Origin of the sequence: Catenulispora pinisilvae, assembly GCF_015356865.1 — a bacterium.
In the GTDB taxonomy this organism is placed as follows: domain Bacteria; phylum Actinomycetota; class Actinomycetes; order Streptomycetales; family Catenulisporaceae; genus Catenulispora; species Catenulispora pinisilvae.
The window spans coordinates 1-44,439 of sequence record NZ_JAAFZA010000069.1 but is presented as its reverse complement, the minus strand read 5'-3'; the positions used below and the strand labels follow the sequence as shown (position 1 = coordinate 44,439).

The window sequence follows — 44,439 nt, the reverse complement described above, 5'->3', positions numbered from 1 at the left end:
CCACCTCCCCCACCGCCACCTCAACCTCATCAAGCACCACATCCTGCAACAACAGGTCCTCAATCGAGTACCCAGACAGGCACAACTCAGGAAACACCGCCACCGCGACCCCGTCATCGGCACACCGCCGAGCCAAACGCACAACAGCCTCGACATTGGCAAGCGGATCAGCAACAACCGTGTGCCCCGTACACGCGGCCACACGCGCAAACCCGTGCTGGTAGATAGACCAGAAGTTCAATGGAATTCCCTGGACGCTGCGGATGGATCAACTCCGGACGGATCAAGAGAAGGCTACGCGCCCACCCGGCACCGCACCGCACCGTCCCCGCCGAAACGGGGCAAACCAGTCGGCAGAACACCGGCGACGGAGCACCCCCAACGCTCCGCCACTGGTCAAACAATGTGCACCGGTAGGATTCGAACCTGCACACCAGTCTCCGGCAACAGCTCGCAGTCCCCTGATAAGAGGCTGGTCAGGTTCGCGCTAGCAAGCCCAGCGCCCGAGCTCGGGCACGATTAAGGCGCAGACACACGACAGCCCGCTTCAGCGGCGCTCCCGCCCGAGCGTCGACGCCGAAGCACCATCGGCGCTCCGCACCGGTCAGCCGATGATCTTACTCACGGCAGTGGTATCAGCAGGATCTGGAACAATGTCACACCCGGTCCCGGCGGTGATGATGATCTGATCGAGGCCATCCGAGGCGTCATAGTGCAAAACTGCCGCGACGCCTCCCTTAGTACCGTCAACGCGAACCGTCTGAGCATCGACCGTCTGCTTGACACCCGAATAGCCGGCCCGCCGCAGATAGGCACTCAGGACGTTGGCCATCGCAACAGCGCCGCCCTGGGTCTGATGCTCGAATGCGCCTCCCGCATACACCTCCCAGCCGTCGTACCCGCCCACGCCGTTGTCGCAGCGCTGGAGGGCGACGGCCGAGGTGTAGTTCTGGCGGCTGACGCCAGTGGCCTGGACCATGGAGTCAAGCGCCCGCGTGACCTCACCCTTCGCCGCCGCCTGACTGACCTTGTGCGTCTCCCCGCCCCACAGGCGCCACCCGACGGATGCCACGACCGCCGCAGTCACAGGATAGAGGCGCTGAACAACGCCGGAAACGATGGCCGCGCCAACCGCACGGCTGAGCAGTTTGACATCTGGTCCGGGCTCAGTGCGGGCCGAATGGGCGACTGAACACACGTCGGCGAACATCACACCGCTGCGTCGAACGAACCCGACGATCCCCAGCGCAGGGACGCTTCTACAGTTCGCGAAGGATCGTGAATCGTCAGCTGAGGAGGTACGCCAGGGCCACGACGGCCTCGCTCACCCCGATGAAGGTAAGCGGGATCCACAAGTCGGGCAGCTGCAGTCGCCAACGGTACTCAGCTGACGCGGCACCCACCGGCGCGGAAAGGACGATCTTGTCGCTCTCCTCTTGGAGGCGGTCCCGGATCGGTTTGAATGCCGAGTACCCGTTGAGCTGAGCTCCCAGGGAGCCTTGGAAAGCCCACGGGGACAACATCCGCCCGTCGAGCAGGCGCAGCTTGATGCCAGACGACACCACGAACTGCCGCCCCAAACGCCACGGCACCATGAGCCGGACGATGCAGTTCTCGATGACGATCCCCTCAGGCCTGAGCCGGATCGTTGCTCGCCACCCGACAAGCCAGCAGACGTAGAAGAGGAACCCGCCGATCGGCGTTCCCACGAAGGCAGCGGAGGTGTTCCCCTTGGCGACCGCGACAAAAGCGCCGATCAGAAGCGCGCCGGCAGCCACCGAGCCAAGGCCGATCGCCCCAATCGCCTTAGTCTTGTTCCGGACTGTGACCTCCTTGCTCGAGCTCACGGCGAACGAGGCCCGAGTAACCGTTCTTCCTAACACTTCCGCTCCACGTGTTGCCACAAATCCAGTAAAGGCCATCCTCAGGCGGATCATTCTAAACGGTTCGCCCGCTCCACCTGGCGAGCAGCACGCCTCACGACAAGGTTCAAATCGTGATGACGCTCCCCGTCGAAGATATCCACCCGCCCGAAGGAGCCCTTTCCCTCAGGAGTCATCAGGTTTCCGATCAAATCAACAGTCAGCTTGAATTTACTAACCTGCTTTCTCACACCTGGGCGACCTAAGACTGCCCACGAGACTGCCCACGCCCATCCCAGTGCAATCTTGGCTAGCCGAGGATCTGGAATCGGCTCGTCCGAATCCGAGGGAACCAACCACCGCTTGAAGGCGAGTAGTACGTCCGAACGCCCCTGGTTCGCGTCATCGAGAAGCCGCGGCAAGGATCGCGAATCCGAGCCACACGATCGCCGGCAATCAGTGCCCGCCATCAGCTGACCGACAGCTGATCGACGAATCGGTGAGAAGGCGAGCGCCTGGCCCACGGTCCACTCGCCGTCCGGACGCCGCCGCGTGACCACACCCACGCCGCCTCACACCTCCGCCGCTTCCCGGGGCCGTGGCGGCTGGCGTTCGACCGCGCGGCGGGCCAGCGCCAGCCGGTTAATCACTATTTTATTAATTAATCTTGACGCGGCCGGGCCGGGTGCGCCATCGTCCTACCTACTCCCCGCCAGGAGCGCTGCGGCGGGGAGGGCATATCGGTCGACGATGACGGAGATTCGAGCATGTCAGGAACGTTTCGAAGGCGACGGTCGGCCGCGGTCGCGGCCGCGGTGACCGTCGGCGCGCTTCTCGCGACGGCCGCACCGGCCGAGGCAGCCGCGTCGGGCCCCACCGCGACGCCCGCTGTCTCTGCGGGCACGTCCAGCGTCCACAGGTCGCCCGCCTACTACGACAGCGGCCTGGCTCCGACCCCCTACATGGGCTGGAACACGTACTACTCGATCGGCGGCGCGGTCACCGAGAGCTCGGTCGAGGACGTCGCCAGCTCGCTGATCAACACCGGTCTGGCCAGCGCCGGCTACAACTACGTGTGGCTCGACGGCGGCTGGCAGGCCTCGACACCGCGTGATGCGCACGGCGATCTGGTCGCCAACCCGGCCGCGTTCCCGGACGGCGTCCCCGCGCTGGTGGACTGGCTGCATGCGCGCGGCCTGAAAGTGGGCATCTACACCGATGCCGGCGTTTACGACGGCACGAACTGCGGCCTGGGCAGCGGCGGTCACTATCAGCAGGACGCGAATCAGTTCGCGTCCTGGGGCATCGACGCCATCAAGGTTGACTTCCTGTGCGGCATCGCGCAGGACACCGACCCCGGGCCGGCCTACGCGCAGTTCAGCCAGGCGGTCGCACAGTCCGGACGGAAGATGCTGCTGGCACTGTGCAATCCGCTGACCGCCGCATGGGGCAAGCCGAACCCGTCGGCGTACTACGCCGGGAACAACTACACCTTCGGGCCGACCATCGCAGACTCCTGGCGAACCGACACGGACATCGCCTTCGGCAGCCCGACTGCCGGCGAGTTCGCGGACGTCCTGCGCAACGCCGATGACAACGAGGCGCACCCGGAGGCCAACGGTCCCGGCCACTACAACGACCCGGACTACCTCATTCCGATGCGCGCGCTGTCCGGCGGCGGCTACGAGCTCGACCAGACGCAGTCGACCGCCCAGTTCGAGCTGTGGGCCGAGATGGCCTCGCCGCTGGTGCTCGGCTCCGACCCGCGCGCGCTGCCGCAGAGCATGCTGGATGTGTTGAAGAACCCGGAGATCCTGGCCGTCGATCAGGATCCGCTGGACGTCCAGGGCGTCCCGATCGACTCGACCTCCACCAGTACGGTCTACAGCAAGGTCATGTCCGGCAGTGGGCGGCGTGCGGTGGTCCTGCTCAACCGCTCGGGCTCAGCACAGAGCATGAGTGTCCAGTTCGCGCACGCGGGACTCGGCGGCAGCGTGTCGGTGCGGGACCTCACGGCACGGCGAGACCTCGGCTCGTATACGTCCTCTTACACGACGACGGTCCCAGCGGACGGCACCGCGATGCTGCTGCTGTCCGGCACCGACGCGCTGCCCGGCACGAGCGCCGGCGGCCAGGTGAGCGCGGATCCGGCGCTGGTCCATGTCAGTGACACCGACTCCCATCTGTTCGCCCGAGGCGGCGACGGCGCACTGTGGGAGCAGAGCACGACGAGCTCGGGTTCCTGGTCCGGGGACTGGACGAGCCTCGGCGGACCGGTCGGCGATCAGATCGTCGGCCAGCCGGCCGCTTACGCGGCGTCCGACGGATCGCTGGACTTGTTCGTGCTCGGCACCGACTCCCAGGTGTACCGGCGCACCTCGGCAGGCGGCTCGTGGGGCGGGTGGACAGCGCTCGGCGGCCACCTCGCCGACGCCCCGACCGTGGCGTACACCGGCCCGAGTGCCTGGACGCTGACCGGCACCGGGACTGACGGCCAGATCTGGACGCTGACCGCGTCCGGCGCCTGGAACGCCATCGGCACCCCGTCCGGCCTGTCGGTGTACGGCCGGCCCTCGGCGGTCACCGACGGCACCACCACCTACGTCGCGATACGCGCCAACGACGACAGCGTCTGGCTCGACACGTCCACCGCCGACGGCCGATGGTCGGGCTGGACCGGCCTCGGCGGCACCGTCAGCGCCAGCCCGACGCTGCTGGAGACGCTGGGCCGCGTCTACCTGTTCGTCCGGGCCTCGGACTACACGGCCTGGGAGAACAACCTGACCTCCGGCTCGTGGAGCGGATGGTTCAAGCGCAGCGAATTCACCAGCGACACCTTCAACGGCGCGTTCGGCGCGGCGGCCGGCGACGACGGCCACGCCGAGATCGCTTACCGCGGCATCGATGCTCACGTCCACACCATCGAGCTCTGAGATCTGAACTCTGAGCCTCGAACTCTGAGCTTCGAACTCTGAGCTTTGAACTTCGAGCTCTGAGCTCTGATTCACACCCCGCGTTCGGGCTCCGGCCTACCCACCGGCAGAAGCCCGCTACCCCTCCCCCACCCTCTCTTCTCTCAGGGAGCAGCCATGTCCAGCTACAGCCTTTCGCGCCGCAACCTTCTCCAGGGGGTTGGTGCGGTCGGCGCCGCAGCCGCTCTCGGCGGGTGCGCCACGGCCACCAAATCATCGGCCGGCACCCAGACCGGCGGTGCGGTCACCCTTCAGTCCGACCTGTCCTCCCCGCTCGCCGAGAAAGCCATGCAGGCGCTGGTCGCCGCCTACGGTAAGCAGAGCAAGCACAGCCTGATGCTCAACACCATCGCCGCCACCACCTACCAGCCGCTGCTGCCGACGTACTTGACCTCCGCGAACCCGCCGGACATCTACACCTGGTACGCCGGCAACGACGCCGACCACTACTCCAAGCGCGGTCTGCTGCTCGACGTGAGCTCCGTCTGGAACACCATGGGCAACTACCCGCCGGCGTTCAAGGCCCTGAGCACCGACGCCTCGGGCAAGCAGATCTTCGTGCCGACCAGCTACTACTGGTGGGGCGTGTTCTACCGCAAGTCCAAGTTCGCCGAATGGGGCCTGAGCGAGCCCAAGACCTGGTCGGACTTCCTGACGTTGTGCCAGACCATCAAATCCAAGGGCGTCACCCCCATCGGGCTGGGAGCCGGAACCGGCAACGCCTGGGTGGCCTCAGCCTGGTTCGACTACCTCAATATCCGCATCAACGGCGCCCAGTACCACCAGGCCCTGCTGCAAGGACAGCACGCCTTCACCGACCCGCAAGTCGGCAAGGTCTTCGACACCTGGAAACAGGCGCTGCCCTATTTCGACCCGAACGGCACGGCGGTCACCTGGCAGGCCGCTTCGAACCAGCTCATCCAGGGTCAGACCGGCATGCTGTTGACCGGCGCGTTCTTCGCCGACGCCGCGCCCAAGGGGTCGCTGGACGACCTGGACTTCTTCAAGTTCCCGGTCATCGACGCCTCGGTCCCCGACGCCGAGGAGGCACCGACCGACGGCCTGTTCGCCAGCGCGAAGACCGGGAACTCCGCCGCGGTCCTGGACTTCATGACCTGGATGGCCAAGCCCGACGCCCAGAACATGTGGACCCAGACCTCGTCCGGGACCGTCATCCCCGCCAATCCCCAGGCCGCCACGCCGACCTCGCCGCTGGCCAAGAAGGGCCAGACGATGCTGGCCGGCGCCTCGGCCCTGACCCAGTTCTTCAACCGCGACTCCTCCGACGCGCTACAGAACACCGCGAACACCGCGCTCACCAACTTCTTGCAGAACCCCGGCAAGCTTTCCTCGATCCTGTCCACCTGGCAGACCCAGGCCGAGCAGGTGTGGAAGACGGCATGAGTCTGGCCACGACCCCGGCACAGCCTGCGCTCAACGCCGCGGCCCAGCGCCGGACGCGTCGGCCGCGTCGGCCGCGTCGGGGCGGGCCGCTGCGCCCGACCCCGGTCATCATCACGTTCGTCCTGGTTCCCCTCCTGGTCGAGTCGGTCAGCGTGTTCTGGCCGGCGATCCAGGGCTTCTACATCTCGCTGACCAACTGGAACGGCGTCAACGCGCCGACCTTCGCGGGCCTGGGCAACTACCGGCGGATGGTCAGCGACCCGGTGTTCCACAAGGCCCTGACAAACACGGCGCTGTGGCTGGTGCTGTTCGGCGGCATATCCGCCGCCGGCGGTCTCGGCTGCGCGATGTTCCTGCAACGGGAGCGGCGCGGCATCGCCATCTACCGGGCCGCGCTGTTCCTGCCCGTGGTCTTCTCACTCACCGCCACCGCGCTGATGTGGCAGACCCTCTACCAGCCCAACGGCATGATCAACAGCATGCTGTCAACGGTCGGGCTCGGCGGCTGGCAGCACGCCTGGCTGGCGAATCCGCACACAGCGCTGTACGCGCAGATAGTGCCGGCCCTGTGGCGTGAGATCGGCTATGTCATGGTCCTGTACCTGGCCGGGCTCAAGGGCATCGACCCGGCGCTGTACGAGGCGGCGAAAGTCGACGGCGCCTCGCCCTGGCAGCAGTTCCGCAACGTGACCCTTCCGCAGCTGCGCAGCGTCAACGCGGTGGTCCTGTCGGTCATCGTCATCGACTCGCTGCGCTCGTTCGACGTGGTCTGGGCGCTGACCCAGGGCGGGCCCTACAACTCCTCGCAGCTACTGAGCACCTACATGTACCAGACAGCTTTCGTGAACACCGACTTCGGATACGGCTGCGCATTGGCCGTGGCCATCTTCGTGCTCGCCTTCGGCGTCATCGTCGGCTATCTGGTCCGCGCGTTCAAGGAGAGCGACTGATGGCCCTCACCGCCGCGCCGGCCGCCGGCGCCCGCAGACACGGACACAGACCGCTGGGCAGTCGCCTTCGTACTTTCGGCTTCCACGCCGGAGCCAGTGCCCTGTCGCTGCTGTGGTTCGCCCCGATCGCCTTGATCCTGGTGATCAGCCTGCGTTCGACCGATGATGTGCTGGGCCACGGCCTCAACTCCGTTCCTCATTCCTTCGCACCGGGCAACTTCGCCTCGGCGTGGAACGACGGCGGCCTGAAGCAGGCCCTGATCAACAGCGCGATCGTGAGTATCCCGGCGGTGGCGCTGACCCTGCTACTGGCCTCGATGGCGGCGTTCGCTCTGGCTCGCTACCAGGTCCCGCTACGCCGCACACTGCTGCTGGTGATGCTCGGCGGCAACCTGCTGCCCCCGCAGATCCTGCTCGTGCCGGTCGCCAAGCTGACCGAACTGTTCGGGCTGCACGACTCGCTCGCCGCGCTGATCGCGGTGGAGATCGGCTTCGGCCTCGGTTTCTACGTGTTCGTGCTCCAGGGCTTCATGCGCACGATTCCGGCCGAGATCCAGCAGGCGGCGCTCCTGGACGGCGCCGGGCCGTTCACCATCTACTGGCGGATCATCCTGCCGCTGACCCGCCCGGCCCTGGCCGCGCTCGGCGCCCTGTCGTTCACCTGGGTCTTCAACGACCTGCTGTGGCCGATCACGGTGCTGGTGAGCGAGACCAAGATGCCGGTCACGCCCGCGCTGCTGGGCCTGCAAGGCCAGTTCGTGTCGTACTGGAACGTGATCGCCGCCGGCTCGGTGATCGCCGCGATCCCGACGGTCGCCGTGTTCCTGCGTTTCCAACGCCACTTCATCGGCGGCTTGAACCTGGGAGGCGTCAAGTGAACCGCTGGACGTTGCGCACCGCGAACACCTCCTACACCGTCGAGGTGCCCGATCACGGCCGCTGGGCCGAGTTGTCCGCGTGGGGGCCACGGGGCGTGGAGGACGGCCCGTCGCCGCTGGCCGGACACGGCCGCACCCCATTCCGGACAGCGGCCGACGCCGCTCCCGCCGAGTACCTGCCGTTCGGGTTGCGGCCGTTCGGCGGGGCGGAGCTGGACGTGCGACGGCCGGGCGGGGAGCGCGGCAGCTGGTGGCAGTTCGCCGGCGAGCAGCCGACCGAAGGCGCCGGGCTTCGCCTGGCTTTCCTCGACGACCTGCTCGGCCTGGAAGCGGTGCTGTGCTACGAAACCGTTCCCGACACCGACGTGATCCGGCGCTGGGTCGAGCTGACCGGCGTCGGTGCGGACGACCTGCTGCTGGCCCGGTTGGACTCGGCGGCCGTCAACATCCCGGTGCCCGGCGGCGCCCGGCTGACCTACCTGGTCGGCCAGTGGGTCCAGGAATTCCAGCTCAAGCACATCCAGGTGGAACGCGGCACGTTCGCCATCGGCAGCACCCAAGGTGTGTCAGGGCACGAGTACGCGCCCTGGATCGCCGCGCAGGACGCCGCGCAGCCGGCCGGCCCGGCCACACCGACTTGGGGAATCTCGCTGGCCTGGTCAGGATCCTGGCACATCGACGCCTCGGTCGACTCCGGCCGCCTGCTGCGGTTGCGCGCCGGCCGCGAGCCGCACGAGGGCGAAGTGCTCCTGCCGGCCGGCGGCACGCTGATCACGCCGCAGCTGCTGCTCGCGTTCAGTGCCGAAGGGCTCGGCGGCCTGGCCCGCGTCTGGCACACCCACGAGCGGCTGGAGAGCGGGCCGCGCGGCCGGCGCCCCAGGCCGGTCCTCTACAACTCGTGGGAGGCCACCGGCTTCGCCGTCGAGCAGGACGGACAGCTCGAACTCGCCCGAACCGCCGCCGCCATCGGCGCCGAGCTGTTCGTCGTCGACGACGGGTGGTTCGCCAACCGACCGGACGACACATCAGGCCTTGGCGACTGGGAACCCGACCGCGACGCATTCCCCGACGGGTTCGGCGCCTTCATCGGCCGGATTCGGGATCTCGGCCTGGACTTCGGGCTCTGGGTGGAGCCGGAGGCGGTCAGCCCCGGCTCCCGCCTGCTCGCCGACCATCCGGACTGGATCTACCGGGTCGAAGGCCGCCCGGCGACGCTGATCCGAAACCAGCTGCTGCTGAACCTGGGTCGCGACGACGTCCGCAAGCACGTCCTGACGTGGCTCGACAAGTTGCTGCACGACTACCCGATCAGCTATCTGAAGTGGGACATGAACCGACCGCCGACGGAGCGCGGACGACCGGTCAGCCCACTGCCACGCCCCGCTGACCTGGACGCCGCACACGTGGCCAACTACCACCACATCCTCGCCGCACTGCGCACCGGACACCCGCACGTGATGATCGAGGGTTGCGCAGGCGGGGGCGGACGTGCGGACGCGGCCGCGATCGCCGCGACCGACGTCGTCTGGCCCAGCGACAACACCGGTCCCCAGGACAGGCTGACCATCCAGCACGGCTTCCTGCACGCCCACTCCCCTCACGTGATGAGCTCCTGGGTGACCGACTCCGCAGGGTTCTTCGACACCCGGCCCCGGTCGCCGCGATTCAGGTTCGTCACCGCCATGGCCGGCGTCCTCGGCATCGGCGCGGATATCAGAGCCTGGACGGTCGAGCAGAGAGCCGAGGCCGCGCGCTGGATCACCTGGTACAAGAAGTGGCGTGCGACGATCCATCACGGCGCCGTGCATCTGCTCGGCGCACCGAGTGACGACACCTGCGGCGTGCAGTACTCCGCGCCCGACGGGTCACACGAGATCGTCCTGGCCTGGAACAGCGGGCTACTCAATGGTCTGCCACAGCTTCCCGGACGCCCGGACCGGCTGCGGCTGCACGGACTGGAACCGGCTGCGCGGTACCAGGATGAAGCGACGGGCTCGACGTACAGCGGCGCTCATCTACTGCACGCGGGATTGCCCTGCGCGTGGCGCACCGACTTCGACGCCGACGCGGTGGTGCTACGGCGATGCTGATGTCTGCGAACAAGACGGGAGTACGGGTATGAGCGAGTCGGGGCCCGGCGGCTTCACCGGAGGCGTCGCCATCGTGACCGGTGCGGCGTCCGGCATCGGCGCGGCGACCGCGGAACGGCTCGCGGCGCACGGCGCCGCCGTGGTTCTGGCCGACGTCTGCGAGCACGGCGCGGCGGTCTCCCGGCGGATCGGCGAGCTCGGAGGCCGCGCGACATTCGTGCAGGCCGACGCCGCCGACGAGGACGACTGGTCTCGCGTCCGGTCCGCGGCGCGCGCCTACGGCCGGGTCGACGTCCTGGTCAGCAACGCTTTCACCGTCGACGTCGCCGCTGTCCATGAGACGAGCCGCGCCTCGTGGGACCGGCAGCTGGGGGTCAATCTCACCGGCGCGTTCCTCGGCGTGCGCACGGTGCTGCCGGATCTGCGCGAAGGCGGCGGCGCCGTCGTGCTGGTCTCCTCGGTGCACGCCCGATTCGGCATTCCCGGTCACCCCGCCTACGCGGCCACCAAGGGAGCGCTGGTCGCGCTCGCCGGGCAGCTCGCCGTCGAATACGCGCCGAGTATCCGGGTCAACGCAGTGCTGCCGGGCCCGATCATGACTGGTGCGTGGGACCGGGTACCGGAGGCCGACCGGCAACAATCGGTGCGGGCGACGCCGGCGGGCCGGTTCGGCACGCCGGAGGAGGTCGCGGCGGCCATCGCCTTCCTGGCCGGTCCCGGGGCCTCGTTCATCACCGGGACGGCCCTGGTCGTCGACGGCGGCTGGTCGGTCGCCAAGGCGTCAGCGTGAGCTTGGAAAAACTAGCAACTAAGGACGCGTAATACATGTCGCTTTACGGGAATCGCGGGCTGCACGGCCAGACCGTGGACGCCATCGCTCGCCGCGTGCTCAGCGGCGAGCTGCCCGAAGGGGCCACTCTCGACATCGAGGCCTTGCAGCGGGAGCTCGGCGTCAGCCTCACCGCGCTGCGCGAATCCCTCAAAGTGCTGGCCGCCAAGGGCCTGGTCGGCGCGCGGCAAAAGCGCGGAACCTTCGTACGGGAACGATCCGAGTGGAACCTGCTCGACCCGGACGTGCTGCGCTGGCAGTTCAGCGCGCAGGCGGACACCAAGCTGCTCGGCAGCCTGGACGAGGTGCGCGGCATCATCGAACCGGCCGCGGTGCGCCTGGCAGCCTCGCGCCGCACCGAGGAGGACCTGACCCGGCTGGACGAGGCGCTCGAGGCGATGGCCGGCGCCCACGACTCGGCCGGCGAGATCGAATCAGACCTCGCCTTTCACCGTGCCCTGCTGTCCGCGACCCACAACGAGCTCCTGGACCGCATGCAGGGTGTACTCGAATCCGCGCTGGCCGCCCGCGACCAGCTCGTTCACGGGGCCGAGGGAACCACCGACGACCCGGTGCCCAGTCACCGGGCGGTGCTGGACGCCGTGCGCCGCCAGGACGCCGGCGCTGCCGAGCAGGCGATGCGCGCATTGCTGGACAAGGCGGCCAGCGACGAACAGCGGATCCACCCGGGAACGGACGACTGATGAAGATAACCCGCGTCGAGACGTTCCTGGTGCCGCCGCGCTGGCTGTTCTGCCGGATCGAGACCGACGAAGGAGTCGTCGGGTGGGGCGAGCCCGTAGTCGAGGGACGCGCCGAGGTTGTGCGCGCGGCGGTCGAGGTGCTGTCCGAATACCTGATCGGCCAGGACCCGCTGCGCATCCAGGACCACTGGCAGGTCCTGACCAAGGCCGGGTTCTATCGGGACGGGCCGGTCCTGAGCAGCGCCGTCGCGGGAATCGATCAGGCCCTGTGGGACATCGCGGGCAAGGCCTACGACGCGCCCGTCTACGCCCTGCTCGGCGGTCCCGTCCGCGACCTGGTCCGCGTCTACGCCTGGGTCGGCGGCGACGAGCCCGCCGAACTGGCCGACGCGATCGCCGCGCAGGTCGACGCCGGCTTCACGGCCGTGAAGATGAACGCCAGCGGACGCATGTCGCCGATCGCGACCTCGGGGGAGATCGACGCGGTCCTGGCCCGCGCGACCGCGGCCCGCGAGGCCCTGGGCCCGGACCGCGACGTGGCCATCGACTGCCACGGACGCGTCACGGTGCCCACCGCGCGGCGGATCCTGCCGGAACTGGCTGCGATCCGGCCGCTGTTCGTCGAGGAACCGGTGCTCCCGGAGCATCACCACGCGCTGGCATCGCTGGTCCAGGCCAGCCCGGTGCCGCTGGCGACCGGCGAGCGGATCTACGGCCGGGCCGGATTCCTCCCCGTGCTCCAAGCCGGAGTCGCGGTCGTGCAGCCCGACTTGTCGCACGCGGGCGGGATCAGCGAGGTGACCAGGATCGCCTCCCTCGCCGAGACGTTCGGGGCACTGCTCGCCCCGCACTGCCCGCTGGGGCCGATCGCCCTGGCCGCCAGCCTGCAGGTCGGATTCGCCACCCCCAACCTGCTGATCCAGGAGCAGAGCCGCGGCATCCACTACGACAAGGAGGCCGATCTGCTCTCCTACGTCGTGGATCCCGAGCCGTTCCGCTTCGTCGACGGCCACGCCGTCCGCGGACCCGCACCGGGCCTGGGGATCACGGTGGACGAGGCAGCAGTGCGCGCCGCCGACCAGAACGCGGCGCACCGCTGGCGCAATCCGGTGTGGCGTCATCACGACGGGTCCCTGGCCGAATGGTGAGCCGGACTGTTCCGCTGGCCGTGCGGGTCGAACCCGCGCTCGGCGGCCGATGGGCATCCCTGCGCGGCGGCGGGCGGGAGTGGCTGTGGCACAGGGACGAACCACACCGTGCGCAGGTGGTCCCCGGCGACGGATTCGTCGACGCCGGCGGGCTGGAGGAGTGCGTGCCGACGGTACGCGGACGGCCCGACCACGGCGACGCCTGGAGTCGCCCGTGGACCGCCGCCGACGACTCAGGGCTGGTATACGCGGTGCGCTGCCCGGATTTCGAACTCACCCGCGGTATCGACACCTCGTCCGGCTCGGTCGTCGCGGACTACCGGCTGGTCGCGGAGCCCGGATTCCGGTTCGTGTGGGCCGCACACGCTCTGCTCGACATCAACGGCAACGGCAACGGCAACGCCGACGCTGACACACACGCCCGGCTGCGCATCACCGGGAATCCGACGACGCGCCTGTTCCCGGAAGCCGCGCAGCACCTGGACCGCCCCTGGCCGACAGCCGCCCGGTGGATCGAAGGGGCCTGGCCCACGCCGGCCGGCCTGCGCATGGACACTCTCGGGCCCGACGACGGCAGCGCGGTCGGAGCCGTCATCAACGCCCCCAGCGTTGTCGTCGAGGACGGCCCGGACCGACTGCACCTGGCCGTGACCGCCGACGGACAGCCGACGTCGATCGCGGTATGGCGCAACCTCGGCGGGTTCCCGGCCGAAGCCCCCTACCGCAGCATCGGCGTGGAGCCGATGCTCGGCCGCGTCTTCGACCTCGACGACGCGGCAGACGAAGACTGCGCCGTCGTGCCGGCGGCCGGCGAGGTGCGCTGGCAGTTGACCATCACCGCCCACCGACTCCAGGAGGGAACCGAACCCCATGGATCTTTCAACCACACTGCGTGAGCGACGCCTCATGGCCATCGTGCGCGGCACGCACGCCGAAGCCGCCCTGGAGACCATCCGCGTTCTCGCCGCCGAAGGCATCGGCCTGATCGAGGTCTCGCTCACCTCAGAGCAGGCGCTCGACGTCATCGCCCGTGCGCGCGACGAACTCGGACCGGACGCGGCTCTCGGCGCCGGAACCGTGGTCAGCGCGCAGGACGCACGCCGGGCACACGCCGCCGGGGCCGGCTTCGTCGTCACCCCCGGCTTCGGCGACGGCGTCCGGCAGGCCCGTGACCTCGGCCTGCCCATGATCGTCGGCGCGCTCACGCCCACCGAGGTGATCGCCGCGCTGGATGCGGGCGCGGACGCGGTGAAACTGTTTCCGGCAGCGGCGATGGGCGGCCCGGAGTATCTCCGTGCTCTGCGAGCCCCGTTCCCCGACGTGCCCTTCGTCCCGGTCGGCGGCGTCGACGCCGACTCCGGCCGCCGCTACCTGGAGTACGGCGCGCCGGCTGTCGGCGTCGGCAGCCCCCTGATCGGCGACGCGGCGGACGGCGGCGACCCGGGTGCCCTGCGCGCGCGGATCAAGGCCTTCCTGAGCGCCACAGCGCAGGCCCCCCGATGACGGATGCGCCGTGGCGCCCGGCGACTCGCGATGGTGAGCACATCGTCGCCTGCGTCGGCGAGACGATGGTCTCCTTCGTCCCGCCCGACGGTTCGGCCCAGGACACGGCCGACACTCTCAACCTCGACATCGCCGGCGCCGAGTCGAACGTGGCCATGTACCTCGCCGCCCACGGCATCAGTGCCCGCTGGATCTCGCGACTCGGCGACGACGCGTTCGGCCGCCGCATCCTGGCTCGCGTACGCGCCGCGGGAGTCGACGTGTCGGGCACCCGGACAGACCCGACCCGACCCACCGGGCTCCTGTTCAAGGACCCCGTGTTCAAGGACCCCGCGTTCGAGGACCCCGCGTTCGAGGACCCCGAGGCCGACGGCCGGAACGGAACCAAAGTCACCTACTACCGCCGCGGATCAGCAGCCTCCGCCATGGATCCGGCCCTCCTCGACGAGCCGGCGTTGCGCACCGCGACGTTATGGCACTTCACCGGCATCACCCCGGCCCTGTCCGAGGACTGCCGGCGCCTGGTGGAGTCAGCACTGACCGGCGCCCACGCGACCGTCAGCTTCGACGTGAACTACAGACCGGCCCTGTGGCAACGTCCGCCCGTCGAGCCACTCCACGCTCTGGCACAGGCCGCCGACATCGTGTTCGTCGGGCTTGACGAGGCACAAGCCTTGTGGGGAGCAGACCTTCGCGAGCCCACAGACGTCAGAACCCTCCTTCCCTCGCCCCGCATCCTCGTCGTCAAGGACGGCCCCCGCTCGGCAACGGCGTTCTTCGGCGACAAGCACACGAGCGTGCCCGCACTACCCGTCAACGTGATCGAACCAGTCGGCGCCGGCGACGCATTCGCAGCCGGCTTTCTCGCGGGGCTGCTGCAAGCCGAACCCATCGACCGGTGTCTCCGACTCGGACACATCACCGCAGCCTCGGCACTCACAGTGAGCAGCGATCACGGACCACTGCCACCACGCACAACCGTTGACCGACACCTTGGGCTGTCAGCACGTGACTGGGCCGGCACCCCCTTGACCGCGTGATCAACCAGCAGACATCCGCATCGCCATGCGTCACAGGGCACGATCACCGGCGCCGAGTCTGTCCGGCACCCACAGCACCACCGCTGGTGACCCTGCGGGGCGGTACCGCACGGGTTGCCGATGCCGAGGGTCGCGATGCCAAGCGTCGCGATGCCGGCGGGCCAGGCCGGCAGCCTGAGCCACTGCTTCAGTGCGTTCGCCTCGGCCTCCCGGCGTACCTCACCCGCTTTGCGCCCTTTGTGCCCGCCGCTCCTTGTGACGCCTGCTCGCGTGCTCCACCACCGCGATCAGCACTTCCTTCCCGGAAGCGCGCTCTCGTGCGTCGCAAAGCACCACCGGGGTGCCGGGGTCCAGGTCCAGCGCCTGCTCGACCTCCTCGCAGCGGTAGCGGCGGGCGCCGTCGAAACTGTTCACCGCGACGATGAAAGGGATGTCGCGGTGCTCGAAGTAGTCCACGGCGGCGAACGAGTCCTCCAGCCGCCTGGTGTCGGCCAGCACGACCGCGCCGAGCGCCCCCTGGGCGAGTTCGTCCCAGAGGAACCAGAATCTGTCCTGGCCCGGGGTGCCGAACAGGTACAGGGCGAGGCCTTCGCGGATGGTGATGCGGCCGTAGTCCAGCGCGACCGTGGTGGTGCGCTTGCGGTTGACGCTCGCCGTGTCGTCGACCGAGCGGCCGGCTTCGGACAGGGGTTCCTCGGTGCGCAGCGGGCGGATTTCGCTCACCGCACCGACCATGGTGGTCTTGCCGACGCCGAAACCGCCCGCGACCAGGATCTTCAGGGCGACGTAGGAGGATGCCTGCCCGTCAGAGCGCGCGGAGTCCATCGAGTACCTCCTGCAGTAGGCGTTCGTCCGGCATCCGGTCCGGCACCAGGGGCCGGCTCACGTGGATCAGCCCGACCTCCAGGAGATCGGAGAGGATGACGCGGGTGACCCCGATCGGCAGGTCGCAGTCCGCTGCGAGATCCGCCACGGAGCGGGCACCGCGCGCGGTCAGGTCGAGCACCGCGGTGTGCTCCGGCCCGAGCGTCGGGTCGTTCCGGTACCGGGCCGGGTCGGGGGGCGCGCTGATCAGGGCTATGAGATCGAAGACCTCCTGGCGCGGTCGGGCGCGGCCGCGGGTGAGGGCGTACAGCCGCACCAGCGGTCCCGCGTCTTCGTCGTACCAGCGTTGCTGTCCGGGGTCGTCGTTCACGCCGGTGGCGCACCCATTCCATCGGGAGTGCGGCTCGGGTAGTCGGACGCCTCGCCCGCGGACTCCCCCGTCGCCGCCGAGCGCGGCGGCGCGGTCAGATGCTCGCCGACCCGCCGCACCATCCGTGCCATCTCATAGGCGATCAGCCCGACGTCGGCCCCGGCGTCGCTGAACACGGCCAGGCAGGCCCCGCCGCCGGCCGCGACCACGAACAGGAAGCCCTGGTCGAACTCGATCATCGTCTGCCGCACCGGTCCGCTGCCGAAGTGCCGCGTCGCGCCCTTGGCCAGGCTGTGCAGGCCGGAGGCGACGGCCGCGAGGTGTTCCCCGTCCTCTCTGGAGATCTTCGCCGAGGTGGCGACCGCCAAGCCGTCGGCCGACAGCACGACGGCGTGCCGGATCATCGGGACCCGAGTGGACAGCTCATCGAGCAGCCAGCCCAACTCGGACCGCCCGGGTGTGGCCGTGCTGGTCACGCGTACTCCTTCGGGTCAGGCGCGCCGCGCCCGCGGGTCCAGCCCTGCTGAAGCGCGGTCATGGTGTCGCGGACGGTTTCCGGGGACCGGCGCGGAGCGGCGGCGTCGGCCGATGTATCAGTGGCCTGACTCTCTGGAAGAGGCGCGCGAAGCTGGGTGGCGAGGCTGGCCTGGCGGACGCGGCGGGGAAGGCCGTTCACGCCGACGGGATGGGCCGGCTCGCCTGTCGCGTAGGCCGGTCCGCCTGTCGCGTAGGCCGGTCCGGCCGTGGCGTAGGCCGGTTCGGCACGCGGGTCGCCGGCCGTGGCGTAGGCCGGTTCGACACGCGGATCCGCAGGGGTCTGGGAACCAGAGGCACGGTCAGGGCGGATCCCGGAGGCGTTGTCATGCGCGGCGGTGTCGTCATCGTCCAGCAACGCCTCAGCACGTGTCAGCATGCTGTCTTGCGGCTCGGCGTCGTCGTCGGCGGCCATCATCGTCGCCGGCAGCACCAGGATGGCGACGGTCCCCTGCGCACCCTCTTGTGCGCTCTCCCCGGTTCTCGAACGCAGCGCGACCTCGACTCCGTGCCGTCGAGCCAGCCGGCTCACCACGTAGAGTCCGAGCCGGTCGCTCTCGAACAGGTCGTCCGGACGTGAGTCGGCGATCCGCCGGTTTGCCTCCTGCAGAGCCGACCGCCCCATGCCCAACCCGTGGTCCTCGACCTCGATCACGCAGCCGGAGGTGACCAGCCGTCCGCGGACCACCACCCGGCTGTGCGGCGGTGAGAAGGCCGTCGCGTTCTCCACGAGTTCGGCGACCAGGTGGGTCAGGTCGGCCACCGCGCCGCCGGCCACCGCGACCGGCGGCATCCGCCGGACGTCGACCCGGGCGAAGTCCTCGACCTCGGCCGCCGCGGCACGGACGACGTCCATCAGCGGGACCGGACGACGCCATCCGCGGCCCGGCGGTGAGCCGGACAAGATGATGAGGCCCTCCGCGTGCCGCTGCATGCGCGTGGCCAAGTGGTCCAAGCGGAACAGGTCCTCCAACTCGCCGGGATCGTCGACCCGCCGCTCCATCGTCTCCAGCAGCGCCAGCTGCCGGTGGACCAGGGTCTGGCTGCGCCGGGCCAGGTTGCGGAAGACCCCCGCGACGCCGCTGATCACCTCGGCCCGCTCGACCGCCGCCTGCAGCGCCGCATGCTGGACCACCGCCAGCGCCTCGGTCACCTGCCCGATCTCGTCCTCTCCGGAGCCGCCGGCCACCGGAACCGGTGCCTCCAGGGCCAGATCGATCTCCTGCCCGGACCGCAGCCGGGCGATCGCCGCGGGAAGTCGCCGTCCGGCCAGATCGAGCGCGGAGTCCCGCAGCACCACGAGTTCGACCACCAGCCGCTGGCCGATCCGGACCGATATCAGAAGGCTGACGACGATGGCGACCAGACCCAGCCAGGCGGCGACGACCACGCCGGTGGAGGCGGTGTGGGTGGCACGGACCGCGTCGAGTGTGCTTCGCACGGCCTGCGCGTCGGAGACCGCGCCGGTGTAGGCGGTGTAGGCGTCGATGGCCGGGATCGCTCCGGTGGCGACTCCGGCCCGGAGTCCGGGCAAGCCGGCGAAGTCGGCCATCAGAGTATTGATGCTGGAGGCGACGGAGGGCACCCCCGTGATCTCCACGTGCGCCGCCTGCACACCGGAGCGCACCGACCCGATCGCCGCGTCCGTCGCCGACTCCTGCGCTGTCGGCGCAGGCCTGTGCCCCCCGAGCAGGCCGACCACAGCGGACCGCTCTGCTTGCAGCGCGGTGATCGTCTGGCTGAGCGGCACCTGCACGCGCGCCTGGATTCTGCTGACCTGCTGGACGGTCAGCGCGTCACCCGCCACGGTGACCATGGCCAGACCCCACAACGCCATGAGTGCCACCACGGGGACCATCAGCAGCGACACGATCTTCGCGCGGACCGAGCGGGGCCGCAGCATGTGCCGGACGACGCCGGACCCGCCGGCGCCGCCCGAGGGCTGAGCACTCGCGCCGTCCACGACGACTCCGCTCACGCCCGGAGCCCCGGCTAAAGCAACCTCCTGAGAAGCGAACGACTCTGCCCGCCGGTGTCGGCCGCCGGCGCTACGCGCGTTCACCGGTGCTGCGCCGGGTCGGTCGGCACCGGAGAAAGACCTCCAGGTCCGGCACTAGACAGGGTTCTGACTCGCTGTCGCCCAGCCGCCGCACTACCCGAGCCCTCCTGCGCGGTCAGCGACAAAGCAACGAACGCCGAGGCCAGGAACAGGTACGACCCGAGCATGACCGTCATCGGCACGATGAAATCCGTTCCGGAGGTTCCGTTGGGAGCCGCCCCGTTGGCGACGACGTCGACCCGCGCGGCCGCCATACCCGTGTAGTGCATGGCGCTGACCGCGACACCCATGATCAGCGAGGCGCCGACGGCAGCGATCGGCGAGGAGACGGTCAGCGCGGAATGCAGTGCCGCCGTGGCGGCGACTATCGCGATGACCACTGACACGGCGACCATCCGCGCGTCGTAGTGCACCGTCCCACTGATCCGCATGGCGTTCATACCGATGTAGTGCATCGCGGCGACGCCGATACCGGTGATGAGTCCCCCGAGAACGACCGAGCGGCGCCGCGAGCGGCCGTAGCCGACGGCCAGGACGCCGATCCCGACCATGCCGATGGAGACCAGGAGGCTGACAACCGTGAGGAAGGTGTCGTAGCGGATCGCCGTACCACTGATGGAGAAGCCGAGCATGGCGATGAAGTGCATCGTCCAGATGCCGGTTCCGATGGCGACGGCGGCCGACGCCAGCCACCGGAGTCGGCGGCGACCGGTCGCGGCCTGCGCACGCACCATACACCGCAACCCGAGCGCGGCACCGACACAGGCCATCAGATACGACAGGATCGGGGTAACCCATCCGAAGCCTAATTCGGTCGTCGACCCCATCGGTCCCACGATGCCTCCTGCACTGTTGATTCTTATCGAGCGTCTTTCGCGGTGGCAGGCCGGGCACAGACAATGGCACGCCTTTTGCGCGCGTCGCAAGGTTTTTCGAAAACAGGGCCCTGGCCTGGGGCGATGGCCGAGTGACCGATTGTTTACAGGTAAAACAAGGGTCAAATATATGGCTGTGAATGGCAAACCGGCACTGTGATTGAGTTCACTGGGAAGGCATGGCGTCACCGGTGCGACGAGCAGAGGGCAAGCGCGCGCCGGACGCTGGAAAGCCGCACGTCCGCAAGCCACTCAAGCCGGCGACAATCCGGAAGATTCACTTTCTATCCGCCGAGCCGTGCCGGTCATCGACGACGACCAAATCAGCGCCATCTGGCGCGGGTGCCAACAGCAGGTCGTCGCCGCAGAACCCATCGAACCCGTGATGCCCGCCGAGGCCGCCCCTGGGGCTCACCACAACGCGTAGAGGGGTCCGCGCCACGGTCGCCGGCGCGGAGGAATCACTGAAATGAGTTGCCGGCCCTGCGCATGTGAGGCAGCCCCGATCCGTCGACCGCTGATGCACGCATGTCCACGTAGGAAGCGTCGGCACCGCCGATGGCGTTGAGCGCTCGTTTGATCTGCTGGGTGATCTCGTAACGCTGCGTGGTTGGTATCGCCAAGTCCGTCCACACCGTCCAGCGGCCACTGAAGCGCGTCCCAGGCGGCGGTCGCTCCAGCCGGGTCGCGAAGCGGATGACAGTCGCCGCTTGTCGGTACCCTTGCTGTTCCAGCAGTCGGGCCGCGTGCGTGATCAGTTCATGGTCGGCGGTCTTCTCCTCGGCCCCGCCCGCATCCGGCGGCTCTGTCGCCGCCGTTTGGGCAGCGCCTTGATATGGCATCGGTTCACTCCTTCGTCATCGGATCAGGTCGGCCGCCGGTGCGGAACCGATCGAGTTCGGTGCGAGTGAGGCGGGTCCAAGGGTGATCGGCCCCGAACAGCCGGAGACGTTCGGCGAGGATGGTCTCCAGCAGGCGGGTGGCCCGCGCCGGATCGCCGGCGCGGCCGACGAAGTTGGCGTGGCCGTTGCGGCTGTTGAACGTGTGCGGGTGGGTGTGCCCGAGCACTCGGGTGCGATCCAGGACGATGATCTCGAACAGCGCGGCGGCCTGCACCGGGTCGCCGACGTGACCCAGGAAGCGCGCGTGGCCGTTGCGGCTGCCCAGCGTCAGGGGGTGGTCTGGGTCCAACCACTTCGTGCAGTCGGCGATGAGTTTCCGGTAGGCCGCCACCGCCTGGCAGTAGCGGCCCGACATGCCGATGGCCCGGATCATGCTGCTCTTGGCGGCGAGCAGCGCCGGGTGCCGCGGCCCCAGGATGCGCCGAGTGTCGGTGACCAGCGACCGCAGCAGCGCGGCCGCGCGGCGCGGGTCGCCCGCTTCGCAGATGAAGTCCGCGTAGTAGCGGCGGTGCAGAAGGGTGATGGGGCTGTCGGGCGCGTAGGTCCGCAGGTAGCTCTCGTCGTGCATCAACTCCGCCATGAGCAGCGCCGCCCCTTGCGGATCACCCGCCTCGCCGACGAACCGCGCCCGGCCGTGCCGGCTGGCCAGGGTGTCCGGGTGGCCGGGGTCCAGGACCGCCAGGCAGTCGGTGATGAGCGATTCGAACAACGCGGCGGCCTCGGCGGCGCGGCCGGACTCGCCGAGGAAGTGCGCGTGGTGGCGGCGGTTGTTCAGCGTGTAGCGCTTATAAGGACCCTGAAGACGGGTCCGGTCGGCGACCAGCTGCTCGAACAGGCTCGCCGCTCGCGCCGGGCGTCCGGCCTCGCCGGTGAAGTAGGCCAGCCCGAAGCGGACGCTGAGGATGTGCGGATGATCGGCGTCGAACCGTTGGAGCCATTCGGCCAGGAGGGCTTCGTAGAGTCCGATGGCCCGTCGCGGATCTCCGGCCTGGCCGACGAAGAACGCATGGGTGCTGCGGCTGCGCATGGTGAGTTCGTGGTCGGCGCCCAGGACGCGAGTGTTGTCGGCGATCACTTCCTCGAGGAGCCGCACGGAAAGTTCGACTCGGCCGGCCATGCCAAGGCACCGAGCGTAGACGGTGCGGTCCGCCAGGGTCTGAGGCGCGTCGGGCCCATGGATCCGGACGGACTCCTCGAAGAGAGCGGCGAACAGCGGCACTGCCCGCTGGGGATCTCCGGCTTCGCACACGCACCGCGCGTAGGAACGCCGCGCTTTCGGATCGCTCTCGTTCCCGTTCACCGCTCGTTCCAAGGCCCGCATCGCGTGAACGAAATCGTCGCGCGCGAACGCGGTGACGCCGAGGTTGAAGGCGCCGGCCGCGTCGACGTGCTCGATCAGCATGCGCCAGGTCTCCTCCGGGATGCGCGGCGGCAGGTTCTCGGCCTCCACCGAATCGTGAAGGTAGTCGAAGGACAGGTAGGTATCGCCGTCCCGGGGCAGCAGCAGGCTCGACGTGGCGTGCAGCGGCTTCGTCGCCCAGTCGAGCGCCTCGGCCCACGGCTCGGGGCGCAGCGCCTGGCCTCCGCGGCGGGCCAGGTAGACCTCGTGGAGATCGCGGAGCAGCACGAGGGGAAGCGGCTGGTGGTAGCCCGCCCGGCGCGCGTCGATGGCCGCCGCCACCAGGGCCGCGCCGCGCGGATGGCTCTCCGGGCCCCAGGCGTCGCGCCAAGCACTGAGCAACTCCGGTGCGGCGGCCAGGTATTCGGCCACGCCGCGGCGGCCGGCGTGCGCGTGTTTCACAGCGGCCGCGATGCGGGCGTCCGCGATCAGGGCGTGCGCCCGGGCGATCTCACCCGGGCTCCAGATGCGGTCCAGCCGGTGCTCGCGGGCGAGGTGGACGACGTCCCGGCCGCTGCACACCACGTCGTGGATGAGATCGCCTTCGACGGCGGCGTGCCGGGCGCTGAACCGGGCGTGGGCGTTGCTACTCATCGTGGCGACGATGATGATCCGGCGCCGCGGGTCGTCGATCATCCGCTGGACCATGCCGACGTTGAGCCCGCCGCTGCCCAGGTACAGGTCGAGATCGTCCAGCCACACCACGACTCCCCGGTTGTGGCAGATCTCGGGGATGAGCGCCGCCAGAGACTGCCGGTTCACCGGGAACACAAGCTTGTATCCCGGCAGCAGATCCCGGACCGCCTCGTAGGCGGCCCGGGTCTTGCCTGCCGTGGACTCCCCGACCACCAGGACGAATCCCGTCCCCTTCCGCACGTCCGCGCGGATTCCCGGGGTCGCGTCGCGCTCCACGAACGGCGGCGCGGAACCGGTGTCGTCGGCCGCCAAATGGACGCCGAGGGCGACCGGGTTGTGGCAGTCGCGCACCCGGACCGGCCGGCCGCGGCGGCTCAGGCGCAGGTGGTCGGCCAGCGCGTCCTTCCTCCTCAGCTTCCCGTCGAGGGCGTCGCCGGTGTTGGTCAAGGCACCCGCGAGTCGCGTGATCACCGTTCCCGCGGGACCCAGCAGAGTGAACACTCCTGTTTTCATGAGCGACCCCAGCGCTCGGACCAGCACCACAGCCGCCCTGAGGACACCGTGGCCGCGGCCCCGCCGCCATGCGACGTGTTTCATGACGCCACACCCCCTTCACCCGGAACGGCCCAGCCGGCTCGGTCCCGGTACCGCAAGCCTGCCGTCGCCGGCACGCGGCCGAACCTCCTGTGGGATAACTCGCACAGGTCAGGACGAGGGACTACGAAGGCAGGGCAATCCTCGGACACCCTCGGACATAGATCAATGAGGGCTGATACCTGCGAAAAGGGGCGATCACAAAGATTCGGTAACGAACTCACCGGTAGCGCGACCAGCTGTGAGCCGCCGGTCCTACCGTGCGCTCAAAGGGCACTGCCCGCCGTGGTGCTTGAGGGGGGCCTCATGTCGCACGACCAGCCATCGCCACGTACTTCGCCTGATCCCGACGTCATCGTGACGGCGCGCGACTTCGGCAGGGAACTGACACTCGCCAGGGAGTCGACCGGACTGACGGTCCGGGAACTGGCGGACAAGGCCTCGGTACCGACGAGCACAGTGCAGGGCTACTTGAGCGGAGAGCATCTTCCGCAACCCACGTATCCGGAACCGTTCAAGCGGATCCTGGCCGTGTGCGGTGAAGGCTCGGAGGCCACTGTCCGGAAGTGGCTGGACGCCTTGACCCGGGCCAGGCGCGCGCCGGGACGCAGGCCCTCCACAACCAGGAATCCGTATCGGGGCCTGATCAGCTTCGAGCAAGAGGACGCCGCGTGGTTCCACGGCCGCGAGGACATCACCGGCGAGATCGTCAGCCGGATCGAGCAGCGGGCGGAAACCGGCGGCGGCCCGCTCGTCGTCACCGGACCGTCCGGAGCAGGCAAGTCGTCGCTGTTGCGCGCGGGCGTCCTGCCCGCATTGCGCGAGCGGGGCTACGAGGGCATCTTGCTGACTCCCGGCGCTCACCCGCTGGACGAACTCGACGCCGTGGCCGCCGGCTCCGGGACCTCCGGGACCTCCTCGACGGTACGGGTGCTCGTCGTGGACCAGTTCGAGGCGGTCTTCGCCCGCGAGATCTCCGGCGAAGACCGGCACTCGTTCATCAATGCCCTGTGCCGGCCGCGCGCGGCGGGTACGCGCGAGCGCACGGGTGCCGTGGTCGTTCTGGGAATCCGCGTCGACTTCTACCCGCAAGCCCTTCGGCATCCCCTGCTGGCCGCCGCGGTCCACACCGATCAGGCCGTCGTGGAACCCATGACCGCGATCGAACTGCGCCGAGTCATCACCGAGCCGGCGCGCCAGGCGAAGCTCGACGTCGAGCCGGGGCTGGTCGACCTCGTCCTGCGCGATCTGGCTCCCCGGACAAGCGGCTTCACCTCCGGCGGGATCCACGATGCCGGGGCGCTGCCGCTGCTGTCGCACGCACTGGCCGCGGCCTGGGAACGGCATCGGGGCGGCAAGCTGACCATCGCGGACTACCTCGCCGTCGGCGGTATCACCGGCTCGATCGCCCAGACGGCCGACACGGTGTTCGCCGCGCTCACCGAGCGCCAGCAGCAGGCTGCCAGGCGGCTGTTCCTGAGGCTGGTGCGGACCGAGGACGACAGCGCCGACACCCGGCGCCGGGTCCCGCTCAGCCAGGTAGCGGCCGGCGACGACGACGCGGAGGCACAGGACGACCAGGAGGTCCTCGACCGGTTCATCGCGGCGCGCTTGATCACGACCGGCGACGACACCGTGGAGATCACCCACGAGGCCCTGCTGACGGCCTGGCCGCAACTCGTCGACTGGCTCGACGGCGATCGGGACTGGCGCCGCCGGCACCACAGACTCAAGAGGTCCGCGGAACAGTGGTATGAAGCGGATGAGGATCCTGATCTGCTCGTTCGAGGCGGAACCCTCCAGATCGCCCGGGAGTGGGCCGAGGATCGCGACCACCGCGGCGACCTCGGCGTGCTGGATCGGAAATTCGTCGAGGCGAGCATTCGGCACCAAGTGCAGGAGGAGGTTCGAGAGCAGCGCCGAGTTGGGCGCCGCTACCGATTCCTCGCTCTCTTGGCTGTCGTGACGGTCATCGCCGGGAGCCTCGCGGTCTTCGCTCGGCAACAGCAGCTGACAGGTGAGCGCGAGCAAGCACAGGCGTCGTCCCAGCAGGTCGCGAGCCAGGCTGACGCGCTGCGTGACCACAAGGTGTCAGTGTCGATGCAGTTGGCCCTGGCCGCATATCGGATCTCACCGACCCGGGAAGCGCTGTCGAGCCTGTTGAACTCGACCGGTGTCACCCCGGAGACCCGGTTGCGGCCCTCGTCCGGCGCGGACGCCGAGACGATCGCGGTCAGCGGCAACCTGCTCGCGATGGGCACCGATACAGGGCAGGTCCAACTGTGGTCCCTGACCGACAAGGGAGGCATCACACCGCTCGGCGCACCGTTCACCGGATCCACGGACGCCATCCTGGCACTCGCCTTCGACGGCGGCGCAGGCCTTCTGGCCGCGGCCGGCAAGGATGGGAACGTCCATCTGTGGAACACCCGGAACCCGGCTCAACCGCTGGCCCTGGGGACGATCGCTGGAACTGGAGCTTCCATCGACGCCGTCGCCTTGAGCCCTGACGGCCAGCGGCTGGCAGCCGGAAACGGCGATGGCAGAGCCCTGCTTTGGAATATCAGCGACCCGAGCCATCCCCTGCCCGCACCGGAGTTGATCGGTCCCACGCTGAGCGTCACAAGTGTGGCCTTCGCGCCGGACGGGCGGATCCTCGCGGCCGGCAGCGACGACGACACCGTCCATCTGTGGCAGGTGGCTGACACGGCTCACCCGGTCGCCCTCAGCTCGTTGAACACGCCGAACAGCCGCGTCTTCGCCGTCGCGATCAGTCCCAACGGCCGGACGCTCGCGGCCGGAACCGCCGCGGACCACGACGTGCATCTGTGGGACATCACCGATCCCTCACATCCGGTCCCGGCCGTCCAGTCCCTGACCGGTCCCGCGAGCTGGGTCAACAGCGTGGCCTTCAGCCCGGACGGCCGCACCCTGGCCGCCGGAAGCTCGGACGGCTTGTTGTGGATGTTCGATCTCGGCACCGGGCAGCCCATCAGGAAACTGCCGCACTCAGGCCCGATCACCACTGTGGACTACCGTGACGACGGCACCGTGGTCAGCGCGACCGTCGACGACGGCACCGTTCACTGGTGGCGCCTCCCCGGCCCGATCATCGTCGGGGCGAAGGACTCGATCTTCAACGTGGGGTTCGACGACGCCGGGGACGAAATCGGCCTCAATCCCGGCGCCGGCGACAACACCCTGACGATGTGGAATATCACCGACATCCACCACCCCGCCGAGCTGGGTCCCCCGATCCCCGGCGCCCCCGGCCCGGGCCGGTTCTCCGGCTCCGGCGCGCTGTCCCCGGACGGGCGCCTGTTCGCCGCCGGAGACGTGGACGGCACCGTCCAGCTCTTCGACGTCAGCGATCCGAAGCATCCTGCCACGCTCGGCGCACCATTCCCGGCGGCCAAGGCACTCATCGAGTCGGTACCGATCAGCCCCAAAGGCGACCTGCTCGCCGCAGGCTCCGACGACGGAACAGTGCGCATCATCGACATCTCCGACCCGCGCAACCCACGTACCCTCGCCACCGTCTCCGCACCCACAGGCGGGAACATCTACCAAGCCGTCTTCAGCCCCGACGAGCACCTGATGGCGGCTTACAGCGACAACCACAACGCTTACCTCTACGACATCAGCCAGCCCACCAACCCGGTGGTCGTAGCCACCCTCAGCGGCTTCACCAGCGCTGCTTATTCAGCGGCGTTCAACGCCAACGGACACCTCCTAGCCGTCGGCAGCGCGGTGGGCACCGTACGCGTCTGGGACATCACCGACCCGAAACACCCCGCCGCCGTCGGCCAACAACTCGCCGGCCCGATCGGCTACATCTACGCTCTGAGCTTCGCACCGACCAAAGACATCCTCGCCATGGCCGGCAGCTCGGCAAGCCCCATCTGGCTCTGGGATCTGACGGATCCCCACCACGCGGTCCACCTAGCGACGCTGGACGGACCGGCGAGCGGAGCGTTCGCCGTCACCTTCAGCCCCAACGGCGAAGTCCTCGCCGCCGGCGGCGTCGACCACACCGCGCAGCTCTGGGACACCAGTCCCAGCACCGCGGCGACCTGGATCTGCTCGGTCGTCGGCGAGCCGATCACCAGGGCCGAATGGGACCAGTACGTCCCCGGTCGGCCGTACGCTCCGCCCTGCGGTTGACCTTCGGCAGGCGCGGTTGGTGGCGTGGCACACCAACTGACGCCCTATTGAAGGAGCCGACACAACCGCAAAAGCACTCGCCTCAGCCCGCCGATCTACGCACCTGGTTGATGATCTGGCTGACTGTGCCGTCCGAGACTGCGATCGGGCCGCCGAACACTGAGACGGTCCGCAGTTCCATCCAGTCGTAAAGCGCCGTGTAATCCACCGACGACAGATTGCTGGAGGTGGTGAGCAGCAGCGGCTGACCGAGAGCAGCCATCATGGCGCCCCCGGCGAGTGCGTCGGCGAATTGCTCACCGGTCGCGATGCCGACGTGCGTGGTGTGGACCTGCTGGGGAAATGCGGCTGCGACGGCCGCGGCGGTCGCATAGCGGTCGCTACCCATCAGGCCCTCGTGTGGGAGAGCACTCCCGTCGACTGCGGTGAGTGCTCTATCTGCGTCGCCACCGACGGCCGTCACCGAAGCCGACCCCGCTGGCGCTGACGCCGCTTGCCGACGCAGATAGGAAGCGGTGGCCGCATCGAGCTCTGGCCCGTCGGACAGCAAGATCGGGGCGTTCTGCGTCGCAGCGAGCGGTCCGGCTGCCAGCGCGTCCGGGAAGGTGCGGCCGGTGGCGACGAAGACGTGGCCGGCGTTGGGGAATTCCTGCTCGGCGATGTCCAGGGCGGTTGCGAAGCGGTCGGTACCGCCGAATCGGACCACTGTGTAGCCGAGGGCGCGGATTTTCGCGGCGACAGGCTCGCTGATCGCGTTGGTGCCGCCGAGCACGTACACCGTCTTGTTCTGGTGCGCGGGCAGGACGCGGGTGATCTCGGCAGCGGTTTCGGGCGTCAAGCTGGAAGGCGCGGTGAGCAGCAGTGGCCCGCTGGTCTTCGCGGCCAGTGGTACGCCGGCGACCGCGTCGGCGAAGCCTCCGCCGGTGGCCAGAACGACAGCGCTCGCCGTCTTGCGGCCAGTGCTGTCGGCGGACCCGGTGGAGGCGCTGGCCCATATCTGTTGCGAGACGGCGACAGCGGTGAGGTAGCGGTCAGCCCCGGCGACCCGCTGGACGGTCACGGCGCCGACCGGACGGACGCCTACATCCTGCAACACGCTCTGTGGTTCCTGTGTCGTGCCGGTGACGACGCCGAGCGCGTCGGTCGCAGTAACCGTCACTGAGTAAAGGCCCTCTAACGCATCCGGCAACGTGTAGACCGGGGACGCCTGCGTGACGGCTATGCCGAACGGCCGGCTCGGCGTGTCGGTCCGGATCACATGGAAGGTGTACGACTTGATCGGCTCGGTGCCCGCGACAGTGCTGGATGCGTCCGCGGTCAGCGTGTAGGACTTCATGTCTGCGGCCAGCGGAGCCGAGGTGACCAGGTGCACAACCGGCGGCTCATACCAGAATCCGACCACTTCGGACGAGCTGGCCGCGGTCCCGGTGCCCGCCTCCGTGGCGGTGACCTTGACCTGGAACTGCTGATTCCCAGGCTGAGGCTTGATGGCGAAGGTGTGAGTGATCGTCGGCGAGGGCTGCGTGACGACATCGCCGTTGCCGAAGTCGAACGTGTAGCTGGTGGCCGGGGGCCAGCCGGTGGTTGCCGCCGTAATCGTGGCGGTGAACGTCCCAGTCTGGGTCCAGGTAAGGCTGGCCGCGAAGGGGTCCTGGAACTCGAAGGCACCACGATCGTCGTAGTCGCGCGCACCGCTACCTGTCTGCTTGAGCGTCGGATCGGTGACATCTGGGTGGCCGGCCAAGTCAGTGCTCTGCTCGCCGTTCGCATCCGAGTCCGCCGAGTCGACGGCTGCCGAGCCCTCCAACGGCACGTCGTAGGTCGACAGACCCGCCGGGGCCACGATGTCCCGCGCCCCTTGACCGGTGTTCGTGCGGAGCACCCTCAGATGCTCCGCCGCTGGTCAAGGTATGTGCCCCCGGAGGGGCTACAGCCAGATGGACACGTAGTTGACCAGTGGCGGAGTACACGCCTCCAGATCAGCGGCACTGTCTACCTATAGAAGTCGCGGCCTGGCGCCTTCGGACTACGCAGTGGAATCCGATCCTGGCGATCTCCGGTGCATAACCGATGCCGTGGAGCCACGCTGCAGCGAGGAGGGCGTCACCTGTGATGGTCTCCGCTACCTGCTCCGAGCCCAAATCAATGCTCTGAACTGGCAACCAGCGATCGCCAAGTGGCTCATGGAGTCCAAAGGCGGCTTCGACACACGTTGCCCGCATGGTTCAAGGCCTTGCATGCCCTATCACAGCCTTCTTCGTCACCAACGGCAGGCGCCAGTCCCGGGTCATACCGAGACAAGCGATCCGAGACGCGTCACGAGTCCAGCCGGAAATGGTCATCAACAACAAACATGGTGCTGACGCGTGGGAAGCCAGCCTCGATCTCCTCCGCAGAGGCCTCAGTCAGGTCTGGAGGCGCCTGATCATAGAGATCGCTCCGCCCCGCGAAGAACTCGACCGAGCTGCAAGCCACACTGAAGTCCTGGTTGGGAATCAGCGCCATCCCCACCTGGTGCCAGCCGTCGTTCCGGGAGAACTCAGAGTTCATCACCAGCCAGGGCTGAAAACTTTGTGCGGTTCCTGAGCCGAGCCAGGAAAGCTCGCGGACGTGGTTCAGAACGATCACCGCGATGTCCGCGTCTGGAAAGTCCAATGCGTTGCGCAGGTCGAACACGACGCACAGACGAGAACTCAATGCAGCGAATCCGAGGTCAGTGAGTTGCGCCTCTCTGAGGAAATCACCGCCCGCAATCCAGCCGCTATCCGGAGTTGAGACGGACAGGTTGGCCGGCGTCGTGCCGTGGAGGAGATCCTCTGCGGAGATCGGCATCGGAGCGTCTTCTTCCGTTCTCACGGGCACGCGTCCAGGTGACCTGCCGGGTCGTTCTTGGCAATCGTCTTACCGGTCGCTCGGTCAACCGTCTGGCCCTGGTTGTTCATGTAGTTGACGTATCCGTCGGGGTGTGGGTATTTGCCGGTGGTCACCGGATCCATGAAGCGTACCCCGGTCACCTTGGGATCCAGGCCGTTGCCACCCTTGCCCCCGATATACATGAATCCCTTACCGGACTTGACCGGCAGCGGGCCGTAGGCCCCTTCGGGCACCGGGAACATAACACCGTTGTAGTTGACAAAATTCGGCGTATTCAGCTGGACGACTGTGCCATCTCCCCCGACTGCGAAGCTCGGCGGCGTGGGCGCGGCCTTGGCCAGGCCGAGTGGGTCGATCCACTCAAGGGGATTGCCTACGTACGCGTAGTTGTTGGGCGCGGGAACGAGGCCGAGCGGGTCTGGGGTGGTGTAACGCCCGGTCGTCGGATCGTAGTAACGATGGAAGTTGTAGTCGAGGCCGGTTTCCTCGTCGTGGTATTGCCCAGGGAACCGCAAGGGGCAGGTGACCGTGCCATTGTCTGTGCCTTGCCCCCACAGGTTCGCCGTGCGGTGCCACTCGGTCCGGCCATCGGGGGTGATGAGCTCGACGGGTGTGCCGGTCTGGTCGGCGACGATCGCATGGAACGCGCGGTCGACCACGTCCTGCGGCGCGTTCGCGAAGTACACGCGGCGGTCCTGCGCAAGCGGTGCCCACGATTCCGGCTCGTGGTCCCAAGTGGTCGCCGTGGCGTGCCCGGACACCACATCCACCCGGCGTTCCTCAACCAGCGCCGCTCCATCCCAGGTGAAGCGGATCTCTTCAGCCGTTGAACCGTCCGAGGCGAGCCGCAGCTTGGCGACTCGGCGACCCAGCGGATCGTATCGGTAGGCCCATCGGTTCCCGTCCGGTGTCGTGCTCTCCACCATCTGGCCGAGAGCGTCGTACGAGTAGGTCCAGGTCTTGGCGCCGCCGCTCAGAAGGCGCCGCGTGACCTTGGCCAAACGGCCCTGGCCGTCATAGTCGTAGTGGGTTCGGCCGGCGCGCCGAAGGATCGTGCCAGTCAGCTCACGGTCCCCGACCGCATCCCCCTCCGGCGTGCGGCCGTCCGCCGCTTGGACGACGTTGCCCATCGGGTCGTAGGCGTATTCCTCGCTCCACGTGGAGCCTTGAACAGCGGTGATCCGCCCGGCCGAGTCGAGGGCAAGGCGTTTCAAGCCCGAGACCGTGTCAAACATCGAATCCACGACGCCATCGACACGACGCGTCCAGACCTGCTCGTGAATCACGCGCATGCCGTCGGCCACGTCTTGGCCGGCGTGCGAGAGGACACGACGGGCTTGGAGTCTGCCGACAGGGTCCCACTCATGGTTGAGCGCGATCTCCGCGCCGATCCAGCGCCGGGTCTCCCTCCCCGCACGGTCGTGGTCGAATCGGATCTCGTGGTCGCCAACCGCGAGAACGACGGGCCTACCCATGGCGTCGTACCGCCACTGCGAGGCTCTGCCAGAGGGTGTGGTCCGCGAGGTCTTGCGGCCCAGAGCGTCGTAAGCGAAGGTGACGTCCTGCCCGTCCACCGATTCGGTGAGCGGGCGACCGAGCAGGTCTCTGGCAAAAGCCAACTCGCAGTCTGCGCTGCGAGCGCGGACCAGCCCACCCTCAGCGTCGTACTCGAACACGGTCAAGTCGCCTTCCGACGTCCGCTGCTCGACGACGCGGCCCAGGACATCACGAGAGAACTCGACCGCTTGCCCGACGCTGTTGGCACGCCGCACCAGGTTGCCCGCCGGGTCGAGCGAATAGGACAGTGCGCGGTCGCTGAAGTCGCTTTCCGAGACCAGACGTCCCGCCGGATCGTAGGCGTAGTTCCAGGTCGACTGCTGCGGGCTGACGACCGCCGTAAGGCGCAGCTCGGTGTCGTGAACGAACTCGTAGCGTGCCCCGTCGGGCTCGATGCGCGCGGATTGCCGTCCGAACGGCCCGATCTCGTACTGGGTTGTGCTACCCGTCGCCGTCGTATGGGCGACCAGTGCCCCGTTGGCATCCCACATCCACGCCTCAGTCCCGCCGTCGGGCCGGGTCACCGCGGTAAGTCTGCCCTCGTCGTCCCAAACGAAGTCTGTGAGAGGGCGGAAAGTGACAATTCGCGGCGCGAAACGGCCTATGAGCGGCGCCTGGCGTCGCCGGACAGCCCTTACAGCCAACCAGGATGCGCAGGCTGTCCGTCTAGCCATGCTTGCTCCTAGACCGTTTCGCTCGTTCTCGAGGTCGACCGGCGGTTCCGCATGCCGCAAATCGTCACTTTCCGCCCTCTGACATTGCCCAGCGCATCGGTCTGCGCCAGGACCAGACCCCGGTGGTCACGGGCCGTCGACGATACAGAGCCGTTGGCGTCCGTCACCGAAACGGGAAGGCCGGCAGCGTTGTTCCGGATGAGGGTACGACCGCCAAGCGGGTCGATGATCTCCACCAGAGCGCCGCGATCATCGTGAGCGCTCCGCGTCGAGGCACCGAGCGGATCGACGGTCTCGACGAGGCTGCCCCGCGCATCGTATCGGTACCGCCACTGTGCGCCGCTTGGGGTGATCACCAGAGCCGGAAAACCGTTGGCGTCGTACTCGATGGTCGTAGTGCCGCCTGCCGCGTCCGAGATGGCGGTTGCCGCGCCGTTCTCGGACAAGGTGTACCGCGTTGTGGAGCCGGTCTGATCGGTCATGGACAGAACGCGGCCGTAACGGTCGTATTCAGTGAAGGCGGTGTTCCCGAGCGGGTCGGTGATTGAGGAGACGTGGCCGTTTTCGTCGTAGGTGTACGTAGTCCTTTGGCCGAGGGAGTTGGTAAGGACGGTGCAACGTTCGTCGTCACGGTATTCAAGGGCCCCGGACAGGTATCCGCCGCTTCCGATACTGCGCATGACTCGGCCGTCGGAACCGTACTCGTAGACGTATCGGTATCCGATGCGGTCGACCCAGGCCGTGACCCGGTTGGCGTCGTCCCACTCGTAGATGTAGGGAACTCCTGAGGAATCGATGACGCCCGTCAGACGGCCGCGGTCGTCGTAGCGGTACCGCTTGACGGTGGTCCAGTTCTGAGTTTCCCCGGCAAGAAGCCTGATTCCGGCCACACGAGGGCCGGCCTCGGTGACCACAGTATCGACGGCCAGGTGATAGCCGGGGTGTTCGAGGCCAGACGGGGTTCCATACTCGTCGCGCAGGACGCTGGTCCGGTTGCTATTGCGGTCGGCTATCGCGGCGAGGTCCCGGATCTGTCCGAACTCGTCGCTGTAATGAACGACGGGGAAGTGCCGGGTAAGGCCAGTCTCCGGATCGAAGATGCGGATCTCGTCCGTATGGTGGTCCCAGGTAAGGGGCCAGCGAGCACCTCTGATGGGCAAGACCGGTTCGTCGCCCGAAGGCATCTCGTAGTGCAGGACCTGACCGTCGTCGCCAGCGAAGTGGATTCCCGCCTCATTGATCGACAGTCGCTGGTCGAGCGTCGATGACCAGCCAGGGCCGAACAAACGGCCCGTGTCGTAACCGGACGAATACGTTCGACGCAATATCACCGGCAGCACGCCCGGTAGTTCGAGATCAGTCTCATTCGAGACCATCTCGCCGGAAACCAGGTCGACGGGGTCAACACCGTTGGCACACTTGCTGACTCCGTTGGCACTGCGCGCCTCGGCGCCGATGGAGTCCTCAACGCCTTCGTCGACTCCCTTGCCGAACTTCCCGGCCAGCGATCCGAGCGCTTTGCCTCCTATCGCCGAGAAGGCCTTGCCACCCACGAACGTGAGGCCGAGCATGCCGGCGCCCATTAGCGCGTCGCTCCAATGTCCCTGCATCGCGTCGCCTGCGATTTCCAGGCCGGTGCCGGCCAAGGCAATCAGGTTGTCGGCCTCCGCCAGGCCCGCGGTGATCACATCCACGCCGGGGATCCAGGAGGTGGCCAACGCGATGACGTCCAAGATCGGGGCGAGGTCGTTGGCGATCTCGGCGATCTTGCCGCCCCACTCGGCCAGGTCCGCCCCGAGGTGCTCCCACCAGTGCTTGTTGTGGATGCCGTCGGATTGGGCGTGGTGCAAAGCGGTGGCGCACGTCTTCGCAGCGGCGATGCGGTCGTTGCAGGCGTCGTTGGCCTGCTTGGTCAGCGCCGCCATCGCGGCTTTAGCGTTGCTCAGGTTGGTCTGCGCCGTGTCATGTGTAGTCTGAGCATCGGTGACAGCCTGCGGGTTCGGGTTGACGGCGCGGTTCTGCTGAGCCGTCTTCAGATCCGCCACTGCCGTGTTGGCGTTGGTAGTGGCACGCTGCAGATCGGCATTGGCATCTTGGGCCTGACGCAACGCCGAGTCGGCCTTGGACTGTGCCGCTTGGAGCTGAGTCGCGTAGGCCGAAAGCGCGTCGGACGCTTCGCTGTAGGACGTGTACAGCTTCTGCAGACGCCCCGGCAGCGGACCGTACTGGCCCTTGAAAGACTCAGCAGTCTGACCCACCCACTGCATCGCCGCAGTATCCGCACCGAACGAGTTCAGACTCCGGTACGCCGACTCCACATCATGCGCGAAGTCCCCCGAACTCCTTGGCCAGAGCCTGCACCGACTCCACCACACCCGGCGTCGGATCCCCGTCCAAGCCCAAGACATCCCAGCCAGTCAAACGTGCCATCCCCCGAACCCTCCCCGTTGCTGCAAGACACTGATCGCCGCCACAATCGATCCTGGTACGGACCTGTAGCAGACTAGCAACGCGAATCCGTCAAAACGTCAGCAGAGCGTAGGCATCGCGTCGCCCTGCTCGTCAGTCCACACCGCAACTGCGACCAGCCACTGAGCTTACAAAGTCGTTCACGCGCAGCCGGGCCCGGACGTCGACAGCCGTGCGGGCATCGGCGCTCGACAGGGTCTGTTTGACGCCCCTGATGTGGGATCAACCGATTCTTCCCGGCACGCATCTTCGACGAGGAGCGCGAGTCCCTGCTGTATGCGCTGATGGACAACCACGAGGAAGCGCAGGCAGCCGAGCAGGAACAGCGCACCACCGCACTCGAAAAGAGCATCGCAGACGTCGACGCCCGTCGTGCGCGCCAGATCCGAGCTCTGGAACTGGCCGAGGACGGGGACCAGGCGCTCGCCCGCGACATCCAGGCCCGAGTCGCAGAGCTGAGCACAGAACGGTCAGCATTAGGCGCCAAGCTGACGCAACTGAATGAAACAAGGCGCCCATTGACGGATCCGACCCTGATCCGTGGACTGCCGATCGGCACGATTGACCTCGGCACGATGAAAGGCAACCGACGGCGCAAGCTGTTCGAGATGTTCCGCTTGAAGATCAGCTACGACAAATCCAAGAACCGCGCCGACTGCACAGTGACGATCATGCCGGACACGCTTCCGGGCCTACAGAAGCTCCTCACGGCCACAGAATTTGAGGTACCTCTGACTTCAGGGGTTAACAACGCAAGGATGGACACGATCGAGGAAAATGCCTCATCCGTGCCCATCTGGAAGGTGCCCCCGGAGGGGAACGCGGCAGACCCGCCCACACCCGACCTGCGGAAACAGGGCGGACGCATTCGCTTGGTCGGCCACTGCTGTGCCGACTGAACACACGTTGGCGAACATCACACCCCTGCGTCGAACGAACCCGACGATCTCCAGCCCAGGGGCGCGTTTACCGGTTCCCGAAGGATCGTGAATCCTTAGCTGAGGAGGTACGCCAGGGCCACGACGGCCTCGCTCACGCCGATGAGGGCAAACAGGATCCACAAGTCGGGCAGCTGCAATCGCCAGCGGTACTCAGCCGTCGAGGCGCCCACCGGGACGGAATAGACGATCTTGTCGCTCTCCTCCTGGAGACGGTCCCGGATCGGTTTGAACGCCGAGTAGCCGTTGAGCTGAGCCCCCAGGGAGCCCTGGAAAGCCCACGTGGAAATCATCCGCCCGTCAAGCAAGCGCAGCTTGATGCCCGACGACACCACGAACTGCCGCCCCAGACGCCACGGCACCATGAGCCGGACGATGCAGTTTTCGACAACGATCCCCTCAGGCCTGAGCCGGATCGTTGCCCGCCACCCGACGAGCCAGCAAACGTAGAAGAGGAACCCGCCGATCGGCGTTCCCACGAAGGCAGCGGAGGTGTTCCCCTTGGCGACCGCGACAAAGGCGCCGATCAGAAGCGAGCCAGCAGCCACCGCGCCAAGGCCGATGGCCCCAATCGCCTTGGTCTTGTTCCGGATCGTGATCTCGTTGCTCGAGTACGTGGTGAACGAGGCCCGGGTAACCGTAGGTCCGGCCATTTATGTCTGTACCACTTCCACAGTGTCGGCTACTCCCGCTTCCGCTCCACGCGTCACAGCCATGGACGTGCTGCCGACACCACAGGCGATGAAGTCACCATTAGCGGTGCTCGTCCGGCGGAGATGGAACGAGCACTTGACCGATATCCATGCCACGGTCTGATACTAGTTCGGTCAGCCTGCCCTGCAGCAAGGCCGGCATCTGAAAGCGAACACTCCCGCTATCCGCGGCATCAATCAAAGCGACGCTGCCGCACCATGCCTCCGCACTGATCGTGTACGGGACCAGATCAAGAAAGGCGGCGACTTCGCGATCATCGGCCACATCGATATCTAGATTTATAGTTTGCTTTTGGCGACCTCGCAGCACCGACCGCTGACGAACCAGGGCCGCCATGAGGCGATCAAGGGATCCGCCCGACTGGCGCGGCCAAGGGTGGTCACTGATCAAATCGATACTGGCCTGGTCAACCAGGTGCCACACCGTCCCAGCGACCGCCTCCACCACCATTTTCTTCTCGTCGTAGCCCAGGGCTGGGACCAGGACGAGCTCAAGGTATCCGTCAGCCGTTTCCATAACAACCCACTTACTCGAACGACGCGTCCGTCCGGCATTCATGATCATGGATGCCGGACGGACAGAGTCTAGCGCGCGGCCACTCACCGGCCTCCACATCAGTCGATGGTGTTTGCCGGATCCTGGGGGATCATGTTCCCCGGAATGAAGTCCGGGATGATATCCGCGCCATTCATCAATGCCTTGCCAACATTGCTGAGGCCGCGACCGACGGCATCCTTGGCCCCGTCGTACCAGGGCAAGTGATCGTCACTGCCAGCGGGATTGTAATGCCAGCCATGCGCCTTATCCCATTCAATGCGGTTCTGGTGTTCGACCCCGAGCTCATCCATCCAGTGAAATCCAGGAATTCCCTTCCGCATGACCCAGTTGGGGTTTTTCGCATCGAACCACAGCCAAGAAGTACCAGGGCCGGGTTGCGGCCACTGAGAAAACGGAAGCTGCCACAACCACAACGGAAGTAGTCCGCTGTCAGAGGGCGGCCCAACCGGGTGAGTCAGTACCGGACTATTACCGAGTGTCGGACCGACGGGAGCCGCCTGAGCAGGTTTGGGATGCGACGGCGGCCCTGCGCAGCCGGCCGTTCCATACGTGCACGCCGCGGGTTGCAGCGGGCCCACGAACCCACGCTGACCCGCCGTCACGTGATGCATCGGAGGAGACGGCGGCGTGAACGTCGACTTACTCCCATCGGAATACGTCTCCGTGCCGGTAGTGCCGTTGTTCCCGGTAGTGATAGTGACATCACCAGGGCGACATGTATCCTCGCACTCTGTGATGAGCCCCGTGGGGTCGCTGCCGTTCACAGGATCCGCACCGGCATACGTGTACCCGCCGTACTGATTGGGGTCATCCTGTTCGTTGATCGGGTCACGGGAGACGAACCGCCCGGCACTCGGGTCGTAGGCACGTGCGCCCACCATGTCGAGTCCCGTAGCCGAGTCCGTCGGCTTGTCCAGGAACGCATGCTCGTCCGACCACGCGGTCGGCGCAGCCCCGCGTGCACGACCATACGGGTCGAAATACCGACGTGTCACCTGCAGGGTGGTGGTGTTGATGACTGTGGTGCCGGTGTTCTGCAGGTTGGAGAATTCATAGCTGTTGGTGCCGTTGGACTGCTCGACGACCTTGGCTCCGCCCGGCATCGTGACGTATCGCACTCCGGAAAGTGCGTTCAGTGCGGAGAGGTGGATCTCCTGCCCGTCGAGGTACAGGACGGTCTCGGTGGGGTCCTTCTGTAGCAGCAGTCCGCCGGACGCGTCGTACAGGTAGCTGGAGGTCTTGCCGGTAGCGCTGTCCGTGACCGTCGCGAGCCGACCTTCCGCGTCCCAGGTGAGGGTCTGGTTAGCGCCGGCAGCGAGCTTGCGGGTCACCGTGTTGCCTGCGGCGTCGTAGGTGTAGGTGTCCGTGCCGGTCGTACCGCCGCTGATCGTCGTGGATGTCGACGTGTGCGGGCCAGGGGTGCCGGGAGCCGGGTAGTTGTAGGTGTGCGTGACGTCGTTGGCAGTGTTGCCCGTGGCGTCGTGGTCGGTCTCGCCGGTGCGGTTGCCGGCGATGTCGTAGGTGTACGACTGCCAGTACGGTGCGGGGCCGCCGACCGTCGTGCCCGACGGGGTGCTGTTGACGCAGCCGCCGATGCCAGGGACCGAAGGGGACGCCGCGGTGCTCACCGTGCCCTTGTCAGTCCAGGCGGTGGCGAGGCGCCCGGCGTAGTCGTACGCATAGCACTGCATGTCGGTCGCGCCGCTGTCCTGCTGGTCCTTGGCGGACGTGATCTGGCCACCGGTGTTGTAGGTGTAGGAGGTGATGTCGACCGATCGGCTGCCGTTCTCCTTGTCGACTGTGACCGACAACGGCCGAGCAGTCGCGGCGTCGTAGTTGTACGTCTGCACGGCCTGGTTGGGCATGTCGCCGAAGGTCGCGCGCAGCGGTTTGCCGAAACCGTCGTAAGTCATGCCGCTGAGATAGTCGACCGTGCCTCCCATCGCCATGGCCAGGCCGAAGGAGTTATACGAGTAGCCGACGGACTCCGCTGGCAGACCGCCGGCTGCGGGCATGTCGGTGTGGTCGAGCAGTTCCGTTGCCGGGGTATAGGCGATGTTGGTGCTGTAGCTTCCCGCGAGCGAACCCTCGGTCGACGGGATGGTGATGGTCGAACCGGTCGGCTTGTAGTCGGCCGTGTATCCGTTCACGGCGCTGGTGTAGGCCGGACCGGAAGCACCGCCCGTGTACCGCGTCGACGAGGTGAGCTGTCCCTTCGCCAATGTGTCCCACGTCCACCCGGCCAGCTGCTTGGTCGGGTCCGTGGTCGACGCCCCCGAGAACTCCCCGGTCTTACGGCCCAGCAGGTCGTAGCTGTAGGAGAGAATCTGGCCCCGACCGTCGGTCGTGGTGGCGGTGCGCGAGTCGGTGTCGTAGGTGGTGCTGGATGTGCCGGCGTCCGGGTCGACGGTCTGAACCTTGCGTCCGCGCAGGTCGTACGTGGAGGTCCAGGTGTTCTTGCCGGTGGCGTCGGTCATCGAGGTCTGCTGCCCGGCGGCGTTGTAGCCGTACGTCGTCACGTCGGCGTCGCTGGCACTCCGCGTGGCCGTGGCGGTGTGGTAGCGCCACAGTGCGGTGGTGTGTCCCCGAGCGTCGGTGATCGTCGTGGTCGGCGCCTGGCCGGTCGGCGGGGTAACGTCGGTTTCGTTGGCGCCGGGGTAGGCCGTCGTGGTCTGCCACTGCGGCTGGGCGTAAGAGTAGAAGCCACTCCCGACGGTCCGCCCCATACCGTCGTAGGTGGTCAGGGTCTGCCCGGGGACCGCATTGTCGTTGACGACGAGGATCGTCGAGGAAGACGCCGTGGAGTTGTAGTAGGCGTTGGAGACCTTCTGCTTCCAACCGTGAGTGTCGTAGAAGGTGTCGACGACGTCACGACCGCCGGAGTTGTCCGGTGCGTCGGTCTGCGTCTGCCGGACATCGCCGAAGCCGTTGAGAATCTGGTAGGCGGAACCGTAGGTGAGGTCCTCGTGCAAGGTCTGGGTCTGGGTCCAGGACGGACCAGTAGTCCCGTTGACCGAGTAGGTGAACTTCTCACTCGGCGTGGTCGGGTTCGCAGCCTTGGGCCACGTCGGACTCCAAGCAGCGGTGACCCGGCCGATCGCGTCGTAGGTAACGTCTGTGACGTTCCCGTTCGCATCGACCGTGTGGGTCGGCTGCCCGCGCCCCGGGTCCAAAGTGCTGGTCGACTGCCAGCCCAGCGGGGCGGTCGTGACGACCTGTGTCGGGAGTGCGCCCGCAGCCGGGCTGTAGGCAGTAGTCGTGGTCGCACCGCCGGGGTGACTGGCGTCCGTGGCGTTGGGATCGGTCGAACTCGTCGTACGACCATAGGCGTCGAAGACCGAGGAGTTCGTAGTGACATAGGCCGGGTTGCCGGAGTCGTAATGGTCCAGCACCTCGGCAGTGGTGGCGTCACCGGCGCCGCCGATGGCGCCCAGACCGGTGTCGGTCGCGCCATCGTAGAGGGTCCGGGTGTCCGACACGGTGTTGGCGGCGGTAGGCGTGGCACCGCAGGGAGCTGAGATGCTGAGCGTCCGGCTGGCGTAGGTGAGCATCTGCGGATTCGCCGCGGAGGACGCGTAGCTGACCGACGTGCAGATCTCGGGAACGCCGGGAGTCCCGTCGCCCTTGTCGTCTGTGACAGTCAGCCGGTTGGCATGCGCCGCGTCATAGGTGTAGTCGACTTCGCTGCTGTCCCAGCTTCCGCTGGCCAGCAGGTTCCGCGTGACCGTCTTGCTTGTGTCGGCCATCTTCGCGTATTGGACCGGCAGCGGACTTGTGCGCGCGTGAGTCGCAGTCGTCGCATTGATGCCCGGCGTGTTGATGACGTCCTTGACGACGCTCCCGCCGGCAGCGGTGTAGGTCTGAGTCTCCAGCACGTACCCGGCCAGGGCTGCGTCATCGGAGTGCACGCCGCCTTGGGAGTCGGTGACGTTGACGGTCTGCGCCGCTCCGGCTGCGTTGATGTCGGCGTTCATGCCGCGCAGGTACGTGGTCGTGGTCGCGGTGATCGGATCCGGTGCAGTACCGGCGTTGGTCGTGACCTGGCCAAAGCCCCGCCACTGGTCCCAGACCCGCTGCGTCGGATCGGCTGTCTCGCTGTCGTTGGAGTGCCAGGCCGGAGTGCCGCCGTAGGTGTAGTTGGTGGTGCGTCCGGGGGTCGAGGTCGCCTTGTCCGACACCGTCACCGAAGTGACCACGTACTTGTTGAACCAGTCCAGAATCGGCGTGCTCTGGTTCGGCGGCGTCCAGTACGCCGGGAAGCAGAGCTGATGGTTCGCATCCTGCGCGGGCACCCCACTCGGCTGGCTACAGGCAGCGACACCGGGAACGGTGTTGGAGTAGGAAACGGTGACGGCGGATCCGAGTTCGTCATCGATCTCGGTCAGCCGGTAGTGGATGTTGGCCGGTAGCCCTTGTCCGCCGACAGTCTGGCCGGGGACGCGGTTCGCGTACTGGCTGCCGTAGAACGTGACGTTCGGCAGCGTGATCGAGGGCTGGCCGTTCGTGGCGGTGCGGGAGATCGAGGACAGCCACAGCGCGGGGCGCTGCCCATCGCCCGGGTCCGGGAAGCTGTGGTTGATCGCGTAGGAGTCAATGGTCTGATACGCGCTGCCGACCATCGTCTGGGTGCTGATGCTCGACAGCATCTTCGTCGACCAGAACGTGGGCGAGCCGACGTAGCAGCTGCCCGTGGCATTGCAGTTCTGATCGGCCGGGGCGTCGGGCCAGTACGAAGGACTGATTTGGGCTGAGACGTCGTCTACCCACACCGGCCCGGTGTTTGCGCTCGGCGCCGACAGGATGAGACTGACGCTCGTGTTGGACGCCCCGGTGGTGAAAGTCACCGACCCCGGGCTGTAGAAGGTACCCGAACCGACGCAGGACGAGGCTGTAGTGCCAGCGCTGTCGAAAGCGCTCGCAGCCAGGGTCACGCAGCTCCCGCCACCTCCGTACACGGTCGCGGTGTACGTGGTGGACGGGCTCAGGCCGGTCACCGTCTGCGTCGCGGAACCTCCCGCGGGGATATTCAGCGCGTGCGTCCCGGTGTGCGGCGATCCGGTCTGCACGGCCGCGCCTCCGGAGCAGGTCCAGCCGGTGCACGAACCCGACTCGAAGCCCGGATTGGCGATGTTCAACGTGCCGGTGGTGCCGAGCAGGTTGGACGTTTGGCAGATCGTCGACGAACCAGTGCAACGCTCGGTGGTGCCGAACAGAATCTGCGAAGCGGGCTTGGTGCCGGCGGTCTCGTCGGACAGCCGGTAGCCATAGGAAGTCGATGACAGGTTGCCGCCTCGGGTATACGCAGTCAGCGTGCCCTTGCCGCTGTTCTGGCCTTCACCCCGGCTGTAGTAGTTCGTCTCTGGCGCCCAGTCGTAGCGGGTGAGGTTCCCGTGCGGGTCCACAACGAAGTCGAGGTTCCAACGCCAGGCCATCTGGCACCAGGACGCCGGGCCGGTCGAGCTGGAGTAGCAGGGGTCGCCGCTGTTGGGCGAGTAGACGGGAACGGTGAACGCAGAGTTCGTAGCCGGGTCGGCGGTAGTGCCGGGGGCGTGGTTGGCGCCGAAGTAGTAGGAAGTCCCGTCCGCAGTGGTGACCTTCCAGTACTCCCCGCCGTTTGCGCCGTTGCTGGCTCCGGTCACCAGCGACACGGTGGCCCCGTTGTCGGCAGCCAGCTTGTAGGTGCCGGTGCTGTCATCGCGAACGATCGCGCCGCTGTAGCCGGGCAACGAGATCGTCACCGCGTTGTTCCCGGCCCAGCAGAGGTCACCCGAGTTGGCGATACCGTCCTTGGCGCACGGCTTGTAGCTGCGCTCGACAAAGCCAGGCTGGTAGGACCACCCGTCACCGATCCACGACGTCTGGCTGTTGGTCGCGGATGTCTTGCCGTCCACATCACCGGAGTTGTACGACAGCGCGACCTTCGGCGCCGTGCCGCCCAGCGTTCCCGGGACCTGGATCGGATAGGAGTAGGTGAACGAGCCCGACTCGCCGCCCCCGCTCCAGGTGTCCGAGCTGGACAGGGAGGTCGCGGTGGGTGACCCGCCCGACCCGGCCGGAGGGGTGGACGACGAGCCGGTGGTCGCCGTCGTCGCCATCAGCGACATGGTCCGCGGAGCCGGCGTCGGCGCGGTCGAGCCGGCGTTCGTCGCGGGATGCCACTGAGGCATCGCCGGATGTGACGTCGGCTTGGCCGCGGTCGCGTTCGTGCCTGCAACCGACTTGGCCGTCGCGACGGCCGTGTTGGGCGGTGTCCACAGCTGGTGCTTCTTGTAGGTCGCAGCCGCAGCAGCGGGGGCATTAGTCATTCCCACGACCAGAGCTGCCACGAAAACCCAAACCATCGACGTAACGAGACGCCACCAGCCACCGCGCCGACGCGCGATTCCCCGGCCCCAGCCACCCATGTGCGGCCCACCCCAACTGTTCTGTTTACGGGCTCGACGGTGATCGACACGTCGAGCTGTGGAACCGTAAACAGTCCAGACCCTTGATGTCCAGTCATGTATGGCTAGCCACCAGTTGAGAGAGCTGAATCGTTACCTAAAGATCAACTTCGACACCGGGCGTGAGATCTTGGTAACTCGAAGCTCCGAGGTACCGGTCACCGCTAACGATTCGGTCTCCGCGCCCGCTTGAAGGGCGGAGCGGGCGAAAGTGCTTGATACGGTCACGCTCGCTATATCAATCTCTTGGCAACAGCTGGAGCAAACGTGAACCGGATACCGTCGGGGGTGTCGCCCGTATCAGGGCGCAGGATCCGTACAGGAATCGCAGCAATTCTTGGCTTCGGGCTAGCCCCGTATTCCGCGCCCTGAGGATCGTCAGCGGAGTCGGCGTGGGTCGATGCCAAGCAGGTCGAGTAGTCGTAGTTGCAGGGGTGTCGGGGCCGGGATGATCGGGGGATCCTGGCCCGCGCC

29 protein-coding genes and 1 pseudogene are annotated in these 44,439 nt (G+C 67.5%); 13 read left to right on the top strand and 17 right to left on the bottom strand.

Going from position 1 to position 44,439, the window contains the following annotated elements; genetic code table 11:
* From nadE to IZR01_RS20380, 3 genes and pseudogenes are all read right to left on the bottom strand, one after another.
* A pseudogene (gene nadE, locus IZR01_RS50760) lies at window positions 1-241 on the bottom strand (NAD(+) synthase); the annotation flags it as partial.
* A gap of 363 nt (window positions 242-604) precedes the next feature.
* A complete protein-coding gene (locus tag IZR01_RS20385) occupies window positions 605-1,210 on the bottom strand; it encodes a hypothetical protein (protein ID WP_194924749.1) in 606 nt (201 codons plus the stop codon).
* Window positions 1,211-1,286: 76 nt separating this feature from the next.
* On the bottom strand, window positions 1,287-1,847 hold the full coding sequence (locus IZR01_RS20380) for a hypothetical protein (RefSeq protein WP_194924748.1): 561 nt from the start codon (window positions 1,845-1,847) through the stop codon (window positions 1,287-1,289).
* 782 nt (window positions 1,848-2,629) lie between these two features.
* Between IZR01_RS20380 and IZR01_RS20375 the strand changes: the two genes are divergently transcribed.
* The 11 genes from IZR01_RS20375 (at window position 2,630) to IZR01_RS20325 (ending at window position 15,380) form a co-directional block, all read left to right on the top strand.
* On the top strand, window positions 2,630-4,795 hold the full coding sequence (locus IZR01_RS20375; RefSeq protein WP_194924747.1) for a DUF8189 domain-containing protein: 2,166 nt from the start codon (window positions 2,630-2,632) through the stop codon (window positions 4,793-4,795).
* Between the two features lie 156 nt (window positions 4,796-4,951).
* On the top strand, window positions 4,952-6,238 hold the full coding sequence (locus IZR01_RS20370; RefSeq protein ID WP_194924746.1) for an ABC transporter substrate-binding protein: 1,287 nt from the start codon (window positions 4,952-4,954) through the stop codon (window positions 6,236-6,238).
* Complete coding sequence (locus tag IZR01_RS20365; RefSeq protein WP_194924745.1) at window positions 6,235-7,188, top strand: carbohydrate ABC transporter permease; 954 nt, start codon at window positions 6,235-6,237, stop codon at window positions 7,186-7,188. Before IZR01_RS20370 ends, IZR01_RS20365 begins: the two co-directional genes overlap by 4 nt.
* Window positions 7,188-8,066 (top strand): carbohydrate ABC transporter permease, encoded by an 879-nt coding sequence (locus IZR01_RS20360; protein WP_194924744.1) that lies wholly within the window; start codon window positions 7,188-7,190, stop codon window positions 8,064-8,066. The genes IZR01_RS20365 and IZR01_RS20360 overlap by 1 nt, the downstream gene beginning before the upstream one ends.
* Window positions 8,063-10,156 carry an alpha-galactosidase gene (locus tag IZR01_RS20355; protein WP_194924743.1) on the top strand — a complete coding sequence of 698 codons (2,094 nt, stop codon included), beginning with the start codon at window positions 8,063-8,065 and terminating at the stop codon, window positions 10,154-10,156. Before IZR01_RS20360 ends, IZR01_RS20355 begins: the two co-directional genes overlap by 4 nt.
* A gap of 28 nt (window positions 10,157-10,184) precedes the next feature.
* Window positions 10,185-10,946, top strand: a complete 762-nt coding sequence (locus IZR01_RS20350; protein WP_194924742.1) for an SDR family NAD(P)-dependent oxidoreductase — start codon at window positions 10,185-10,187, stop codon at window positions 10,944-10,946.
* A gap of 35 nt (window positions 10,947-10,981) precedes the next feature.
* The gene (locus IZR01_RS20345) at window positions 10,982-11,689 is read left to right on the top strand and encodes a FadR/GntR family transcriptional regulator (protein WP_194892805.1); all 708 of its coding nucleotides are present in this window, start codon (window positions 10,982-10,984) and stop codon (window positions 11,687-11,689) included.
* Entirely contained in the window at window positions 11,689-12,837 is a 1,149-nt protein-coding gene (gene dgoD, locus IZR01_RS20340; protein WP_194892804.1) for a galactonate dehydratase, read from the top strand. The genes IZR01_RS20345 and dgoD overlap by 1 nt, the downstream gene beginning before the upstream one ends.
* Window positions 12,831-13,733: an aldose epimerase family protein gene (locus IZR01_RS20335; RefSeq protein WP_194924741.1), complete on the top strand. Its 903-nt coding sequence runs from the start codon at window positions 12,831-12,833 to the stop codon at window positions 13,731-13,733. The genes dgoD and IZR01_RS20335 overlap by 7 nt, the downstream gene beginning before the upstream one ends.
* Window positions 13,708-14,340 carry a bifunctional 4-hydroxy-2-oxoglutarate aldolase/2-dehydro-3-deoxy-phosphogluconate aldolase gene (locus tag IZR01_RS20330; RefSeq protein ID WP_194924740.1) on the top strand — a complete coding sequence of 211 codons (633 nt, stop codon included), beginning with the start codon at window positions 13,708-13,710 and terminating at the stop codon, window positions 14,338-14,340. Before IZR01_RS20335 ends, IZR01_RS20330 begins: the two co-directional genes overlap by 26 nt.
* Window positions 14,337-15,380, top strand: a complete 1,044-nt coding sequence (locus tag IZR01_RS20325; RefSeq protein WP_194924739.1) for a sugar kinase — start codon at window positions 14,337-14,339, stop codon at window positions 15,378-15,380. Before IZR01_RS20330 ends, IZR01_RS20325 begins: the two co-directional genes overlap by 4 nt.
* Window positions 15,381-15,599: 219 nt before the next feature.
* On the opposite strand, the gene IZR01_RS20320 is transcribed toward IZR01_RS20325, so the two are convergent.
* The 7 genes from IZR01_RS20320 to IZR01_RS20290 form a co-directional block, all read right to left on the bottom strand.
* Window positions 15,600-16,205, bottom strand: coding sequence for a GTP-binding protein (locus IZR01_RS20320; protein WP_194892800.1), 606 nt, complete (start codon window positions 16,203-16,205; stop codon window positions 15,600-15,602).
* Window positions 16,186-16,575 (bottom strand): DUF742 domain-containing protein, encoded by a 390-nt coding sequence (locus IZR01_RS20315; protein ID WP_194892799.1) that lies wholly within the window; start codon window positions 16,573-16,575, stop codon window positions 16,186-16,188. Before IZR01_RS20315 ends, IZR01_RS20320 begins: the two co-directional genes overlap by 20 nt.
* Complete coding sequence (locus tag IZR01_RS20310) at window positions 16,572-17,051, bottom strand: roadblock/LC7 domain-containing protein (protein WP_323747053.1); 480 nt, start codon at window positions 17,049-17,051, stop codon at window positions 16,572-16,574. The genes IZR01_RS20315 and IZR01_RS20310 overlap by 4 nt, the downstream gene beginning before the upstream one ends.
* Window positions 17,048-19,087: a sensor histidine kinase gene (locus IZR01_RS20305; protein WP_194924738.1), complete on the bottom strand. Its 2,040-nt coding sequence runs from the start codon at window positions 19,085-19,087 to the stop codon at window positions 17,048-17,050. The genes IZR01_RS20310 and IZR01_RS20305 overlap by 4 nt, the downstream gene beginning before the upstream one ends.
* A gap of 80 nt (window positions 19,088-19,167) precedes the next feature.
* Window positions 19,168-19,995 carry an MHYT domain-containing protein gene (locus IZR01_RS20300; RefSeq protein ID WP_194924737.1) on the bottom strand — a complete coding sequence of 276 codons (828 nt, stop codon included), beginning with the start codon at window positions 19,993-19,995 and terminating at the stop codon, window positions 19,168-19,170.
* 509 nt (window positions 19,996-20,504) lie between these two features.
* The gene (locus IZR01_RS20295) at window positions 20,505-20,885 is read right to left on the bottom strand and encodes a hypothetical protein (protein ID WP_194924736.1); all 381 of its coding nucleotides are present in this window, start codon (window positions 20,883-20,885) and stop codon (window positions 20,505-20,507) included.
* Window positions 20,886-20,889: 4 nt separating this feature from the next.
* Window positions 20,890-23,577 (bottom strand): tetratricopeptide repeat protein, encoded by a 2,688-nt coding sequence (locus tag IZR01_RS20290; RefSeq protein WP_194892795.1) that lies wholly within the window; start codon window positions 23,575-23,577, stop codon window positions 20,890-20,892.
* Between the two features lie 303 nt (window positions 23,578-23,880).
* Between IZR01_RS20290 and IZR01_RS20285 the strand changes: the two genes are divergently transcribed.
* Complete coding sequence (locus tag IZR01_RS20285; RefSeq protein WP_194924735.1) at window positions 23,881-27,738, top strand: nSTAND1 domain-containing NTPase; 3,858 nt, start codon at window positions 23,881-23,883, stop codon at window positions 27,736-27,738.
* A gap of 82 nt (window positions 27,739-27,820) precedes the next feature.
* On the opposite strand, the gene IZR01_RS20280 is transcribed toward IZR01_RS20285, so the two are convergent.
* The 4 genes from IZR01_RS20280 to IZR01_RS20265 all read right to left on the bottom strand — a co-directional run bounded on the left by IZR01_RS20280 (window position 27,821) and on the right by IZR01_RS20265 (window position 35,110).
* Window positions 27,821-29,620, bottom strand: a complete 1,800-nt coding sequence (locus tag IZR01_RS20280; protein WP_194924734.1) for a cell wall-binding repeat-containing protein — start codon at window positions 29,618-29,620, stop codon at window positions 27,821-27,823.
* 434 nt (window positions 29,621-30,054) lie between these two features.
* On the bottom strand, window positions 30,055-30,570 hold the full coding sequence (locus tag IZR01_RS20275; protein WP_194924733.1) for a hypothetical protein: 516 nt from the start codon (window positions 30,568-30,570) through the stop codon (window positions 30,055-30,057).
* A 20-nt stretch (window positions 30,571-30,590) separates the two neighbouring features.
* On the bottom strand, window positions 30,591-32,693 hold the full coding sequence (locus IZR01_RS20270) for an RHS repeat-associated core domain-containing protein (RefSeq protein WP_194924732.1): 2,103 nt from the start codon (window positions 32,691-32,693) through the stop codon (window positions 30,591-30,593).
* A gap of 158 nt (window positions 32,694-32,851) precedes the next feature.
* Window positions 32,852-35,110 (bottom strand): DUF6531 domain-containing protein, encoded by a 2,259-nt coding sequence (locus IZR01_RS20265; protein WP_228559869.1) that lies wholly within the window; start codon window positions 35,108-35,110, stop codon window positions 32,852-32,854.
* 486 nt (window positions 35,111-35,596) lie between these two features.
* On the opposite strand from IZR01_RS20265, the gene IZR01_RS20260 reads away from it, so the two are divergent.
* The gene (locus IZR01_RS20260) at window positions 35,597-36,211 is read left to right on the top strand and encodes a hypothetical protein (protein ID WP_194924731.1); all 615 of its coding nucleotides are present in this window, start codon (window positions 35,597-35,599) and stop codon (window positions 36,209-36,211) included.
* A 95-nt stretch (window positions 36,212-36,306) separates the two neighbouring features.
* On the opposite strand, the gene IZR01_RS20255 is transcribed toward IZR01_RS20260, so the two are convergent.
* The 3 genes from IZR01_RS20255 to IZR01_RS20245 all read right to left on the bottom strand — a co-directional run bounded on the left by IZR01_RS20255 (window position 36,307) and on the right by IZR01_RS20245 (window position 43,827).
* Entirely contained in the window at window positions 36,307-36,903 is a 597-nt protein-coding gene (locus IZR01_RS20255) for a hypothetical protein (protein WP_194892789.1), read from the bottom strand.
* 100 nt (window positions 36,904-37,003) lie between these two features.
* Window positions 37,004-37,480, bottom strand: coding sequence for a hypothetical protein (locus IZR01_RS20250; RefSeq protein WP_194892788.1), 477 nt, complete (start codon window positions 37,478-37,480; stop codon window positions 37,004-37,006).
* A 98-nt stretch (window positions 37,481-37,578) separates the two neighbouring features.
* Complete coding sequence (locus IZR01_RS20245) at window positions 37,579-43,827, bottom strand: RHS repeat-associated core domain-containing protein (protein ID WP_194924730.1); 6,249 nt, start codon at window positions 43,825-43,827, stop codon at window positions 37,579-37,581.
* Window positions 43,828-44,439: the final 612 nt, after the last annotated feature.

What these genes read in the sequence shown, in the direction of transcription:
- IZR01_RS20385 (WP_194924749.1), bottom strand. Translation starts at nt 1,210, where the DNA reads ATGTTCGCCGACGTGTGTTCAGTCGCCCATTCGGCCCGCACTGAGCCC.
- IZR01_RS20375 (WP_194924747.1), top strand. Translation starts at nt 2,630, where the DNA reads ATGTCAGGAACGTTTCGAAGGCGACGGTCGGCCGCGGTCGCGGCCGCG.
- IZR01_RS20370 (WP_194924746.1), top strand. Translation starts at nt 4,952, where the DNA reads ATGTCCAGCTACAGCCTTTCGCGCCGCAACCTTCTCCAGGGGGTTGGT.
- IZR01_RS20365 (WP_194924745.1), top strand. Translation starts at nt 6,235, where the DNA reads ATGAGTCTGGCCACGACCCCGGCACAGCCTGCGCTCAACGCCGCGGCC.
- IZR01_RS20360 (WP_194924744.1), top strand. Translation starts at nt 7,188, where the DNA reads ATGGCCCTCACCGCCGCGCCGGCCGCCGGCGCCCGCAGACACGGACAC.
- IZR01_RS20350 (WP_194924742.1), top strand. Translation starts at nt 10,185, where the DNA reads ATGAGCGAGTCGGGGCCCGGCGGCTTCACCGGAGGCGTCGCCATCGTG.
- IZR01_RS20345 (WP_194892805.1), top strand. Translation starts at nt 10,982, where the DNA reads ATGTCGCTTTACGGGAATCGCGGGCTGCACGGCCAGACCGTGGACGCC.
- dgoD (WP_194892804.1), top strand. Translation starts at nt 11,689, where the DNA reads ATGAAGATAACCCGCGTCGAGACGTTCCTGGTGCCGCCGCGCTGGCTG.
- IZR01_RS20335 (WP_194924741.1), top strand. Translation starts at nt 12,831, where the DNA reads ATGGTGAGCCGGACTGTTCCGCTGGCCGTGCGGGTCGAACCCGCGCTC.
- IZR01_RS20330 (WP_194924740.1), top strand. Translation starts at nt 13,708, where the DNA reads ATGGATCTTTCAACCACACTGCGTGAGCGACGCCTCATGGCCATCGTG.
- IZR01_RS20325 (WP_194924739.1), top strand. Translation starts at nt 14,337, where the DNA reads ATGACGGATGCGCCGTGGCGCCCGGCGACTCGCGATGGTGAGCACATC.
- IZR01_RS20320 (WP_194892800.1), bottom strand. Translation starts at nt 16,205, where the DNA reads ATGGACTCCGCGCGCTCTGACGGGCAGGCATCCTCCTACGTCGCCCTG.
- IZR01_RS20300 (WP_194924737.1), bottom strand. Translation starts at nt 19,995, where the DNA reads ATGGGGTCGACGACCGAATTAGGCTTCGGATGGGTTACCCCGATCCTG.
- IZR01_RS20295 (WP_194924736.1), bottom strand. Translation starts at nt 20,885, where the DNA reads ATGCCATATCAAGGCGCTGCCCAAACGGCGGCGACAGAGCCGCCGGAT.
- IZR01_RS20290 (WP_194892795.1), bottom strand. Translation starts at nt 23,577, where the DNA reads ATGAAACACGTCGCATGGCGGCGGGGCCGCGGCCACGGTGTCCTCAGG.
- IZR01_RS20285 (WP_194924735.1), top strand. Translation starts at nt 23,881, where the DNA reads ATGTCGCACGACCAGCCATCGCCACGTACTTCGCCTGATCCCGACGTC.
- IZR01_RS20275 (WP_194924733.1), bottom strand. Translation starts at nt 30,570, where the DNA reads ATGCCGATCTCCGCAGAGGATCTCCTCCACGGCACGACGCCGGCCAAC.
- IZR01_RS20265 (WP_228559869.1), bottom strand. Translation starts at nt 35,110, where the DNA reads ATGCAGTGGGTGGGTCAGACTGCTGAGTCTTTCAAGGGCCAGTACGGT.
- IZR01_RS20260 (WP_194924731.1), top strand. Translation starts at nt 35,597, where the DNA reads ATGGACAACCACGAGGAAGCGCAGGCAGCCGAGCAGGAACAGCGCACC.
- IZR01_RS20255 (WP_194892789.1), bottom strand. Translation starts at nt 36,903, where the DNA reads ATGGCCGGACCTACGGTTACCCGGGCCTCGTTCACCACGTACTCGAGC.
- IZR01_RS20250 (WP_194892788.1), bottom strand. Translation starts at nt 37,480, where the DNA reads ATGGAAACGGCTGACGGATACCTTGAGCTCGTCCTGGTCCCAGCCCTG.
- IZR01_RS20245 (WP_194924730.1), bottom strand. Translation starts at nt 43,827, where the DNA reads ATGACTAATGCCCCCGCTGCTGCGGCTGCGACCTACAAGAAGCACCAG.